The sequence below is a fragment of the Tsukamurella spumae genome, from assembly GCF_012396015.1.
GTDB lineage: Bacteria > Actinomycetota > Actinomycetes > Mycobacteriales > Mycobacteriaceae > Tsukamurella > Tsukamurella spumae.
On record NZ_JAAXOQ010000029.1, the window covers coordinates 1 to 57,671 of the forward strand.

Here is a 57,671-nt window from a genome sequence, read left to right on the forward strand (position 1 = left end):
CCGCGCGGCGCCGCCCGGCATCCCCGGCCCGCGCCGCCCGCCCCGACGCCCTTCCACCCGGCGCCCTTCCGTCCGGCACCGGCGGCGCCGCAGCGCCCCGATCGCAAGCCCGTGCTCACGGTGGCCCGCGTGCTCGCCGGCGCGGGTGTGCTGGTCACCCTCATCGGCGTCGCGCTGCTCCTCGTGCTCGCCGCTCAGGCGGGTCTGCTCGGTCCCGCGGTCCGCGTCGGTCTCGGGGCCGCGCTCGCCGCGGGGCTGATCGGTTCGGCGCTCCGGCTGCACACCCGGCCCGGCGGACGGGTCGGTGCCGCCGCGCTCGCGGCGACCGGCGTCGCCGCGGCCTACCTCGACGTCGTCGCCGTCACCGGGATCTACCGCTGGGTGCACCCCGTGATCGGCCTCGCCCTCTCCGGCCTGATCGCGCTCGCCGGCCTCGCCCTGGCCTCCCGGTGGCGCAGTCAGTGGCTCGGGATCGCGCTGTTCGCCCCGATCTACGTGCTCGCGCCGCCGCTCGCCCACAACGCCTACCTGCTCGGCGGGTTCGTCCTCATCCTCGCCATCGCCTCGATCGGCGTCGCCCGCCCCGCGGCCTGGCCGTGGCTGCACGTCGTGCGCTCGGTCGGGACGTCCGGCACGTTCGCGGTGCTGGCCCTCGCCGCCGGCCCCGCCGACGCCCTGCCCGTCCTCGGCGGCGCACTGCTCGGTGCCGTCGTCGGGCTGATCGCCGCCGCCGATCCCGCCGCCCGGGCGGGCCGGTCCTGGCCGCTGGTCGCCGCGGCCGTCGTCGCGGCGCTGCCCGTGCTCCTCGCCGTGATCGGCGCGCCCCACTGGGCCGCCGCCATGGCCGCCCTCGCGCTCGCCGCGGCGACGACGGCCCTGGGCCTCATGCCCGGCACGGCACCGTCGGTGCGCGCCGTGTGGTTCGCCGTCGCGGCCTGCTCCGCGCTGATCGGGGCGCTCGTCGCGGTCCCCGGCACGTGGCTCGCCACCGTCGTCCTGGCGCTGGGCGCGGGCGCCCTCGTGGCGGCCCGCCGCGAACCGTCGGCCTGCTGGGCCGGCGCGGCCCTCGGCGGCGTGGGCCTGCTCGTGGCCGCCGGCCGGTTCGGACCGACGGTGACCCTCCTCGATACCGCCGGGCGGTACGGCGCCGGTTCGGCGGCGGCGGTCACCGCCGCGGCTCTCGCGCTGGCCCTCGCCGTCGTCGCGGTGTGGCGGCTGGTGCCGGTACTGCCCGCCGACCTCCGGGCCGCAGCCGGGGTGGGCGGCGGGCTCGCGGCGCTCGGCGCGACGACCGCGCTGCTCGCGAACCTCGGGTGGGCCCTCGCGGGCGCCGACGGCGCGCGGTTCGGGCACGGCCTGGCGACCGTCGCGTGGATCGCGGTCGGCGCCTTCCTGCTCCTCCAGCGCCGCCGGGTGTGGGGGACCGCCTCGACCGTGGCCGGGCTCGCCCTCATCGGCGGGGCGGTCGCCAAGCTCTTCCTCTTCGACCTCGCGGCCCTCGACGGTGCCGTCCGCGTCGCCGCGTTCCTGGTGGTCGGGGTGAGCCTGCTCGCGGTCGGGGCGGTCTACGCCGCGCGGACCGATCGCGCGTCGCGGACCTGACGAAGCGCTCTGACGTGGGCGAATCGGGCCCCGGCGGGCGCGGGCGTGCGTAGTGTGACGCCATGCAGTCCTGGGCGGACATCACGGCGGACTTCCAGCGGAACTGGCCGATCTACCTGTCGATGCCGATCATCGCGGCCCTGATCGGCTACGGCACCAAGGTCGTCGCCATCCGGATGATGTTCCGGCCGCACCGGTTCAAGGGCATCGGCAAGCTCGGCTGGCAGGGCATCATCCCCAAGCGGGCGCCGCAGATGGTCGAGGTGCTCTGCGACACGCTCACCGATCGCCTGGTCTCCGCATCGGACCTCCTGGAGAAGATCGACGCGGAGGAGCTCGGCGACCGGATGGAGCGGCAGCTGCGCCGGGAGGTCGCCCGGATCGTGCCGGAGGTGGCCGCCGAGTACCAGCCCGCGCTGTGGAACGTGCTCCCGTCCACCGGCCGTGACCTGGTGATCCAGCGTGCGCAGGTGATCGCTCGGGATCTGGTGCCCAAGCTGGTGGCCGCGATCCGGGAGAACATCGACGAGGTCTTCGACCTCAAGGAGATGGTCACCCGGGAGGTCCTGGCCGACCCGGACATCCTGGAGAAGATGTTCCTCGACGTCGGGCGGCGGGAGTTCGCGTTCATCCGCAACAGCGGCCTCGTGTTCGGCTTCTTCATCGGCGTGCTGCAGGCGCTGTGCTGGGCGGTGTTCCGCAATCCCTGGATCATGCCGCTGTTCGGCCTCTTCACCGGCTGGTTCACCGACTGGGCGGCGCTGCGCCTGATCTTCAACCCCAAGGAGCCGAAGAAGTACCTGGGATTCATCCCGTGGCAGGGCCTGTTCCAGAAGCACCGGATCCCGGTGTCCGAGGAGTACGGCGCGCTGATCGCCACCCGCGTGCTGACCGCCGAGCGTCTGGTGCGTTCGTTGTTCACCGGCCCGCAGCGGGACCAGCTCGTCACCGTCGTCGCCGGGGTGCTGCGCGAGGCGGTGGAGGACGAGCTGCCCAGCGTCGAGAAGGCGCTGCGCAGCAACTCCGCCAACCTCGGCCTCGACAAGGTCGGCGTCGGCCCGCTCACCGCCGGGAACCTGGTGGGCGTGGTCGCCGATGCCGTGGGGCTGGTCGGCGGGGCGGTCGGCGGCACCGTCGGGAAGGTGGCGGGCGGGCTCGACATGACCCGGATCGGGGCGATGTCCCGGGCCGGCGCGGACGACTTCGTGGCGTCGATGCCGGTGATGCTCGCGGACGCCAACGGCTACCTGGACACGATGCTCGACATCCGCTCGACGATGGCGGAGAAGATGGCGGCGATGACCCCCGACGAGTTCGAGGGCGTGCTGCGACCGGCCTTCCAGGCCGACGAGAAGACGCTGATCATGGTGGGTGCGATCCTCGGCTTCCTGGTGGGTGAGCTGCAGGTCCTCATGGTCGAGCACCTGACCCACTGAGCCCGGCCGCCGCACCGCGCCGACGCCCCGTCAGTCCCACCCTTGAAGTGCTAGCACTCCCATGGGTAGAGTGCTAAGTGGTTCGTGTGCGCGGGACAACCCGCACACACAAGGTGACGCCGGCACCCGCGACGACGGCTGTGACTTTCGGGCCAGACAACATGACACCGAACATCCATACATGGAGGCGAACTGTGGCAAGCGTGAACATCAAGCCGCTTGACGACAAGATCCTGGTCAAGGCGACCGAGGCCGAGACCACCACCGCGTCGGGCCTGGTCATTCCGGACACCGCCAAGGAGAAGCCGCAGACCGGCACCGTCGTCGCCGTGGGCGAGGGCCGCGTGACCGAGCAGGGCAACCGGGTCCCGACCGGCATCAACGAGGGCGACACCGTGCTGTTCAGCAAGTACGGCGGCACCGAGTTCAACTACAACGGCGAGGAGTACCTCGTGCTCAGCTCGCGCGACGTCCTCGCCGTCATCGGCAAGTAGTCGGCCGCACACGTGCGAAGTCCGGACCGCCCCGCCCGAAGCTGAGGCGGGGCGGTCCGGCTTTTTCACTAGAGCCTTAGGAGCTTTGAAACATGGCTAAGCAGATCGCATTCGACGAGGACGCACGCCGCAGCCTGGAAGCCGGCGTCGATGAGCTCGCCGACGCGGTGAAGGTGACCCTCGGACCCCGCGGCCGGCACGTCGTGCTGGCGAAGGCGTTCGGCGGGCCCGTCGTCACCAACGACGGCGTGACCATCGCCAAGGAGATCGAGCTGGAGGACCCGGTCGAGAACCTGGGCGCCCAGCTGGTCAAGTCCGTCGCGACCAAGACGAACGACATCGCCGGCGACGGCACCACGACCGCCACCGTGCTCGCGCAGGCGGTCGTCAAGGAGGGCCTGCGCAATGTCGCGGCCGGTGCCAACCCGATCGAGTTCGGCAAGGGCATCGGCGCGGCCGCGGACAAGGCCGCCGACATCCTCGTCTCGCAGGCCACCCCGGTGGACGGCGAGAAGGCGATCGCGCAGGTCGCGACCGTCAGCTCGCGCGACGAGGAGCTGGGCACGATGATCGGCTCGGCGATGGGCAAGGTCGGCGCCGACGGTGTCGTCACCGTCGAGGAGAGCTCGGGCGTGGAGACCGACGTGGTCGTCACCGAGGGCGTGCAGTTCGACAAGGGCTACATCTCCCCGAACTTCGTCACGGACCTCGAGGAGCGCAAGGTCGTCTTCGACGACGCCCTGGTGCTGCTCTACCGCGACAAGATCACCTCGCTGCCCGACTTCCTGCCGCTGCTCGAGAAGATCCTCGAGACCGGCAAGCCGGTGCTGATCGTCGCCGAGGACGTCGAGGGCGAGCCGCTCTCGACGCTGGTCCTCAACACCCTGCGCAAGACCATCCGCGCCGTCGCCGTGAAGGCGCCCTTCTTCGGTGATCGCCGCAAGGCCTTCCTCGAGGACCTCGCCATCGTCACCGGCGGCACCGTCATCAACACCGACCTGGGCCTGAGTCTGTCCACGGCCGGGATCGACCTGCTGGGCAGCGCCCGGCGCGTCGAGGTGACCAAGGACGCCACCACCATCGTCGACGGTGCCGGGTCCAAGGAGGACGTGCAGCAGCGGGCCGCGCAGATCAAGGCCGAGATCGACAACAGCGACTCCGACTGGGACCGCGAGAAGCTCTCCGAGCGCCTCGCGAAGCTGGCCGGTGGCGTCGCGGTGATCCGCGTCGGCGCGCACACCGAGACCGAGCTCAAGGAGCGCAAGCACCGCGTCGAGGACGCCGTGTCCGCTGCTCGTGCCGCGGTCGAGGAGGGCATCGTGTCCGGCGGCGGTACCGCGCTGGTCAAGGTCAGCGCGCAGCTGGCCGACCTCGAGGACGGCAGCGAGGGCGACTTCCAGCTGGGCGTGCGCGCGTTCCGTCGCGCGCTGACGGCCCCGCTGTTCTGGATCGCCACCAACGCGGGCGCGGATGGCGCCGTCATCGTCAACCGGGTCACCGAGACGGGTGAGGGCTTCAACGCCGCCACCCTGCAGTTCGGCGATCTCATCGCGGACGGCGTCATCGACCCGGTGAAGGTCACCCGCAGCGCCGTGGTGAACGCCGCATCGGTCGCCCGGATGATCCTCACCACCGAGGCCACCGTCGTCGACAAGCCGGCGGAGGAGCCCGAGGACGCGCACGCGGGGCACTCCCACTAGGAGATCCTCGAGCGCGACGAGCGCCCCCGGCCTTCGGGCCGGGGGCGCTCGTCGTCGTGGGGTCAGCCCGCGATGCGGCTGGTCCTGACCCGGGCCTTGGACGCCAGCGCGGCGCGCTCGGACTCGGACAGGCCGCCCCAGATGCCGTAGGGCTCCGCGACGGCGATCGCGTGCGTGCGGCACTGCGTCAGTACGGGGCACGTGCGGCACAGTTCCTTGGCACGCCGTTCGCGCTGCGCGCGCGCCCGGCCCCGCTCGCCGTCGGGGTGGAAGAACACCGAGCTGTCGACGCCGCGGCACACGCCGTGCATCTGCCAGTCCCAGAAATCCGCGTTGGGACCGGGGAGTTCGTTGGGTTGAGGCATGCGCATTCTCCAAACACTCGGCGATCTCGCTGGCGTGGAAACGTCGTTGTTCCTCTCGCCCGTTCACCGTATGCAGTTCGTCAGACGAAGGTCAACCCGCTGTGGGCGTTTGTGGGGACCCTTCGGTCGCGGTGAGAATTAACGTTGTGTTCATTCCTTCTGCGGTATACGGACCGGTGTTCCGTTCGTGAATTCCGGGACTCCGGCGACGATCGTCACAGGTGGGAGTGTGTGTTGCCGTCGAAGGTATCGGACCCTGCGATTGCAACGACATGGAAGGGACCCGGCAATCGCTTTACAATTCGGTAACATTGGCGCCGGTGTCCGACCGTTCGACGCCATTGTCATTGCTGCAAATTGTGGAAGGTTAAATCTTTGGAAACTGGACATTCGGATCGCGCGTCCGCCGGTGCGGCGGATCTGGTCACGGCCGCGTTCGGTGCGACCGCGGGCGCCCCGGGTCCCGCGGACTGCGCCGGTGGCCGGGTCTGGTTGCGCGCCGTCGCGCTCGCCGGGACGGGACGGTTCGCGGCCGCCCGGGCGCTCACCGCGGGCGTGACCGGTGGGCCGTTCGCCGCGGCGGCGCGCTGCCTGGAGGGTTCGATGCTGCGACAGTCCGGCGCCCACCGCGCCGCGGCGCTGCCCGACGGTGCCGCACTAGGCATTGCGAGCTCAATAGATGAACAACCAGGTTATGGTTTATCGGTGGCGCTGACGGTCGATGCGACGGTAGGACTCGCTGCGGACGCTCTGGGCACCGGCCGGCACGCCTTGAGCGCCCGCCTGCTCGCGCGTGCGGACGAGCACCTCCGAGCCGGGGGGACTGCGGATTCGTCGCGGTCCGGTGCCGGCCCGGCGCGCGCTTTCCCGTGGTGGACGGTGCCGCGCGCCCGATTGCGACGCGACTGGGTCGCGGCCGAGTTGGCCGTCTACACCGGGCAGACCGAGGCGGCGGCCGCCGCGATAGATCCGCTGTTGTCGGCCGACCCGGGGCCGACTGCGCCGCGGCATCATGCGAAGACGCTGCTCATCGCGGGTTCCGCGGCGATGGCGTCGGGCGATCCGGACCGGGCGCGGGAACTCGCGACCGAGGCGTACGGCGTCGCCACCTCGGAAGGGCTCGATCCTCTAAGGTGGGCCGGAGCGAAGATGTTGGTCGCGTTGTCGGAGGTGGGGCATGGGGAGGCGTTCGCGCGCGACGCTGCGGCCGTGGAGGCGGTCTGGATTCGCCATGGCGCGGGATTGGCACGGTTGTAACGGCAGGATGCAGGCTGGCGATGAATCTGACAGGTGAGGAGCTCGACCGGGCCGTGCGCGAGGCAGCGCGCGGCGATCGGTCCGCGCTCGCAGATGTTCTCGACACCATCCGGCCACTCGTCGTGCGGTACTGCCGCGCGCGGGTCGGTGGTGGCGAGCGTCACTCGCTGTCCGCTGAAGACATCGCGCAGGAGGTGTGCATGGCTGTGATGACGGCTCTGCCCCGGTACGAGGACCAGGGGCGCCCGTTCATGGCGTTCGTGTACGGCATCGCCGCGCACAAGGTCGCGGACGGCTTCCGTGGTGCGGCTCGTAACAAATCCGACCCCGTCAGCGAGATCCCAGAGAGAGCGTCGCTGGACGGCGGGCCCGAGGGACAAGCGCTCGCCACGGAGGCGAGCCGCGACATGGCCCGCCTGCTCAGCACGCTCCCCGAGAAGCAGCGCGAGATCCTGATCCTCCGCGTGGTCGTCGGCCTATCGGCCGAGGAGACCGCGGAGGCGGTGGGCGGTACAGCAGGTGCCGTCCGCGTGGCTCAGCACCGCGCGCTGTCCAAGCTGAAGAACCAGATCGCGAAAGAAGGTGAGAACTGACATGGCCGACGACACCCGCAAGCCCGGGAACAATCAGGGGCGCTTCGATCCCCAGGATCCTGAGCGCACGGCCACTCACCGTCTGGGTCCGCCGATGCGCCCGATGCGCCCCGGCGGTCCGCGCGACTTCCGCGACGGGGACACCGGCTTCGTCGATCGCGTCACGGACGACGGTGCGCCCGTCGACGTGGCCGCGGTCCGTCGGGACGACGACCTGATCGAGGCCCTCGCCGCCGGCGGCGCCGTCACCACCGCGGATCAGACCGAGTTCACGCTCGCCTCGCTGCTCGCCGACTGGCGCGACGAGATCGTCACCACGCCGGTGCCCTCGGGCCCGTCGATCGACGAGATCGTCGCCGCCACCGGCGGCGGCCGCCGGGGCCGGGGCCGAGGTCCCGGGCGGCCCACGCGCCCCGTCGCGCCGCCCCCGGCGCCACTCGTGGGCGGGTCACTGGAGGCACCGTCGGGCGACGGTGCCGTGACCGACATCGCGAACGCCCCCTCGCGGCGCAACCGGCGGTTCGGCTTGATCGCCGGTACGGCCGCGGCCGCGGTGGCGATCATCGGCGGCGGTGGCGTGCTCGTGAACTCCGCCGACCCGGGCGATGGTGCGCTGTGGAGCGTCAAGGAGGTCGTGTTCGCGGACGCCGCCTCGCAGACGGTCGCCACCTCGGAGGCGAAGGCGCAGATCGCGAAGGCCGACGAGGAGATCAGCGGCAGCAATCAGGCGGCGGCGCAGTCGGCGCTCGTCAACGCCCGACAGCAGGCCGCGAAGGTGAAGAACGCGAAGGATCGGGCCGAGCTCGAGGAGCGGATCCGGGCGGCGGAGGCGCGTGCCGGCCTGCCGGTCGGGTCGACCGACCTGCCCACGTCCGAGCCGTCGAGCCCGGCGACCCCGTCGGCGCCGCCGACGTCACCGACATCGCCCTCGACCGTCCCGACCACGCCCACGACGACGGTGCCGTATCCGACGATCCTCGACACGCCCGCGCCGACCACGCCGCGGCCGACCACGCCGCGGCCGACCACGCCGCGGCCGACGCCGACGACGACCGAGCCGACGACCACCGAGCCGACGACCACGGAACCGACGACGACCGCGACGACCACCACACCGCCGGCGACGACCACCACCACGCCTCCGCCCCGGACCACGACCTCGACGGCCGCGGCGACGGAGACGACCACGGTGCTGCCTCCGGTGCTGTTCCCGCGGTAACCCGTGACGACCACGAAGGCCCCCACCGCTCGGTGGGGGCCTTCGTCGGTTCGGGCGCCTATTCCTCGTTCGCGAGGTTCATCGCGGCATCGGCGTAGCCGCGGCAGTAGTCCCACGTGACGTACGCGTCGGGTGCGGGATCGTAGGCCGGTTCGTGGGGCCGGACGGTGCCGTCCACCAGCAGCTGCAGCAGGTTCGCGCGCAGCATGTCCCAGTCGTGGTAGTGATCCTCCTGACAGTCGTCGCAGCAGATCACGAGGCCACGGACACCGCGGTGGGCGAGGAGTGCCTCGTAGACGGACAGGTCCGCCAGGTCCTCCTCGACGGCGAGCCGCTCGGCGGGATCGAGGGGCTGGCCGGGATCGAGCGAGTCCAGAGCGGCCGTGGGGTCGCTCGGATCGTCGGCGAACGGGTCCGGCGGAAGGCCGGGGGGAAGATTGTTGCGCACGCCCCCACGGTACGCAGAAATGCCCTGTTCTGGCCAGTCACACGCGCTGTACGAGCGGAAGTATCCGCCGCGTACCATGGATACATGACGCGTTCCGCCTCTTCCGCGCCCGCTTCCGGCTCTGTTCGCATCGGTGGTGACGACCCGTCCAAGGTCGCCATGCTCGGCCTCACCTTCGACGATGTGCTCCTCGTTCCCGCGGCCTCCGATGTCATTCCGTCGGGGGTCGACATCTCCACGCGGCTCACCCGCGGGATCACGCTGCGGGTCCCGCTGATCAGTTCCGCGATGGACACCGTCACCGAGGCGCGGATGGCCATCGCGATGGCCCGCAACGGGGGCATGGGCGTGCTGCACCGCAACCTGTCGATCGAGGCGCAGGCCGGGCAGGTCGAGACGGTCAAGCGGTCCGAGGCCGGCATGGTCACCGATCCGGTCACCTGCAGCCCGTCGAACACGCTCCGCGAGGTCGACGAGTTGTGCGCCCGGTTCCGGATCTCCGGCCTGCCGGTGACGGACGAGAAGGGCACGCTGGTCGGGATCATCACCAACCGCGACATGCGCTTCGAGGTCGACTTCGAGCGCCCCGTCGCCGAGGTCATGACGAAGGCCCCGCTCATCACCGCGCAGGAGGGCGTCACCGCCGAGGCGGCGCTCGGGCTACTGCGCCGGCACAAGATCGAGAAGCTGCCCATCGTCGACGGCAGCGGGCGGCTCACCGGCCTGATCACGGTCAAGGACTTCGTCAAGACCGAGCAGCACCCCAACGCCACCAAGGACTCGGACGGTCGGCTGCTCGTCGGCGCGGCCGTCGGTGCGGGCGACGAGGCGTGGGAGCGGGCCATGGCGCTGCGCGACGCCGGTGTCGACGTGCTGGTGGTGGACTCGGCGCACGGCCATTCGAGCGGCGTGCTCAACATGATCGAGAAGCTCAAGCACGAGCTCGGTGACGACGTGCAGCTCATCGGCGGCAACGTGGCCACCCGCAGCGGTGCAGCCGCGCTGGTCGCCGCCGGTGTCGACGGTGTGAAGGTCGGCGTGGGCCCCGGCTCCATCTGCACCACGCGCGTGGTGGCGGGCGTCGGCGCCCCGCAGATCACCGCGATCCTCGAGGCGAACGCGGCGTGCGCGCCCGCGGGCGTCCCCGTGATCGCCGACGGCGGCCTGCAGTTCTCGGGCGACGTGGCGAAGGCGCTGGCGGCCGGCGCGTCGACGGCGATGCTCGGCTCGCTGCTCGCGGGCACGGGCGAGTCGCCGGGCGAGCTGATCCTCGTCGGCGGCAAGCAGTTCAAGAGCTACCGCGGCATGGGCAGCCTCGGCGCCATGCAGGGCCGCGGCCAGGCGAAGTCCTACTCCAAGGACCGCTACTTCCAGGACGATGTGCTCTCCGAGGACAAGCTGGTGCCCGAGGGCATCGAGGGGCGGGTGCCCTTCCGCGGCCCGCTGAGCTCGGTGATCCATCAGCTCACCGGCGGCCTCCGGGCGGCGATGGGCTACACCGGCAGCCAGACCATCGAGGATCTGCAGCGCGCCCAGTTCGTGCAGATCACCGCTGCGGGTCTGAAAGAATCGCACCCGCACGACATCACGATGACGGTCGAGGCGCCGAACTACACCACGCGGTAGTCCGGTAGTCCTCACACGTACCCCCGGGGCCGACGATGCCCCGCTCCCGTCCGGAAAGGACTGAGCGCGTTGCGCGACATGGTTGAGATCGGCATGGGCCGCACGGCCCGACGCACGTACGAGCTGCAGGACGTGAACATCGTCCCGTCGCGTCGCACGCGGTCCTCGAAGGAGGTGTCCACCGCGTGGCAGCTCGACGCGTACCGGTTCGACACCCCCATCCTCTCGCATCCCACGGACGCGATCGGCTCGCCGGAGTTCGCGATCGGGCTCGGTGAGCTGGGCGGCCTGGGCGTGCTCAACGCCGAGGGGCTCTACTCGCGGCACCGCGATGCGCAGGCCAGGGTCGAGGAGGTCGTCTCGCTCGCCGCGTCCGACATCACCGGCACCGCCGCGATCCGTCGCCTGCAGGAGCTGCACGCCGCGCCGCTCGACCCCGAGCTGCTCGCCGCGGCCGTCGGCCGGGTGCGCGACGCGGGGGTGACGGTGGCCGTGCGGGTCTCGCCGCAGCGCGCCCAGGAGCTGACGCCGGTCCTGGTCAAGGCCGGGATCGACCTGCTGGTCATCCACGGCACGATCATCTCGGCGGAGCACGTCTCGAACGAGGGCTCGGCACTGAATCTCAAGACCTTCATCGGCGATCTCGACGTCCCGGTGGTCGCGGGCGGCGTGAGCGATCACCGCACCGCACTGCACCTGATGCGTACCGGCGCGGCCGGCGTCATCGTCGGGTACGGCTCGGCGGAGGGCGCGACGACGACCCGGGAGGTGCTCGGCATCGGTGTCCCCATGGCCACCGCCATCGCCGATGCCGCCGCGGCCCGTCGGGACTACCTGGACGAGACCGGTGGCCGGTACGTGCACGTGATCGCCGACGGCGACATCTACAGCGCCGGCGATGTCGCGCGGGCGATCGCCTGTGGCGCCGATGCCACCATGCTGGGCGCTCCGCTCGCCCTCGCGGCCGAGGCGCCGGGCAAGGGCTGGTACTGGCCGTCGGTGGCCGCCCACCCGTCGATCCCGCGCGGCGCGGTCGCGCCCGCGCAGCTCGGCGGGCTGGACGCCTCCGAGGGCGCGGCGCCGTCCCTCGCGACGATCCTCAACGGCCCGTCGACGGAGCCGAACGGCCAGTTGAACCTGGTCGGCGGCCTGCGCCGGTCGATGGCCAAGTCCGGCTACAGCGAGCTCAAGGAGTTCCAGAAGGTCGGGCTCAACGTCGCGTACTGAGCCCGAACCACTGTTATTGAGTAAGGTTTAGTAGTACCGTTACCCGTCAGTAGGGCCGCTTCAGCCGCGGTCCGGTGACACAGGTCCTTCCGCGGACGGGTGAGGGGTGCCAAATGGCCAAGGCAGTCAAGCAGAACACGGGCGATCACTTCGACGTGCTCGTGATCGGCTCCGGGTTCGGCGGCAGCGTGACCGCGCTGCGTCTGACCGAGAAGGGCTACCGCGTCGGCGTGCTCGAGGCCGGGCAGCGGTTCGCGGACGAGGACTTCGCCGAGAGCACGTGGAACCTCAAGAAGTTCGTGTGGGCGCCGGCGATGGGCCTCTACGGCATCCAGCGCATTCACCTGCTCAGCGACGCCGTGGTCCTCGCGGGCGCCGGCGTGGGCGGCGGCTCGCTGAACTACGCGAACACGCTGTACAAGCCTCCGGCGCCGTTCTTCAACGACCCCCAGTGGAAGCACATCACCGACTGGGACGACGAGCTCTCCCCGTTCTACGACCAGGCCCGGCGGATGCTGGGCGTGGTGAAGAACCCGCACGAGACCCCGTCGGACCGGGTGATCAAGCAGATCGCCGAGGAGATGGGCGTCGCGGACACGTACACCGAGACGCCGGTGGGCGTGTACTTCAACCAGCCGGGCCGCACCGACGCGGACCCGTTCTTCGGCGGCGCCGGCCCCGCCCGAACCGGCTGCACCGAGTGCGGCCAGTGCATGTCGGGCTGCCGCGTGGGCGCGAAGAACACCCTGATGAAGAACTACATCCACCTGGCCGAGGCCGGTGGGGCGCGGTTCATCCCGATGACGACGGTGACGGGGGTCCGGGAGGGCCGTAAGGGCGTGTGGGAGGTGGACACCCGGCGCACGGGGGCGAAGGTGCGCAAGAACCGCACCGTCTACACCGCCGACAACGTGGTCTTCGCGGCCGGCACCTGGGGCACGCAGACGCTGCTGCACTCGCTCAAGGACACGGGCGCGCTGCCGAAGCTCTCCGAGCGCCTGGGCGTGCTCACCCGCACCAACTCCGAGTCGATCCTCGGCTCGGCGCGCACCGTCGTCGACCCCGTCGAGGATCTCTCCAAGGGCGTGGCGATCACCAGCTCCTTCTACCCGACGCCGGACACCCACATCGAGCCCGTCCGGTACGGACCCGGCCGCAACGCGATGGGGATGCTGCAGTCGCTCCTGGTCGACGGCGGCCCGGGCCGCACCCGGCTGGGGGGATTCGTGCGCGACCTGGCGAAGAAGCCGAGCGACCTGAAACTGCTGCTCACCCAGAAGGACTGGGGTCAGCGCGTGCTGATCCTGCTCGTCATGCAGAGCCTGGACAACTCCATCACCACCTACACCAAGAAGATTCCCGGCAGCAGCAAGCGCCGCATGGTCTCCAAGCAGGGGCACGGCGCGCCGAACCCCACGTGGATCCCGAAGGGCAACGAGGCGGCCCGGATCGGTGCGGAGAAGCTGGGCGGCGTGGCGGGCGGCACCTGGGGCGACATCTTCAACGTCCCGATGACGGCCCACTTCCTCGGCGGCGCAGCCATTTCCGATTCGCCCGAGACCGGCGTCATCGACCCGTACCACCGGATCCACGGCTACCCCTCGCTGTTCGTCGTCGACGGCGCCGCGATCTCGGCCAATCTCGGCGTCAATCCGTCGCTGTCGATCGCGGCGCAGGCCGAGCGCGCCGCGTCGCTCTGGCCGAACAAGGGCGAGCAGGACCCGCGTCCCGCGCAGGGCGCCGGCTACCAGCGCATCGCCCCGACCGCGCCGAAGTCGCCCGCCGTCCCCGCGGGCGCGCCCGGCCAGCTGCTCCTGCCCCTGCCCAAGGTGCGTCCGCCGCAGGAGGCCGATACGCAGGCCTGACGGTCCGCCGTCGCTACGCTCGGTGTCATGACGCGCGTGCAGGACGTACTGGCCGAGTTGGCGGCACTGGAGGATCCGCGGGCGCGGGCGGTCAACGAACGGCACGGCGACCCCCACGGCGTGAACCTGACGATGCTGCGGGCGGTGGCGAAGTCGCTCGGTACGGACCGGGAGCTCGCCGGCGAACTGTGGGACTCGGATGACGTCGCGGGGCAACTGGTGGCGCTGTTGATCAGCAGGCCGAAGCAGTACACCGCGGGCGAGTTGGACGCGATGCTCCGGTCCGCCCGCAGCGACAAGGCGCACGACTGGCTGCTGAACTACCTGGTGAAGAAGTCCCCGCATGCGGCGACGCTCCGGGCGCAGTGGTTCGACGACGCCGATCCGCGGGTGCGGGCCGCGGGCTGGACGCTGACGACGCATGCCGTCACCACGGCCGATCTCGATCGGGACGCGCTGCTCGACACCGTCGCCCGGGAGATGCGCGACGCCCCGTCGAAGCTGCAGTGGGCGATGAACGAGACCCTCGCGACCATCGGCATCGAGGACCCGTCCCGTCGGGCCCGCGCGATCGCGATCGGCGAGGACCTGCAGGTGCTCGCGGACTACCCGGTCTCGAAGGGTTGCGTTTCGCCCTTCGCGCCGATCTGGATCACCGAGATGGTCCGCCGCCGCCATGCCTGACGGCGCCGTTCATCCCACCTGCCTCGCGGCGGGCGCTCGGGATCGTGACGGCCCTGGTGTCCTGACCGGCGGCCAGCGGCAACTAGACTGACACGGGTGACGGACTCCTCACCCAACCCCGTTCTGGTCGTCGATTTCGGTGCGCAGTACGCGCAGCTGATCGCTCGCCGCGTCCGCGAGGCGCGGATCTACTCGGAGGTGGTGCCGCACACCATCACCGCCGACGAGGTGCGCGCCAAGAACCCCGCCGCCATCGTGCTGTCGGGTGGTCCGGCGTCGGTGTACGCGGAGGACGCCCCGAGCCTCGATCCCGCGGTCTTCGACCTCGGGGTCCCGGTGTTCGGTATCTGCTACGGCTTCCAGATGATGGCCCGGGCCCTCGGCGGCACCGTCGCCAACACGGGCGGGCGCGAGTTCGGCAGGACCACCCTGACACCCACGGGCGACGGTGTGCTGCACGCCGGGCTGCCCGCGGAGCAGCCCGTGTGGATGAGCCACAACGACGCCGTGCAGGTCGCCCCGGAGGGCTTCTCGACGGTGGCCTCCACGCCCGGCGCGCCCGTTGCCGCGTTCGAGAACGTCGGCCGCAGGATGGCCGGTGTCCAGTACCACCCGGAGGTACTGCACAGCCCGCACGGTCAGGAGGTGCTCACGCGGTTCCTGTACGAGGTCGCCGGGTTGAAGCCCACCTGGACCGCCGCGAACATCGCGGAGCAGCTCATCGCGGATGTCCGCGCGCAGGTGGGGGAGAGCGGCCTCGCGATCTGCGGGCTCTCGGGCGGCGTCGACTCGGCGGTCGCGGCCGCGCTGGTGCAGCGCGCCATCGGGGACCGGCTGACCTGTGTCTTCGTCGATCACGGCCTGCTGCGGCAGGGCGAGCGGGAGCAGGTGCAGACCGACTTCGTCGCGGCGACGGGCGCACGCCTGGTCACCGTCGACGCGGAGGAGACCTTCCTGTCCCGACTCGCGGGCGTGTCCGATCCGGAGACGAAGCGCAAGACGATCGGCGAGCTGTTCATCCGGTCCTTCGAGGGCGCGGTCTCCGAGGTCGTCGGATCGGCGGATGCCAAGGTCGAGTTCCTCGTCCAGGGCACGCTGTACCCGGACGTGGTCGAGTCCGGCGGGGGCGCCGGCACCGCCAACATCAAGAGCCATCACAACGTGGGCGGCCTGCCGGAGGACCTCGAGTTCTCGCTGGTCGAGCCGCTGCGCCTGCTGTTCAAGGACGAGGTGCGCGCGGTCGGTCGCGAGCTCGGCCTACCGGAGGAGATCGTCGGCCGCCAGCCCTTCCCGGGCCCGGGCCTGGCCATCCGGATCGTCGGCGAGGTCACCAAGGACCGCCTGGACCTACTGCGCAAGGCCGACGCGATCGCGCGCGAGGAGCTCACCGCGGCGGGCCTCGACGGCACGATCTGGCAGTGCCCCGTCGTGCTGCTCGCCGATGTCCGCAGCGTGGGCGTGCAGGGCGACGGCCGCACCTACGGCCACCCGATCGTGCTGCGTCCGGTCAGTTCCGAGGACGCCATGACGGCGGACTGGACGCGCGTGCCCTACGAGACGCTCGAGATCATCTCGACCCGCATCACCAACGAGGTGGAGGACGTCAACCGCGTGGTGCTCGACGTGACGAGCAAGCCGCCGGGGACGATCGAGTGGGAATAGCGGTCACGATCTGACCGGTGCCGCCGGTACCGTCGACGCCATGACGATTCTGGTGACGGGTGCGACGGGCAACATCGGGCGAAAGGTGGTCGACGAGCTGGTGACACGGGGTGTCACCGACATCCGGGCGCTCACCACGAACCCGGCTAAGGCCGCGCTGCCTGCCGGGGTGGAAGTCTTCCCGGGGTTCATCGGCAGGCCCGAGACGCTCGGCGGTGCCCACGGGAACGCCTTCGCCGGCGTGACCGGTATGTATCTCGCGCCCTACGAGTCGACCGCTGCCGAGGTGTTGCAGCGGGCGATGGCGGCGGGCGTGCAGTACGTGGTGGCATTGTCCGGTGGGGCGCACTGGCAGGCGTTGGCCGACGAGGTCTTCGCCGCCGGCATCGACGTCACTCAGCTGGGCCCGGGGGAGTTCCTGGAGAACTTCGCGGGCTGGGCCGGCCAGGTGGCCGCCGGCGTCGTCCGCGAGCCCTACCCGGACGCGGGCGGTGCGCCGATCGCGATGGCCGACATCGCCGCCGTGGCTGCGTCGCTGCTCACTGCGGAGGACCGGACCCCGCATGTCGGTCGGATGTACGACATCACCGGCCCCGAGTTCCTCACCCGCGTCGATGCCGTGGCGCGGATCGCCGAGGGCATCGGCCGCGAGGTGCGGTTCGAACGGATCAGCCGCGAGGACGCCGAAACGGCCCTTGCGGCGGAGATGGGCGATATGGCCGGTTGGTACCTGGATCTGCAGGACGCCTCCCGCCGGCATCGGCAGGAGGCGAACTCGCTGGTCGAGGACCTCACTGGTCGTCCGGCGATGAGCCTGACGCAGTGGGCTTCGGAGAATCGGAGCCTGTTCGGGGCCTGATCAACAGCACCCCCGCCACCGCGACGGCGGCGATGGCGAGGCCTCCGACGAGGGTGCCCGCGCTGATCAGGCTCGGGCCGCCGACGGCGCCCCAGACGGCGATCACGATCGCCGCGATGCCGGCGATGAGCAGGGCGGGGGAGAAACCGCGGCGCAGCGCGGCGCCGGTCTCGGTAGCGGTTCGGTCAGCGGACACGGTTCACCTCCACGCTGCCCAGGTTGCCGCGGGCGTCGATCGTCAGCGTCGGGGCGCCGGGCTTCGCGCCGGCACCGGGGATCAGGCCCTGGGGGCATCGGGTGTCGCCCACGTTCACCGAGCAGCTGACCCGGACGTTCATGGATTCCGGCACGGTGATGCGGGTCTCGCCCGCGGCGACCCGCGTCTGCACGGTCCGATCGTGGTCGAGGGACATGCCGCGCAGGTCCAGCGTCAGGGTGCCGGCCTGCACGCGGTACTCGCTCTGCAGGTCCGCGGCCGAGGTCACGGCGAACACCTTGTCGCCGCGCGGAGCGCCGGCGTAGCCCGACATGACGTTCTGCGCCATCGTGCCGATCACTACGAATCCTGCGAGGGGGATGGCGACGGCGATCAGCCCGTACCCGGAGCGCCGGAACGCGCCGATGACGAGGCCGCCGCCCACCACGGCGAGCACGACCGCTGCCCCCATCACGGGCGAGAGCGATACGCCGAGAACGAGGTTGACGGTGGCGATCGCCGCGGCAGTCAACAGCGCGATGCCGAGGGTCACCGGGGTCACGCGAGTGCGCCGCTTCGGGACCACCGGGACCGGGGTCGTGGCGGCCGCGGGCTCGGGCAGATCCCATGCGAAGGGCGCGGCGCCCAACGGATCCCAGCGCGGTGGGCGGATCTCCTCCGTCGCCGGTGTCGTGTCCTGGGCGCGCGGGCCCGCCTCGGATGCCGGGTGCGGGTTCCCGGGGTCCGACGGGGCCGGGTCCGGCGGTGCTGCCGCCGACGGGGTGGTCGTCGGCGCGGATTCCGTTGCGGCACTGGGCGGCGCGGGCTCCGAGGGATCGGGTCCCGTGGTCGGCGGCGTCCAGACGGGCTGCCACGGGAACTGCGCGGTGGGCGGCTGCCATGCGCCCACGGGGGCGGGGGCGAATCGGGTCGTGACGGCGGTTCCGGGCGGGGGGACGGGGAGGCGCTGGTGCAGCGCGTACCAGCCGGCGAGGAGCAGCGCCAGGCTGATCAGACCGGCACCGGGCCAGGAGGAGCTGAGGTTGCTGCCGAAGGTCACGGCGAGTACCGCGGCGATGATCAGGACGATGGTGGGCGGCCCCGAGCGCTGCGACGGCGTTCCGTACGCGTACTCGGATTCCTTGGGGAGGACGAAGATCCCGACGATGTAGGCGATGAAGCCGAGGCCGCCGAGCACCGTCGCACCGATGAAGGCCGCGCGTACCAGCGCGACATCCACCTGGTATCGGCGGGCGAAGCCCGTGCAGACGCCGGCGATCGGCGCTTGCCGGGCTCGCAGCGGCCGGGTCTCCCACATCTGCCGGAGCTGGCTGGAGAGGGTTGTCGTGTCCATGTCTTCGATCCTGCGGGCCGGGGCGCGGTGGCACCATCGGGGAAGCCCCTGAATTCGTGGGCGCCGCAGGTCGGGGTGGACGCGGAATTCAGGGGCTTCCCCGATAGTCGCCGGGCACGGTTCGTGCAACCATCGAGGGCACGATGAGCAGACGAGCACAGCGCCGGTGGGCGCGGCAGGAGGCAAGCAGGCAGGCCTGGCAGCAGGGCTGGGGCCAGTCCTGGCAGGCCTGGCAGCAGAGCGGACACCCCGCGCCGCCCGCCGCCGTGCACCCCGCGGCCCTCGCGGTCGTGCCGCCGCAGCGGCAGCCGGCACCGTCGTACCCCCGGATGCACCGCCGCAGCGGCGGTGCGGTGATCGGCGGGGTGTGCGGCGGCATCGCCGATCACCTGGGCGTCGACGTCACCAAGGTCCGCATCGCCTTCACCCTGCTGGCGCTTCTCGGTGCGGGCGTCGTGATGTACGCGCTGCTGTGGTTCATGTGCCGCCCCGGCACGGACACGGAGCGACCGGATCCGGCCGAGCGCCGGCAGGGCCTGGCCCTGGCGGTACTCGGCGTCGTCGGTGCGGCGACGCTCGCCTCGGTGGCCAGCAGTACCAGCGCGGGATTCGTGGTGCCGGTGATAGTCATCGGCGTCGGCGCCGCCCTGGTGTGGCGCGAGGCCGATTCCGCGCGTACCCCGTCCACCGCGCTCGGCGGCTCCCGGCTGATCACGTGGCTGCGCATGCTCGGCGGCGTCACCCTGGTGATCGTGGGTCTCGCGGTGGTCTTCCTCGGCCGGGTGGATGTCGCGGCGATCCCGACGGCGCTCGCCGCGGTCGTCCTGACGCTGGTGGGCGTGGCGCTGCTGACGGTGCCGATCTGGGTGCGCATGTGGCGCGACCTGGGTGCCGAGCGCGCCGCCCGGGTGCGCACCATCGAGCGGGAGGAGATCGCCTCGCACCTGCACGATTCGGTGCTGCAGACGCTCGCCCTCATCCAGAAGCAGTCCGCCGACGGTGCCGCCGTCAAGCGCCTCGCCCGCAGTCAGGAGCGCGAGCTGCGCGAGTGGCTGTTCGGCGGGGCGGAGGCACCCGCGCGGTCCCTCGCCGCGGCCCTCAGGGCGGCGGCCGCGGACGTCGAGGACGCGCACTCGGTGGCGGTGGACGTCATCACGGTCGGCGATGTCGAGGGTCCGGAGCTGGGCGTCGACGACCGGTTCACCGCGCTGCTCGGGGCGGCGAGGGAGGCGATGGTCAACGCCGCCAAGCACTCCGGCTGCGAGAGCATCGACACGTACGCGGAGGTCGACGACGATGCGGTGTCGGTGTTCGTGCGCGATCGCGGTGTCGGCTTCGACCCGGAGGCGGTACCGTCGGACCGGCAGGGCCTGGCGAAGTCGATCCGGTCCCGGGTGGAGCGGCGCGGCGGCACCGTCGCGGTGCGGTCCACCCCGGGCCGCGGCACCGAGGTGCGGCTGACGATCGCCCGGCCCGCCGAGGGCGACGAGATCGCACAGGAGAAGGCGGAGGAGAACGCGTGAGCTACCGGGTGTTCCTGGTCGACGATCACGGGGTGTTCCGGTCCGGCGTGCGCGCCGAGCTGGCCCGCGAGGACGCCATCGAGGTGGTGGGGGAGGCGGGAACGGTCGCGGAGTCCGTGGCCGGGATCCTCTCCGTCGCACCGGACGTGGTGCTCCTCGATGTCCACATGCCCGACGGTGGCGGCGTCGCCGTCCTGCGTGGCGTGTCCGACGGTGCCCCCCGCGCCAAGCTCGAGAAGGTGCCGGTCTTCCTGGCGCTCAGCGTTTCCGACGCCGCGGAGGACGTGATCGCCACGATCCGTGCGGGCGCGCGCGGCTATGTCACGAAGACGATCTCGGGGAAGGAGCTGGCCGATGCGGTGCGCCGCGTGGCCGAGGGCGATGCCGTGTTCTCGCCCCGGCTCGCGGGTTTCGTGCTCGACTCGTTCACCGGCCGCTCGCCGGTCCCGGAGCCCGCGCTGGATCCGGAGCTGGACTCGCTCACCCCGCGCGAGCTGGAGGTGCTGCGCCTGTTGGCCCGCGGCTACACCTACAAGGAGATCGCCGAGGACCTGTTCATCTCGGTCAAGACGGTCGAGACGCACGCCTCGAACGTGCTCCGCAAGACCCAGCAGAGCAACCGCAACGCGCTCACCCGGTGGGCGCACACCCGCCACCTCGCGGACTGAGTTCCCGGCCGTCGAGGTTTCGGCCGCGCGCTGCCGACATTCGTGGGCGCTGCCGATCACCGGCAGCGTTTCGAGCTACCGGCCGCGCGCTGCCGATATCGCGTCAGCCGATCGCGACGATGATCCCCGCGATGATCGCGGCGAGCACGATGAAGCCACCGATGATCCACGCGGCGAGAACCGCGTTCGACATCGTCGACGGCGGTGCCACGGGCGGCGGGACGTAGGCGTTCGGCCGCGGTGCCGGCGGGGCGGCCCGCTTGCGCTCGACGGGGCCGGACGCGCCCGGCCTGCCCGACGATGCCGGGCGCACCGTCGAACCACGTTCCCCGGGCGCTCCCGCGGAGCGTTCCCCGACGGTGCGGCGCAGCCAGACCGCGGGCGCGCCCTCGGAGGCCTGCAGCGGAGCGGACAGGATCGCGGTGGGGTTGCCGCCGGCGGCCGCGACCTCGGCGAGCCGGTCCCGCGCCTCGACCATGGACGGCCGCCGTTTGGGGCTCGGCTGCAACATGTCGAGGATCACGCGGGTCAGCGCGCCGTCGTGTTTGGGCGCATCGATCTGCCCCAGAGCGACCTTGTGCAGCAACCGGATCGAGTCCTCGTCCACGCCGAAGGGCGGCGTGCCCTCCAACGCGGTGTAGAGGGTGGCGCCCAGCGAGTACAGGTCGGAGGCCTCGGAGGGGTCGGTGCCGCGGGCCACCTCGGGTGCGAAGTAGGCGGGCGTGCCGGTGATGATGCCGGCCGGACTGTCCTGCCCGTCGTCCTTGGCCCGGGCGATACCGAAATCGGAGAGCTTGACGGTGCCCGATGCGCGGCCCCGGTTCGCGATCAGGATGTTGCCGGGCTTGATGTCGCGGTGGATGATCCCCGACTCGTGCGCCTCGATCAGCGCGTCGGCGACCTGTGCGCCGATCTGCGCGACCTGACGCTCGGGCATCGTTCCCGTCATGTGCAGGACCTGCGCGAGCGACCGCGACGGGAGGTACTCCATGACCAGCCAGGGCTCGCCGCGGTCCAGGGCCACGTCGTACATCGCGACCGCGTTGCGGTGCTGCAGCCGCGCCGCGAGCCGGCCCTCGTGCAGGGCCCGTTGGCGCAGCTCGTCGGCCTGTTCCTCGGTGAGGCCCTCGGTGGAGATCACCTGCTTGGCGGCCACCTCGCGCTCGAGCCGCTCGTCCCGCGCCAGCCACACGGCACCCATGCCGCCGCCGCCGATCTTGGAGGTCAGGCGGTACCGCCCGGCGACCAGGTGATCGGGCCCGGGAACGCCCCTGATCGCTCCGCCCGCACCCGTCGATTCCGCCACGTCGTTGATCCTAGAGGTCAGGCGCGGCGCGCGCGGTACGCGGCCACGTTGAGGCGGTTGTTGCAGCCGTCGTCGCAGAACCGGCGGGAGGAGTTGCGCGAGAAGTCCACGAACACCCCGGCGCAGTCGGGAGCGGCGCAGCGGCGCAGCCGGTCCAGCGCGTCGGCGCGCACCACGTCGACCATGCCCATCGCGGGCTCGGCCAGGAACCGTTCGGCGATCGGCGTCCCGTCGTTCCAGCCGTGCAGGTGGTAGGGCCAGTCGTCATGCCGTACGAGCTGGGGCAATACGGCTGCGTCGCGCAGCATGCGGTTCACCAGGTCGACGGTGCCCGCCTCGTCGCCGGAGAGGTCCCACAGGCCGCGCAGGACGCGGCGGACGGCGTGCACCCGGTCGAGCTCGTCCGGGCGCAGCGGGATGGGCCCCGTCCAGCCCCACCGTTCGACGAAGGACCGCAGCACGGCGACGTCGGGGAGTCGTTCGTCCCGGCCGGTGCGCGCGTCGGGGGCGGTGTTCACCAGATCGGCGGCGCTGGCCAGAGCGGAACGGGTGTCGTACGAGAACATGTCATCGCGAATGGTATCCGTTGCGGCGTCGTGGTCGCTACTCTCATCGGGTGTCCAGTCCTCTCGGAATCACCCCTGACGAGACCCTGCGCAAGGGCCTGCAGAGCCGCCACATCAGCATGCTCGCGCTCGGCGGCGCCATCGGTACGGGCCTGTTCGTGGCGTCCGGCGCCACGATCAGTCAGGCCGGCCCCGGTGGTGCCCTCACGGCCTACGCGCTCATGGGCGTCATGGTCTTCTTCCTCATGCAGAGCCTCGGCGAGATGTCGGCGTACCTGCCGTGCAGCAACCCGTTCGAGGAGTACGGGCGCCGGTTCGTCAGCAAGTCCTTCGGGTTCGCCGCCGGGTGGAACTACTGGTTCAACTGGTCGATCACCCTGGCCGCGGAGGTGGTCGCGGGCGGGCTGATCATGAAGTTCTGGCTGCCCCAGGTCCCCACCTGGATCTGGTCGGTGATCTTCCTCCTCGGACTGTTGGCCTTGAACCTGTTCGCGGTGAAGGCCTTCGGCGAGGCCGAGTTCTGGTTCGCGTCGATCAAGGTGATCGCCGTGGTGATCTTCCTGATCGTCGGCGTGCTCATAGTGGTGGGTGTGGTCGGTGACGGGCCCGCTCCGGGCTTCAAGAACTGGACCGTCGGCGATGCGCCCTTCGTGGACTTCCCGCTCGGCATGCTCTCGGTGTTCCTCATCGCCGGGTTCGCCTTCCAGGGCACGGAGATGATCGCCGTCGCGGCGGGTGAGGCGATCGAACCCAAGAGCGCGATCCCGCGCGCGGTGCGGACGGTGTTCTTCCGGATCCTGGTCTTCTACATCGGCACGCTCACGATCATCGCCTTCCTCATCCCGTACACGAACCCCGATCTGCTCGACGGTTCCGCGGAGAACGTCGCGGTGGCGCCGTTCACGCTGGTGTTCAAGCTCGCGGGTATCGATGCCGCGGCGTCGATCATGAACGCGGTCATCCTCATCGCCATCCTCTCGGCGGGCAATGCCAGCTTGTTCGCCGCCACGCGCGCGCTGTACGGCCTGGGAGTGGAAGGGAACGCGCCGAAGATCTTCGCGCGGGTGACCAAGGCCGGTGTTCCCATCGCAGCCACGGCGGCGACCACGCTGATCGGTTGCCTGTGCTTCCTCGCCGGTCCGAAGGGCGACGGTGCCGCGTACACGGTTCTGGTCGCCGCATCGTCGGTGGCCGGGTTCGTGACCTGGATCGGGATCGCGTGGGCGCACTACCGCTTCCGTAAGGCGTGGAACGCGCAGGGGCGCTCGCTCGACGTTCTGCCTTACAAGGCGTGGCTGTACCCGGCGGGGCCGATCGTGGCGCTCCTCATGTGTATCGCGGTCGTCGCCGGCCAGTACTACGTCGCGGTCAACGACTCGGACACGGGCGGCAGCATCAGCCTGCTCCTGACCACCTACGCCGCGTTGATCCTGTTCCTCGGTCTGTGGTGGGGACACAAGCTGGTCACGAAGTCGCCGACCGTCGATCCCGCGGCCGCCGATCTGACGCCCGTCGCGGCTGCGTCGGCACACCACGATCCCGACCGGGTGGGCTGACCGGACCCGTTCCTCCTCTCGTACGGCCGGCCGGGTGTCCATCACCCGGCCGGGCGTCGTCATCTGCACCCGTTTCGCACGACCTGTGCCGTTCTGCTCGATATCAAGCCCCTCGACCGCTAAAATCGCGTCAAGAGATGTAAGAGGCAAAAGATCGGAACGATTATGTCTGAAAACTCCGTGTTCCCGCGCGTGGTGGTCGAACAGGCCCGCAGCTGCGCCTGGGCCACCACCGAAGACCGCGCCCGCGAGCTGGTATCCGTGAACCCCGGTGATGTCAGCCTCGCGCAGGCGGTGCAGACCCTGCGCCGGCGCGGAATGTCCGTCTCGGACGGGCTGTTCCCGCAGGTCACCGTCGACGCGCTGCGGGAGACCGACGTGTACGTGATCCCGCACCTCGCCCGGCAGGGCGTCGAGCGGACCACCGGTGATCTGCCGCCCGTCTACGCCCCCGACGAGCTCGACGCGATCGAGCAGTACGTGCGCGCCGGCGGCGGGCTGGTCGTGCTCGCGGAGTGCGACACCGCCACCTCCGGCAACAATCTCGACGAGCTGCTGGGCCGGTTCGGCGTGCACGTCGAGTCCGTGGTCGTCCAGGAGGCCGCGGGCGACCGGCGGCACGGCGGCAACGCCACCTGGGTGCTCTCGGACATCGCCCCCGAGCTGAACGGCCAGGGCATCGTCGCCGCCGTCGAGGGGGCGGTCTTCTACCGGACCGGTGTGCTCGACGTTCCCGCCGATGCGGTCGTGCTCGCGCGCACCAGCCCCACCGCCGCCCCCGCGGATCGCCCCCTCGCGGCGGCACTGCAGGTGGACCGCGGCCGGGTGGTGGTGTTCTCGGACTCGGACCTGTTCGGCGACGACTGCATCGACGACCTCGATCAGCGCACGCTGTGGGCCAACGCGGTCACCTGGGCCGCGGGTACGCACGAGGACCCCGCGCCCCACGGTGCCTCCGCCGTCGCGCGCAGCGCCGATTGGGTGGCCCTCAAGTCCGCCGTCGAGGACCTGCGCGGGCTCCAGGGTGCCGACGGTGCCGTGGCCGAGCCCGGCGATCACGCGCGGGCCGGGGAGCTGGTCGACGAGGTCGTGGCCCGCATCGCCGCTCTCGCACCGCTGTTCCCGCACGACGCGGACTACCTCGCCGCGCTGCCGCGCGACTTCCGGAGCTGGGTCGAGGGCGGTTTCGCCCGCCCGGAGTTCGACGAGTCCCTCGCCGCCTTCCGGCCCGACCTGGACCGCGCGGACGGCGCGGAGCACCTCGTCGTCTTCCCGATGTACACGCAGAACGGCAACGCCGGCAAGGTCTTCGAGGCCGTGCTGCTGCGCGTGGTCTGGCCCGAGTGGCTGGCCGACGTGGAGCGCCGCTACGGGAACGAGAAGTTCCTGTCCGTCGCCTTCGAGGACTTCACCCCGGGCTACGACACCCACTCCGCGGTCCTCTTCCCGGAGACCGTGACGGTGGCGCAGACGCCCGAGTTCCACTGGGGCGCCATCTTCTGCGACCGCGAGGCCGCTCGGTTCCGCCGGGTCACGGGTGCCGCCAGCGAGATCCTCTCGCTGCAGCTGCCGCCCGACGGTGAGCGTCTGGTCGCCTCGCAGTCGCTGGCCCAGTCGACCTTCGCCATGTGGGACCTGATCCACGACCGCACCCACAGCCGAGGTGATCTGCCCTTCGATCCGTTCATGATCAAGCAGCGGATGCCGTACTGGCAGTACGCCCTCGAGGAGCTGCGCTGCGACCTGACCACCTTCCGGGAGGCGTACCGCCTGCAGCAGGAGGGGCACCCCTACGGACTGCCGGTGCAGTTGGCGATCCTGTGCGACAGGCTCTTCCGGTTCCCCATCACCGGCGATAGGGTGCGCAACTACGACGGCCTCGGCGGCCAGCTGCTGTTCGCCTATCTGCACCGTCACGGCGCGCTGCGCTGGCGTGACAACAGGCTCTCCTTCGACTGGAAGGAGCTGCCGCTCCAGGTGATCCGCCTCGGTGAGGAGATCGAGGAGCTCTACCGCACCGGCATCGACCGGTCCAAGGTGGGGCAGTGGCTGGCGAGCTACCGATTCGTCTCGTCGTATGTGGCGCCCGGCCCGGGGTCGGTCTGGGCGAAGGGGCCGGAGGCGCTGCCGCTCGACGGTGAGCCGCGCGGTCTGGTGGACCTGGTGCTGCCGGACGAATTCCCGCTCAACGTGTTCTACGAGGCGTTGCGTCGTAAGATGAGCGCCGTGATCGAGAGCGCGCGGGGCATCACGGCATCGGCACCGATCGAGGTGTCGGCATGAGCGGCGTGACGGGACGCACCGTCGTGGTGACGGGCGCGAACGGTGCGCTCGGCCAGGAGGTCGTGCGCAAGCTGGTAGCGGCGGGGGCGAAGGTCGCCGTCATCACCCGCGGCGCGCCGGCCGCGGAGATCGCTTCCCTGGAGGGTGTTTCCGCCTACCGAGCGGACCTCACCGATCGCACGGCGGTCCGTGCCGCGGTGGAGAAGATCAGGGCGGAGTCGGGCGGCGAGGGCGCCGTTGACGGGCTGCTGCACCTGGTGGGCGGGTGGCGCGGCGGCGTGCCGATCGACGAGGCCGATCCGGCGGACTGGGACTTCCTGGAGGCGGGGCTGATCCGGAGCCTGCAGAATGTCTCGCAGGCGCTGTACCGAGGGCTGGTTGCGAGTGCCGATGCGCGGGTGGCGATCATCTCGTCGACCTCGGTGGCGAAGCCGACCGCGAAGAACGCGGCGTACGCCGCCGCGAAGGCGGCGTCCGAGGCATGGACCCTGGCGCTCGCCGACTCCTTCACCGGCACCGGTGCGGCCGCCGCGATCGTGCGGGTCATGGCCCTGCTCACGCCGCAGATGAAGGCCGATGAGCCCGAACGGAAGTTCCCGCGCTACACGCCGATCGGCGATGTCGCGGACGCTCTGCTGGCGTTGTGGGAGGTTCCGGCCGCCGAGGCGAACGGCACCATCGAGACCCTGGTTCCGGAGGCGAAGGCATGACGCGACTGCACGACCCGTCGAAGCGGGGCTTCGCGAGCGACAACTACGCCGGCGTGCTGCCGGAGGTGCTCGAGGCCGTGGCCGAGGCCAACCTGGGGCATCAGGGCGCCTACGGCGCGGATGCGTACACCGCCGCCCTCGGTGAGCGGATCGTCGAGCTGTTCGGCGCAGGCGCCCAGGCGTTCCCGGTATTCAACGGCACCGGCGCGAATGTCGTTGCGCTGTCGGCGGTGTGCGACCGCTGGTCCGCCGTGGTGTGCGCCGATTCGGGGCACATCCACGTCGATGAGGGCGGTGCCCCGGAGAAGGTGGCGGGGCTCAAGCTGTTCGTCGTACCGGCCGTCGGTGGGAAGCTGACGCCCGAGGCGATCACCGCCGCCGTCCCCGACCGCGCGGGCGACGTGCACTGGGCGCAGCCTCGGGTGCTGTCGGTGGCGCAGTCCACCGAGCTCGGCACCGTCTACACCCCCGACGAGCTGCGGGCCCTGGCCGAGTACGCGCACGAGCGCGGCTGGCTCCTGCACATCGACGGCTCGCGGCTCGCCAATGCCGCTGCGAGCCTCGGTGTTCCGCTGCGCGCCATCACCACCGACATCGGCGCCGACATCGTGAGTGTCGGCGGTACCAAGAGCGGACTCCTGGGCGCCGAGCTGGTGCTGGTCCTCAATGCCGAGCGGGCCGGCGGTGTCGAGTACGTGCGCAAGCTCTCGATGCAGCTCGCCTCGAAGCAGCGCTTCCTGGCCGCGCAGTTCCTCGGGCTCTTCGAGGACGATCGGTACCTGCGGGTGGCCGGGCACGCCAACGCGATGGCACGGCTGCTGGCCGAGCTGGTGGGCGCGATCGACGGCGTGCAGTTGACCCAGCCGGTGCAGGCCAACGCCGTTTTCGCCGAACTCCCGCACGCCGCCGCCGAGGCGCTGATGGAGCAGGTCCCGTTCTACTTCTGGGACGAGATCCGCGGTGAGGTGCGCTGGATGTGTGCCTGGGACACCACCGAGGACGACGTCCGCGCCTTCGCCGAGCTGGTACGCGCGCAGCTGTCCTGAGCGCGATCTACCGGGTCGAGGTCGTCCACTATCGGTTCATTCAGCGCGATGAGCTCCGGTCGGCACCCTTTCGAGAGGAAGTGCGAGATCTCCTCGGCGACTCTCGCGGGCTGATCAAGCATCGACAGAACGCTCGCATCGTCGATCGCCATGAACCTTCCGCGGGGTAACAGGTGCGCGTTCGTGCTGTCCCGGGCGCTCCGGTCGACCGAGCCGCTGCGGAGTACCGGGCGGATGATGGCGGCCAGGTTCGCCGGTCACGCGATGGTGTCTGTGGCCGGGCGATAGATGTTCGCGCGGTGACGCGCGCACAACTCGCCTGAGACGGGTCAGTCCTTCGGCTGGCGTCTGATGAAGTCGGCCATGCCCGGGACGGAGAATGCGATCCGACCGTGCTCGGGCGCCCAGACCAGGCCTTTGGCGATGGTGGAGTCCCGAAGTCCGCTTGCCCCGCGCAGTGTTACTCCGAGGCCCGCTGCGACGGAGGCCGTTCGTGGCTGGTCCTCACCCGTCTCGGCGATGGCACGGAGGTAGGCGCGCTCGCGTTCCGTCGCTCGATCCCAGCGTGACGGAAAGAATCCGTCGTCGAGCGCGCGGCGGCCGACGTCGACGGCGTCGAATGCGTCGTCTGGGGTGAAGATTCGGGCGGGTGCGGTGTTCCATACCTCGGAGCCGTAGACCTGCAGGAAGTACGGGTACCCGTTCGAGGCTGAAACCAAGATGTCCAGTGCTTCGGCGGTGAACTCGGCCCCGGATTCCTGGACGGGGCGGCGCAGTGCGTCAGCGGAATCGTCCGGTGTGAGGGCGCCGATCGTGAAGTAGCTGAACTGTCGTTCTGCGTAGGAACGAGTGTCCGCCAGAATCGACGGCAGATTCGGTAGTCCGGCACCGATGAGGTAGAAGGGCCACTGGCGCTGAGTGGCTCGATGCTGTACTGCGAGTAGCATTTCCAGCAACGAGCGGTCCAGGTCTTGAGCCTCGTCGATGAAGATGCCGAGCGCGGCCCCCTTCTTCGCGAGTACCTGACACACGGTCTCGATGAGCTCCTCAAGATCGAACTCGATTCGGGAGGTGGTCGGCTTGTATTCGAGTTTGGCGCCGCCGAGGGAGACCGAGGCTGTGAATGCCGCGGCGAGTCTCTTGATCGGGTCGATGACGTCGGCTTTGAGCTGATACTTGCGGCTGTATCGGGCGAGGCCGCGCTCCAATTCGTGCGCGAAGCGCTGAACCATCGTCTCGTTGCCCGTGATCGAGGGGCGGGCTTCCATCTCGATGGAGAGCCAACCGTTCTGATCTGCGGTGCCGGCTAAGTGATTGAGGAGCACTGTCTTCCCGACACCGCGGAGTCCGGACAGCATGATGCCTCTGTCGTAGATACGTCGCGTGCTTCGTGCGATGAGCAGGTTGAAGGCCTCGATCTGCTGGCCGCGTCCTGTGAGTGCCGGCGGCAGGAGGCCCGAACCGGGCCGGAAGGGATTCAGTTCACGGTCCATGTATGCAAGATTATGTGGGAGTATCGGAAAAATCCAATACTCTCACATAATCTCTGAGACTTCGGTTCGAGGCGCTGCGAGAGGTGATGCGCCTGGCGCATCACCGCGCCGTCAGAACAAGCTCTCACCTGCATGTATGTAGTGCTGCGTCGCGCGCATCACCTCCCGGAACCTCTCTCACCTGGCCGCTTGACGGCGCTCCGATCGCGGATCTACGCTGAGACTCGTATCGAACAGAAGTTCTAGTCACACCTTCCCTGTGGCTCTGCTTCCGAACGTGGATCAGAACGTAGGGGAGGGGTGTGACAGGTGTCCGCACGTGTTCAAACGATGGCCGGTGGCCGCGAGGAGAAGCTCGCGGAGCTGCGCAAAAGGCTGGCGGCGCTCCCGGAGAAGCATCGTCCGGGGAAGTCGCAGGCGTCGCAGGGGCCGCCGCTGCAGGAGGAATCCGCGCAGCCCGGTGCCGTTCCCGAGGCAGGTGTGCTCCCGGTGCACGAGGAGCTCGCCGCGCTGCTGCCCGGCCGCGGCCTGCCCCGCGGCAGCGTCGCCACCCTCGAAGGTGCGGGCTCGCTCGCGGTCTCGCTGGTGGCCACGGTCTCGCGCGCGGGATCGCGGGTCGCGCTGTGCGGCGTGTCCGGCTTCGGCATGGCCGCAGCACTCGAACAGGGGGCCGATCCGGAGCGGATCGCGCTCATCGAGGGGCCGCTCGCGGATCCGGTGGCCGTCGCGTCGGTCCTGCTCGACGGTGCCGACGTGGTGCTGTGCGAGCTCGGCGGCATCGCGGTACCGCCCAGCCGGGGCCGGGCGATCGCCGCCCGCGCCCGGTCTCGGGGCTCGGTGCTGCTGGTCACCGGCGGCACGTGGGAGGGCGCCTCGCTGCACCTCGGGGCGCGCGTCCAGGGCTACACCGGGCTCGGCAGCAGGCCCGGCCGCGGACGGATCCGCGGGATCGACCTGGTCTTCTCCGCGCGCGGCCGCGGCTGCCGCAATCCCTACCGGGGCGCGGCGGGCACGGCACCGTCGGACACCGGGCTGGCGGTGGCCCGATGACCGCGCCCGCCCCGGCGTCCGGGGCACCGTTGAAGGCCCAGCGCATCCTGGCCCTGTGGTGCCCCGACTGGCCGGCGGCCGCGGCGATGGCCGATGCGGACCTCGCGCCCGATCGTCCCGTGGCGGTCCTGCACGGGAACCGGGTGGTGGCGTGCAATGCCTCGGCGCGTGCGGACGGGGTGCGGCGCGGCATGAAGCGCCGCGAATCGCAGGCCCGGTGCCCGGACCTGCACGTCGCCGCGGCGGACGAGAGCCGGGACGCGCGGGTCTTCGAGCCCGTCGCGGGCGCCGTGGCCGCGCTGATCCCGCTCATCGAGGTGCTGCGCCCGGGGCTCGTGGTGATCCCCGCGCGTGGCGCCGCCCGGTTCTTCGGCGGAGAGGAGCAGGCGGCGGAGCGCCTGGTGGACGCCGCCTCGTCCGTGGGCGCGGAGTCCCTGGCCGGGATCGCCGACGAGGTGTTCACCGCGGCCCTGGCCGCCCGTCGCGGCATCGTCGTGCCGCCGGGGGAGTCGGCCTCCTTCCTGGCCCCGCTGGCCATCGCCGAACTGGGGGCGGAGCCGGCGCTCGCCACGGAGGACCGCACCGGTCTCATCGACCTGCTGCGCAGGCTGGGGCTGCGCACCGTCGGCGCCTTCGCGGCGCTGTCCACGACGGACGTGGCCACCCGCTTCGGGGCCGACGCGATCGCCGCGCACCGTCAGGCCCGGGCGGTGGCGGACCGGCCCCCGTCCACGGCGGCACTCCCGCCCGGGCTGGAGGCGGAACTGCGGCCGGACCCGCCGATCGACCGGGTCGACGCGGCGGCCTTCGCCGGCCGCGCCCTGGCCTCGGAGCTGCACGGGAAGCTGTCCGCGGCGGGCGTGGCGTGTCTACGCCTGGAGGTGTCCGCGATCGCGGAGAACGGTGAGCGGCACACCCGCATCTGGCGCTGCGCCGAGCCGCTCACCCCCGACGGCACCGCGGACCGGGTGCGTTGGCAGATCGACGGCTGGCTCACCGGAGGTCGTGGCAAGCAGGGCGGCCCCGGGGCCCCGATCGTTCTGCTGCGACTCGAGCCGGTCGAGGTGGTGGACGCCGGGGCGCTGCAGGCCGGCATGTGGGGCGACGAGGGCGACGGTGCCGCCCGCTTCCGTCGCGCCCTGGTCCGGGTGCAGGGCCTCCTCGGCGGCGAATCGGTGCGGATGGGGGTGCGCAGCGGTGGCCGCGGTCCCGCGGAACAGGTCACCTGGGTGCCGTTGGGCGATGAGACGGTCCCGGCCCGTGACCCGGACGCGCCCTGGCCGGGCCGGATGCCGGAACCGGCGCCGGCGGTGCTGATCACGGGAACGAGTGTCACCATGACCGACGCCGCGGGCGACGCCGTGCGGGTCACCGAGCGCGGCGGCTTCACCGGCGAACCCACGCACCTCACCTGGGGATCGCGGGACTGGGCGCTCAGCTGGTGGGCGGGGCCGTGGCTGGTCGACGAGCGCTGGTGGGCACCCGACGCCGCCGCCGAACCCCGGGCCCGTGCGCAGGTGCTGCTCGAACCCGCGCCCGGCCGCGACGACGGCCGGGCCCTCCTGCTGCAGTACGCCGGAGGATGGGAGGTGGAGGGCGTGTACGAGTAGAGCCCTATGGTCAGGAACCGGGGCGGTCGACGGTGCCCATGATCAGCGGGAGGCCGGTCGCGGTGTCCACCACCGCGTACGCGAAGGCGCGGTCCACCGCGAACGGGGCGGGCCCGGGCCCGGTCTCGGCTGCGGGCGCGGTGGTGGTGTCCGACGCGGTGCCCTTCTCGCCCACGCTGAACACGGCGGCGGCGCGGGCGTCGGCCACCGTCGGCGATCCCGGCGCGATGCCGTCCAGGCCCGGCGCGGCGAACAGCCCCGTCAGGCCCGCATCGCGGAGCGGGTCGACGAGCGGGGTCCAGGACGTCGAACGCCACTTCGGCAGGCTCACCTCGTGCGGCACCGACGGTGCCGCTGCGAGCGCGATCCGGGCGGCCGTGAACCGGCCCTCGCTCGCCGCGTCGGTGACCGGTGCGCCGGTCGCGGGCAGCACGATCTGCAGCGCCAGCGTGGTGCCGTAGTCGAGCTGCAGCGCGGTGAAGCCCTCCCCGGCGGCCACCCGCGCGGGCACCGTGCCGCGCAGGGTCGGCGGGTCGACCACGGCACCGTCGGAGGCGGTGAACGGTGACGGTCGTGTCCGGGCGGCATCGAACGGGAAGCGCCAGGCCGCAGCGAGATACGCGGTGGTCGCCGCCGCCAGCCGAGTATCTGATCCGGTCTTGAGCGGGGCGGAGGTGAGCGTGCTGCCGGTGTTCACCGCGACCCACTCGCCGAGTGGCTCGCGCACGTCCTGGCGGAAGTCCACGGGGTAGACGCCCGTGCCGTAGGACGCGGACAGCGCGTCCAGGTACGCCGGCCGCACCCGGCGCTCCGCCGGCTCCTTCGCCGTCAGTAGCGCCACCTGCGACTGGAACAGCGGTGTCGCCGGTGGCGAGGCTGCGGGCACCGTGCCCGGGTCGCCCGCCCACTGCGCGGTCTGGCCGGTCAGGGCCGCCATCGCTCGCGGGAGGTCCTTCGCGGCGCCGAGCCCGGCACCGTCGAGCTGCGCGGCGGTCTCGCCCCCCGCGCCGGCCCGCAGCATGCCCAACAGGCTCAGCACGGACCAGGGGGAGACGGCGGTGCTCCCGGCGCGGGTGTCGCGGACCGCCAGCTGCGCGCCGAGGCGGGTCGCGGTCGCGACGAGCGCCGCCACGTCATCACGTGTCTCGTCGATCCCGACCTGTTCGAACTCCGTCTTCGAGCGGTCGAGCGAGAGCGCCTTCGGCGACGACGGTGCGCCGCCGCACGCCGCGAGGGTCCCCGCGACGACCAGCGCCAGCGCGGCCCGTCGGATCTGCATGAGGGCCATGGTATCCGCCGCGCTCAGGCGCCCGCGCGCTCCAGCAGGGCGCGGCCGTTGTGCCACAGCACCTTGCGCATCCAGTCGTCGCCGAGGCCCAGGCGGGCCAGCCCGAAGAGCTGATGCGCGTAGGGGTACGGGATGTTCGGGAAGTCACTGCCCAGCACGACCTTGTCGGCGAGCGTGCCGAGTCGCTCGACGTAGCCCGGAGGCATGGGGGCGGTCCGCTCGGTGAAATCGGTGGCGGCCATGGTGGTGTCGAGGTACACGTTGGGGAACTGCTCGGCGAGATCGGCGAACCGGTCGTACTCGGGCATGCCGAGGTGGGCGATCACCAGGGTGAGCTCGGGGTGGCGCCGCAGCACCTCCGCGACCCGGTCGGGGCCGGTGTAAGGGCCCTCCAGCGGACCCGAACCGGCGTGGATGACGACGGGGATCTTCGCTTCGGACAACGACTCCCACGCCGGATCGAGCAGCGGATCATCCGGCGCGAAGACGCCCACCTGGACGTGCATCTTGAACAACCGCGCACCGTCGGCGATCGCGGCGGCGACGTACTCCCCGACCCCGGGCTCGGGATAGAGGGTGGCGCAGTGGATCGCGTCGGGCACGCGCCGCGCGAACTCGGCGCACCAGTCGTTGAGCCAGACCGCCATGCCCGGCTTGTGCGGGTACGTGAGCGCGGGGATCGCGCGCACCCCCATGCCGCGGATGAGCTCCAGGCGGGTGGCCTCGTCGAAGCGGTAGGCGATGGGCCACTCGCGTCCGTACTCGGTGCTCGCGCGGTCGAAGAAGTCCCACACCTTGACCAGCATGGGCTCGGGGAGGAAGTGCACGTGGACGTCCGAGAGGCCCGGGATGCCGAGCGCCTCGAGGTAGGCGGGGATGTCCGCGTCCGAGGAGGGACCCGTCGTCGTGCTCGGTCGGCTCATAGTGGCCGACTCTACCGACTCGGTGATGGGCCGTTCACTGGAATCAGTAGCCGCTAAGCTGCGATGAGGATGTGATGTTTCGGGGGTGTGGCATGGCGGCGGATGCGGGGAGTACCCGGTGGTTGTCCGACGACGAGATGGGGGCGTGGCTGGCGCTGATCAACGTCGCCATGCGACTACCGGCGAAGTTGGACACTCAGCTCCGGATCGACGCGGGTATCACCCACTACGAGTTCATGGTGCTCGCTCAACTCTCCCAGGCGCCCGCGCGGACGCTGGGGCTCTCCGTGCTCGCGGAACGCGCCAATTCGTCCCCCTCGCGCCTGTCGCACGTGCTGCGCAAGCTGGGCGAACGCGGCTGGCTCGTGCGGCACGCGGAGGGGCGTTCCGCATACGCGGAGCTCACCGACGAGGGCTTCGCCGCGCTCGACGGTGCCGCCCGCGATCACGTCGAGGAGGTGCGCCGGCTGGTCTTCGACCACCTGACGGACCAGGACGTCGACTCGGTGCGGGTCATCCTCTCCAAGCTCACCCCCGGCCTCGGCGAAGGGGCCTGAGAAGCGTTACTACGAAAGTAGTGTCGGGTACAGTTCTCGCCCATGGGCAGGCGCGACGAGGTGTTGAACGGGGCGGTCGAGGTGCTCGGCACGCTAGGCCTGCGGGGGCTGACGCATCGCGCGGTCGACAGTGTCGCAGGCGTACCCGCCGGGACGGCGTCCAACTACTTCCGCTCGCGCGCTGCTCTGGTGCGTGGGGTCGTCGATCACATGGTCGAGGAGGATCTCACGTTCTGGGCGGCGTTCGAGGGCGTCGAGAAGTCCACGACCGACGAGGTCGCCGAGCGGCTGGCGGAGTTCATCCGCTGGTCGGTCGACGGCGGACGGACGCGGGGGGTCGCCCGGCTGAATCTGTTCGCCGCCGCGTCGGTCGAGCCGGACCTGCGGGAACCGCTGCGGCGCGGGCGTCGTGCGGTGGAGGAGGTCGGCGAGAAGGTCGGCGCCTCGATCGGTCTCGGCGTCGTCGAATCCGCGCTGGTGATGGATGCCACGGACGCCCTGGTCGCCCGTCAGCTCGCCATGCCGGCGGAGGAGTACGACCCGCTTCCGGCGCTGAAGGTGCTGCTCACGCGCCTGCAGTGACTCGGGCCGTGTTCGAACACCTTGAAGGAATCGAACACATGGGCGTATTGTTGGGGTGTGGGTTGGGGTAGCGGGCCGCGGAGCTGGTCGGAGATGGAGCGGGTGCTCTCCGGTCGGGCTCCGGTGCGTCGCGCGGAGGAAACCCCGGGTGACGGTGGCGATTCGCCGGCGTGGTCCCGCAAGCGCGGGCCCTACGTCCCGCCCGGCGGTGCTCCCGGGGTCTCCGGAGTGCCGTACGCCGAGCTCCACGCGCACACCGCGTTCAGCTTCCTCGACGGGGCGGCGCAGCCCGAGGAGATGGTGGAGCAGGCGCACGCGCTGGGTCTGAAGGCGCTCGCCGTCACCGATCACAACGGCTTCTACGGCGTTATCCGGTTCGCTGAGGCGGCACGGGAACTGGGTATTCCCACGGTGTTCGGAGCCGAGCTGTCGCTGGAGCACGACGCCGAGCGCACCGGTTCCGAGGATCCGTCGGGCGAGCACCTGCTCGTGCTCGCCCGCGGGCAGGAGGGCTACCGCAGGCTGTCGCGGGCGATGGCCGAGGCGCATATGGAGGCGGGGGAGAAGGGGCTCCTGCGCTTTGATCCGGATCGGCTCGCCGAGTGGTCCGGCGGCCACTGGCACATCCTCACGGGCTGCCGCAAGGGCGCGGTCCGCAAGGGCCTGCAGGCCTCGGGTCCCGACGGTGCTGCTGCCGCCCTCGCGCGGCTCGTCGACCGGTTCGGGCAGGACCGGGTGAGCATGGAGCTCACCGTGCACGGCGTCCCCGAGGACGGCGAGCGCAACCACCTCCTGGCCGGGATCGCCGCGCGGATGGGGGTGGGCACCGTCGCCACCACGGGTGCGCACTTCGCCCGGCCGGACCAGCGCCGCCTCGCGTCCGTGCTCGCGGCGATCCGGGCCCGCCGCAGCCTCGACGAGCTGGACGGATGGCTGCCGGCCGCGGGCGGCGCGCACCTGCGCTCGGGTGATGAGATGGCGCTGCTGCTGCCGGAGCACCCCGGCGCGATCGCCGGTGCTGCGGAGTTGGGGGCGGAGTGCGCGTTCGAGATCGCGTTGATCGCACCGAACCTGCCGCCCTTCGACGTCCCGCCCGGGCATACCGAGGCCACCTGGCTGCGCGAGCTGACCCGGCGCGGTGCGCTGGAGCGGTACGGTCCTCCGGAGCGGAATCCGAAGGCGTACCGGCAGATCGAGCACGAGCTGAACGTGATCGAGACGCTCACTTTCCCGGGATACTTCCTCATCGTGCACAGCATCGTGCGGTTCTGCCGCGAGAGCGACATCCTGTGTCAGGGGCGGGGGAGCGCCGCCAACTCGGCGGTGTGCTTCGCGCTCGGCATCACCGCGGTCGACCCGATCGCGAACGAGTTGCTGTTCGAGCGGTTCCTGGCGCCGGAACGCGACGGTCCGCCCGACATCGACGTCGACATCGAGTCCGATCGCCGCGAGGAGGCGATCCAGTTCGTCTACCGGAGATACGGCCGGGAGTACGCCGCGCAGGTGGCGAACGTGATCACCTACCGCGGCCGGTCCGCAGTACGCGACACGGCGCGTGCGCTCGGCTACTCGCAGGGGCAGCAGGACGCGTGGAGCAAGCAGATCTCCAGCTGGGGCTGGCGGAAGGATCCGGTGCCCGAGGGGATCCCGGACCGAGTGGTCGAGCTGGCCTCCCGCATCGCCGACCTGCCGCGGCACCTGGGCATCCACTCCGGCGGCATGGTGATCTGCGACCGCCCCATCGCCGACGTGTGTCCCACCGAGTGGGCGCGCATGGAGGGTCGCAGCGTGCTCCAGTGGGACAAGGAGGACTGCGCGAACATCAAGCTGGTGAAGTTCGATCTGCTGGGGCTCGGCATGCTCAGCGCATTGCACTACATGCAGGACCTCCTCAAGGAGCACAAGGGCATCGAGGTCGATTTCGCGAAGCTCGACCTGAAGGATCGGAACGTGTACGAGATGCTCTGCCGCGCGGACTCGGTCGGCGTCTTCCAGGTGGAATCACGGGCGCAGATGGCGACGCTGCCCCGGCTGAAGCCGCGGAACTTCTACGACCTGGTGGTCGAGGTCGCGCTGATCCGGCCCGGCCCCATCCAGGGCGGCTCGGTGCATCCGTACATCCGCCGCCGCAACGAGCAGGAGGAACCCACGGTCGAGCATCCGTCGATGTGGAAGGCGTTGAAGCGCACTCTGGGGGTGCCGCTCTTCCAGGAGCAGCTCATGCAGCTCGCGGTCGACGTGGCCGGGTTCAGTCCCGCGGAGGCGGATCAGCTGCGCCGCGCGATGGGATCGAAACGCTCCGTCGACCGGATGGAGCGACTGCGCGATCTGTTCCGCGCGGGCGCGAAGAAGCGGCACGGCATCGAGGAGGAGGTGGCCGACCGGATCTTCGAGAAGCTGGTGGCGTTCGCCAATTTCGGCTTCCCCGAGAGTCATTCGCAGTCATTCGCGTCGCTGGTGTTCTACTCGTCGTGGTTCAAGTGCTACCACCCCGCGGCGTTCTGCGCGGCACTGTTGAGGGCGCAGCCGATGGGCTTCTACTCGCCGCAGTCCCTCGTGGCCGATGCGCGCCGGCACGGCGTCCTGGTGCACGGGCCGTGCGTGAACCGCAGCCTGCCCTGGGCGAACCTCGAGAACGCCGGGACGGAGATTCGGCTGGGGCTGGCCGCGATCCGCACCATCGGCGACGAACTCGCCGAGCGCATCGCCCAAGAGCGCGCCGCCCGCGGCCCCTACCGCGGGCTCACCGATCTCACCGGCAGAGTGGAGCTCACCGTCGCGCAGGCGGAGGCCCTCGCCACCTCCGGCGCACTGGACTGCTTCGGCAGGCACCGTCGACAGGCCCTGTGGGAGGCGGGGGCCGCGGCCCGGGAGCGCCCGGATCGGCTCCCCGGCACCGCCACTGCCGGCGCCCCGCCCGCGCTGCCGGGGATGAGTGAGACGGAGCTCGCGGCGGCGGACGCGTGGGCCACGTCGGTCACCGTCGGGAAGTACCCCACGGAGTTCCTCCGGCCCGTCCTGGACCGGCTCGGGGTCGTCGTCGCTGACAAGCTCCTGTCGCTGCCCGACGGTGACCGCGTCCTGGTGGGCGGGGCCGTCACGCACCGGCAGCGGCCCGCTACCGCGGGCGGCGTCACCTTCCTCAACCTCGAGGACGAGACGGGCATGGTGAACGTGGTGTGCAGTCCCGGGCTGTGGGCGCGGTACCGGCGGCTCGCACAGTCGGCGCCCGCGCTGCTGGTGCGGGGGAAGCTGCAGAACGCGGAGGGGGCGGTCACCGTCGTCGCCGACCGGCTGCAGCGTATGGACCTGTCCGTGCCCTCCCGCTCCCGCGATTGGCAGTGAGGCTAGCCTCGGAGGAGTGATGGAGGAGCCCTACGAACCCGACCGCGGTACCGCCCCGCACCTGCGCGGAGTTCTCGAGGAACTGCGCCGTCGTGAGCCCGTCTTCCACGGCCCCTCGTGGCGCACGCTCGCCGACTTCGATGACGCGGTGGCCCCCGACTTCTGGGAGGTCGGCGCCTCGGGCCGGCGGTACAGTCGCGACCACGTCCGCGAGGTGATCGAACAACGGCTCGCCGCGCCGCAGGACGAATCGGATTGGGAGGCCACCGAGTTCCAGGTTCGCACCCTGGGCGCCTCCGTCTACCTGCTCACCTACACGTTGGCGCAGGGCGAACGGATCACCCGCAGACTCACCGTGTGGCGGCGCCGGGAGAACCGTTGGTCCGTCATGTTCCACCAGGGCACGCCCGTCGCCGTGGATTCGCAGCGCCCTAGGCGGTGAGCGCGCGCAGCGCGGCGCGGCGGCCGATCTCGACGGCCCGGGAGATCAGCGGACCGTCGTTCGAGAGGCGGCCGACGGCCGGGCTGCTCTCCGGAACCCAGATCTGCAGTACCTCGGCGGTGCCCGGATCTACGGGGCCGGGCGGAGGCGCGGCGCGCCGCGCGGTGAAATAGGCGTCGAGGATCCACTTCTCGGCGCGGGAGGACCGCGGCGCGGCACCGGCCTCGACGGTGCGCAGCACCAGCACGTGGGTGGCGCCCTGCTCGATCGGGGTGGCCAGCGGGACCTTCTCCGCGAGCCCGCCGTCGAGGAACTCCCTCCCTGCCAGGCGGACCGGAGGACCGGCGAGCAGCGGCAGCGCCGTTGTCGCACGCAGCGCCGTGCGCACGGACGCCGCGTCGGTGAGATAGGGGGCTAGGTCGGCGACACGCCGGGTGTGCGCGTCGACGGCCAAGGGGTGCAGGCTGATCGGGTTGGCGAGGATCGCGGTGAAGTTCATGGGAGTCACGTCGGAGTAGACCCGGTCCACCAGATGGCGGGTATCGACGACGACGCCGCCGCGCAGCGCGCGCCGCGGGTGCACCACCCGCTCCGCGAGCACCGCGTCCCAGCCCCAGGAGGGCAGCCAGCGCAGGCCTTCGCCGGACAGTAGCCACGCCGCATTGAGCCCGCCTCCCGATGTCCCGTAGACCGCGTCGAAGGCCGTCAGCAGGCCGAGTTCGTCGACGGCCATCGCCATCCCCGCCGAGTACGCCGACCGTGACCCTCCGCCCTCGATCGACAGTGCGATCCGCAGCCCGTCCGAGCGAGCGCCCGGCGCGCTCCCGGTGGCGATCCGCGTGCGCAGCGCGTCGAGCACCGTCATCGGACGGGCACCCCGTACCCGACGATGCCGACGGTATCGGCCAGTCGATAGGTCAGCGCGCTGATCCCGCCCTCCTGGTTGCCGCCCACCGTGGTGACCGTGTCACCGTCGACGGACACGACGATGTTCGTGTGCTGCCGCAGCTTCGGGTGCTCCGGTGCGTACAGCACCACGTCGCCGGGCTGCGGACGGTACGGCGTCGCGGGCTCCAGTCTTCCGGCCTTCTGGAAGTACTCGGTGAGCGTGTACACACCCGGGATCCGCCAGGTACCGGAGTTCGGGTTGCGCAGGGGCAGGCCGGAATCGCGGAACACCGTGGAGACGAAATCCGCGCACCACGGCTCCTCGACGCCCTCCGAGTAGTACGTGCCGGGCCGATTCGCGTCGAACTCCCGGCGCAGACTCTCGATGATGCGAACCCTTGACGGATCGAGCCCCGCCGTGCTGACGGTGGGGAAGGTGCGTGATCTCAGCTCGGTGGGCAGATGCCGCGAGAGCGGTGTCTCATGGGCCGTGGACCACCACACGACGCCGCCCGCGAGCACCACCAGCACGGCGAGTACCGCCACGACACCCAGTCCGACCCTCCGCATCCCCATGAATCCACTGTACTCAGTGGCGAACCTGACATCATGGACCGATGAGCGCGCGGACCGTGACCTGCACGATCAAGCCGGGGAGTCGCAAGGGGCCCGCCGTCGAGGTCGGCGACGACGGTGCGCTGACCCTGTTCGTTCGTGAGCCCGCGACCGAGGGAAAGGCGAACAAGGCGGCAGTCGTCCTGCTCGCCGCCCACCTCGGTGTGCCCAAGTCGCGGGTCCGGCTGATCGCCGGGCAGACGAGCCGGCTCAAGCGGTTCACCGTCGACGACTGAACCGGAGGGACAGACCGCCGGGCGATGCTCCGAGCGGTGCCGACGCGTGGCACGCATGCGCGAAGTGGCATGCTGGAGGCGCAGCTGGTCTGCCGCCCGAGGCCTCGGACGCGGCATCGAAGCGCGCGGTGCGCCGCGACGTGAAGAGGGAACCCGGTGGGAATCCGGGACTGTCCCGCAGCGGTGAGCAGGAACGAAAGTCGCGACGACGCACTGGACCCTCGGTCTGGGAAGCAGCGACCGGTAGGAACGAGTACGAGGCCTGTGAGTCCGAATACCTGCCCGCTGTACCGGACGCGCCGCGTCCGGTGGTGTGCCGCCTCGTGGAATGGGCGTGCGACCGCAGGAGGACGGGACGTCGACAGGCGGGCTCGTCGTCGTGCGTACGTGCGTCCGGACAGGCGGTCGCCGCCCGCTACGCACGAAAGGAACGGTCCACCCGTGACCGCACCGAACTTCACCCGCACCGTTCTCGGTGTTCCCCGCATCGGGCCCCGCCGCGAGCTCAAGCGCGCCATCGAGGGCTACTGGAAGGGCTCCGTGAGCCGCTCTGATCTCGATCAGACCGCCGCGGGCCTGCGGCGCGACGAGTGGGCGCGCCTGGCCGCCGCCGGCCTGGACTCCGTGCCCACGAACACCTTCAGCTACTACGACCAGATCCTCGACACCGCAGAGCTGCTCGGCGCGTTGCCGTCCCGCGTCGCGGGCATCGAGGACCGGCTGGACCGCTACTTCGCCGCCGCGCGTGGCACCGCGGAGGTCACACCGCTCGAGATGACCAAGTGGTTCGACACGAACTACCACTACCTGGTGCCCGAGATCGGCCCGGAGACCGCCTTCTCGCTGCACCCGGAGAAGATCCTCGCCGATCTCGATGAGGCACTCGCGCAGGGGGTTCCGGCCCGGCCCGTCGTGGTCGGTCCCATCACCTTCCTCGCGCTGTCCAAGGCCGTCGACGGCGCCGGCGACCCGCTGTCCCGCATCGACGAGTTGGTGCCGCTCTACCGCGATCTGCTCGCGCGCCTCGCCACCGCGGGCGCGCAGTGGGTCCAACTCGACGAGCCCGTGCTGGTCAGCGAGGCAGGCCTGGGCCTCGCCGACACCGCCGCGAAGGTGTACGGCGCGCTGGCATCGGCCGCCGAGCGCCCGTCGATCGCCGTCGCCACCTACTTCGGCTCGCCGGGGCCCTCGCTCGCAGCCCTGGCCGGCACCGGAGTCGAGGCGATCGCCGTCGATCTCGTCACCGATCCCGACGTCGTCGACCTGGTCGCGGGGACGCCGGCCCTGGCGGGGAAGCTACTGATCGCCGGGGTCGTGGACGGCCGCAATGTGTGGCGCACGGACCTCGAGGCGGCGCTCGCCACGCTGGGGACTCTGTCCGGCTCCGCCGCCGCGCTGGCCGTGAGCACGTCGTGCTCCCTGCTCCACGTCCCCTACACCGTCGCCGCCGAGACGGCTCCGGAGCCCGCGGGCGCCGCGGGCGTGCGTGCCTGGCTCGCCTTCGCCGAGGAGAAGATCGGCGAGGTCGCGGTCCTCTCCCGCGCACTCACCGAGGGGCGCCCCGTGGTGGCCGCCGAATTCGCGGAGAGTGCCTGCGTGCGCGCCGCGCGCGCGGCCGACGCCCGCCTGAACGACGGTGCCGTCCGCGACCGGCTCGCCGCCCTCCGTGCGGCGGGCACCGGCCGCGCCGCTGCCGCGGAACGCGCCGTCGCACAGCGGGACCGGCTCGGGCTGCCACTCCTCCCGACGACCACCATCGGCTCCTACCCGCAGACGGGCGCGATCCGGGTCGCGCGGGCGGACCTGCGCGCCGGGCGCGTCGACGAGGCCGAGTACGTGCGCCGCATGCAGGCTGAGATCGCCGACGTGATCCGGCTCCAGGAGGACCTCGGCATCGACGTCCTCGTGCACGGCGAGCCCGAGCGCAACGACATGGTGCAGTACTTCGCCGAGCGGCTCGAGGGCTTCCTCGCCACCGACAACGGTTGGGTGCAGTCCTACGGCACCCGGTGCGTGCGGCCGCCGATCCTGTACGGCGACGTGCGCCGCGCCGAACCGATGACCGTCTCCTGGATCACCTACGCACAGGCGCTGACCGAGCGACCCGTCAAGGGCATGCTCACCGGCCCGGTCACGATCCTCGCGTGGTCCTTCGTGCGCGATGATCAGCCGCTCGCCGACTCCGCAGATCAGGTGGCCCTGGCGATCCGCGACGAGACGGTGGATCTCGAGCAGGCCGGCGTGAAGATCATCCAGGTGGACGAGCCCGCCCTGCGCGAGCTGCTGCCGCTGCGCGCCGCGGACCGTCCGGCCTACCTGGACTGGGCCACGGGTTCGTTCCGGTTGTCCACCTCGGGCGTTGTGGACGACACGCAGATCCACACGCACCTGTGCTATTCGGAGTTCGGCGACGTGATCGGCGCCATCGCCGATCTCGACGCGGACGTCACCTCGATCGAGGCGGCCCGTTCGCGCATGGAGATCCTCGACGACCTCAACGAGGCGGGCTTCGCCAATCAGGTGGGCCCCGGCGTGTACGACATCCACTCGCCCCGCGTGCCCGCGCAGGACGAGGTCGAATCCTCGTTGCGCGCGGCTCTGGAAGCCGTTCCCGCGGAGCGTCTCTGGGTGAACCCGGACTGCGGCCTCAAGACCCGTGGCACGGAGGAGACCGTGGCCTCGTTGCGGAACCTCGTCGCCGCGGCCAAGGCGGTCCGCGCGACGCTGTAGTCGACCTCGGACGACGATGGGGCCCGGCCGCACGATTGCGGCCGGGCCCCTTGCTCGCTCGGGACGACGTGGACTGCCTTCCCCTGCAGCATCTCCGGTCGGTCGCGGCGAGTCGCGCGCATCGCGGCTCGGACGTCTGAGCACTACCTCGGTCTCGCTGCGTACGGTACGGGCGTGCTCAGTTCCGTCGGACGGTGTGCGGCACTTGAGAAGTCAGTCTCCTGCCGCCGTTGTGCTCGGAGCGACTTTCGGTGTTTCATCGTCCGCGAGGAGCAGGGTCTGAGCGTGCATGGGTGCTGTGTGGGGGCGGATGATCCGGACGCGGCCGGTCGGTTGGTGGGTGAGGTGGATTCCGGGTGCGAGGCTGCCTTCTTGGCGGTCGCCGGAGAAGAGGATCATGGTGGCGTTGTGTTCGCGGATTCCGCCTATGACGTTGTCGTAGAGTGCGCGGCTGATTCCTGCTGAGCGGCGGGCGATGATGAGGTGTAGTCGGATGTCGGCCGCGTAGGGGAGGTACGGGATCAGTGGGGCAAGGGGGTTGTTCGAGGTGCCGGATGCGAGTAGGTCGTAGTCGTCGACGATGAGGTAGATGTGCGGGCCGGTGAATGGGGCGGTCTGCTGGTGGAGGTCTTCCGGTGGGAGCCGGCGTTGCAGTTCCTCGGCGATGCCCGCTGCGAGGGCTCCGGCTGCGGGCGGTGAGCCTGCGTATCCGCCTAGGTAGTCGTCGGGGACGGAGTGTTGCAGGGTTCGTCTGGGATCGAAGAGGCCGATGACGAGTTGGTCGTCGGTGTGGGTGGAGATGAGTTCTTCGATGATCACGCGGAGCAGGTTCGTTTTGCCGGTGCGGGATTCGCCGATGATGAGCAGGTGCTGGTCGGTGGTGGGATCGAGTACGAGGGGGGCGAGGTCGGTCTCGTTGATGCCGATGAGCAGTGGGTCGTGTTCGGGGTGTGCGGGGCGGAACTGTCGGTAGGCGAGCGCGTTGGGGAGGGTGGGGACCGGCGGCATGGTCTGCCCGGCGGCGCGTTGCCGTGCCAGTTCGACGATCCCGTCGAAACCGGTGTCGGGGCGGAGGTGGGGTAGTGCGATCTGTGCCTGTGCGCCGAGGGGGTCAGTGGTGATGACGCGACCGGGTTGATCGGCGCGGATCAGTGTGTTCTGTGCGCGGCCGATCGTCGAGTCGAGTGGATCGTTGAGGCGGTGTTCGATCTTGGTGCCGATCACTGCCTGCATCGACATCCTCAGGTCTGCCCATCGTCCGCCGACGATGATGATGTAGATGCCGAGTGCGAGACCGCGGTTGCCGATGTCTTGGACCACGTCGACGAGGTCTTCGTGGTTGTCCTTGAAGGACGCCCAGCCGTCGACCGCGAGCACGATGTCGGTGGTCTCGATCTCGGGGAATCGCTCGCCGTTTGCGGTGCGCGCTCGGAGGTCGGCGATTGATTGGATGCGATGGGATGCGAAGAACTGCTCGCGGGAATCGAGATTGCTGTGCAGGTCCGCCACGATTCGGCGTGCGAGGTCGCCGTCGTAGCGTGTCGCGATGCTTCCGGTGTTGGGGAGGCGCTCGAGGTCGGTGAGTGCTGTTCCGTTGGCGTCGATGATGTGGAATCCGAGTGTTGCCGGCGGGTGGCTGATGGCGCTGGCTGCGACAATGGTCCGCAGTGTGGTTGTCTTGCCGGTCTGCGGGGCGCCTGAGATGTATATGTTGCCTGACGTTCCTCGGAAGTCGACGGTCAGTGGTGACTGGCGTTGCCGTTTGGGTTCGTCCGCGAGGCCGATCGCGACAGTAAGGCCCGTCGCCTGCGGGGGTGTGTCGGTGCCGATCTGGTTGAGGGACAGCGCCGTCGGAAGCGGGGGTAGCCAGATGCGGCGGGACTGTAGTTCCGGCACATCGAGCGCCTTGAGGATGACGTCGAGGGTCGTCGTGTCGGATGGGGTGATGGTGGGTGCTGCGGAGGTGTGCCGGCCGGGTTCTTCTGCCGCCGGGAGGAATTCGAAACGGGTCACCTCGGGGGCGGCCTCGCTCTGTACGCGTTCGACGCTGGGCCGGTAGGGGCCGGAGACGAATGCGGCTTTGAATCGGGTGAAGACGTCGGGGTCGACCTTGAGGATCGCTGAACCTGGTACAGCGGGCAGGGTGTGGGCGTCGGAGACGCCGAGTGCCGTCCGGGATTCCTGTGCGGTGAAGGTCCGCAGTCCGATCCGGTAGGACAGGTGTGACTCGAGTCCGCGGAGCCGGCCCTCTTCGAGTCGTTGAGTGGACAGGAGCAGGTGGACGCCGATGGAGCGGCCGATCCGACCGATCTGTACGAAGAGATCGATGAAGTCGGGCTTGGCTGAGAGGATCTCTCCGAACTCGTCGATGACGACGAACAGCGCGGGGAGGGGCGGTAGTTGCTCCGCGGTGGGATCGGTGAGGCGGATTCGGCGCAGGCGTTGGTATTCGGTGACGTTCGGTAGGTTGCCGGCGTCGGCGAGGACACGCTGACGTCGCTGGAGCTCGCCGAGTAGGGCGTCGTGCAGGCGATCGACGAGCCCGAGATCGTCGGCGAGGTTGTCGACCGCGGCGCTGGTATGGGGAAGTGTTTCGAAGCCGGCGAACGCGGCCCCGCCCTTGTAGTCGACGAGGACGAAGGAGAGGAGATCCGGTGGGTGTGCGATGGCCATGGAGGTCAGTAGTGTCCGCAGGAGTTCGGACTTGCCGGATCCCGTGGCTCCGACGCACAGTCCGTGTGGGCCCATCCCGTTCTGGCCGGATTCCTTGATGTCGAGGCGGACCGGCGCGCCGGCCGCGTCCGCACCGATTGGGACGTTGAGGTGCTCGGCGAGCGGTTTCGGCTTACTCCATAGCGTCGCCGGGTCAAGATCTGCGGGATCTGCGATGTCATGGAGGGACGGGAGGTCGAAGGTGGCTTCGAGTGCACTCGAGGGGATCGGGTCTGCGACCAGGCGCAGGGGAGCTAGTCGCCTGGCGCAGACGGTGGCCAGTTCGAGGGTCCAGGCGTCGACGATGCCGCGGTCTGTCCCTAGGATGAGACGCTTGACCCATCCCGGTCCAGTGTCGAGGTCGATCCCGTTGATCGATGCGGCGGCGATCCTGACGTCGTCGCCGTCGTGTGCGGACCGCGAGGTCCGCGCGGCGGTGGAGGCCTCGGTGGCGTCGGTCTGATCGTCGGCGTCGGAGTCGTCTCCGCCGAGCAGCCTGGACAGGACTCCGGTCAGGTCGGTCACGTCCACCTCGCCGGTCGGGGTGACGCGGACGCGGGTGTCGACGTGGCCCGGTTCGTCGACGCGGCGCAGGGTTTCGGTGACGAAGCAGATCCCGAGCTGCTCGGGGCCGATGCCTGGGGGGAGCAGGTCTGCTGGATCGATACCCGCCCCTATGCCGCTGCCGATGCGGGCGGCTTCGGTCATGATGACGATCAGTGTCGGTCCGTCCCATGCGGACTCCGAACGTGAGCGGTGGCCCCGGTCGCTGAGGGCGGTGATCCGCGCGGAGATGATTTCGACGAGCCGGGTCCGCATCTCGTCGGGGTCGGTGGTGATGCGGCGGGCAGGGAAGGGACCGTCGAAGCGGCCCGGGTCGGCCGTGTGGGGAAGCCACTTCATCCAGTCGAATCGGCCTGCCCCGGAGTCGGGGCCGGGTGGTGTGCCGATGTCGTCGGGTGTGGTGCACAGCATGATCTGAACGTCGGCCGGGGCGTGCAGAGCAGCGGCGCCGAGGACGAGGGCGGTGATCGTCCGCCCGGTCTCGTGTCCCTGGCCCAGTACCGAAACCGTGCCGCGGAGGCGGACGGCGACCGGGACACCGATGACCGATTCCGCGCGGTGCAGGAGCCGGTCCGCGTGGGCCGCGGCGACGGGATCGGGCGTGGCGGCGGAACCTGAGGGGCTGGGAAGGGTGATCGACCGCGCTATCGGCCCGATACCCTCACCGATGCGGACGACGAGGAAGTCGATATCGCCGCGGCGTCGTTCGAACAAGCGCAGACGGTTGACCGCGATCTGCGGCAGGGCCTCGGGCGCTGGGTGACGCCACGCCATTGCGGCGCGGTAGTCGACGATGTCCTGGTCGATCCCGAGGCGCAGTCGGCTGATGTAGTCCACGTACCCCAGGCGCGCTTCGCGAGCTTCTCGTCGGCTGCCTGTGCGGGCGAATATGACGCTGGCGATCGCGGCGAGCACCATGGATGCGATGATCGCGACACCGGCGAGCATTCGGATCGGGTTGTTTCCCGAGAACAGCATCGCTCCGGCGCCGATCGCCGCGCCGAGGGGTAGTACCGCGCGGACGACCGTGGAGATGCCGCCGGCGCCGCGGGCGGTGGCGGGAACGGCGGGGATATCGACAGGCGCGACGTTCAGTTCAGGACCGCGCCCGCGGGCGGGTCGACGGAAGATGGTGATCGACATGACTGTTCGCTTCTGCCGGGGGCGGCGTCTCTAGTCGGTGAACGACTTGGCTTGGGCGTTGACGGCCTCGACGAACTTGGGGTCCGGCCTGTACGAGGCGACGGCCTTCTGCCAGCCCTCGGGTGTCGACATGTCGGCGCCTGCGCCGCACAGCAGGCGCGCGAGGGTCAGGGCGGCGTCATCGAGACTGTCGGGGTTCGGTGGAGTGCTTGTCTGCGAGCTTGCGGTGATGGCCCACTGCTCCCACACGGTGGGGGCGAACAGGAGCGGGCCCATGAGCAGGTCCGCCGATGCGTCACCGTCGTAGAAGCCGCCGTCGGTGTCTTTCGCCGCCGGCTTCTGCGGCTGGCGCAGGGCGGGACGGACGACGGCGTCGTCGCCGAGGCGGTGACCGCGCGCCGTGCCGTGATCGGAGGTCAGTCGTCCGATCGCCGCCAGTGTGGCCCAGCCGAGTTGGCAGCGCGGTGCGTTCTTCCCCATTACCAGGGCGGCCCAGGAGTACGACTCGAGCGCGGTCGCCGGAGTCAGGTACGGCCCGCTGTGAATAGCAGCCCACTTCGCCATCGCCGCCGCCGCCCGCGGTGCGGACGGTGCGCTAGGCGCCGAGGATGCGGGGGCATCGGGTGTGCGTGTCAGGCGCGCTGAGCATCCGGACAGCAGGACGATCAGCGCAATCGCGATCGTGACACCACGGACGGCAGTGGGGAAGCGGTGCGCCGAATGCTGTTGTGACGCTCGATCTGTCGACTTCGTCACGCAGTTGCCTCTCGAGGTCGTGCACGCGATACCGTTGCCGAATGCAGGTCGAAGATCAGGAAACGGGTTCCGGGCGTCAGCGGCCGCAGCGGGTGCACTGGGAGCGGTCGGAGCGACAGCGGATCCTGCAGGCGCATTCGCTGCGCACCAAGTTGACCACTGCTGCGGTCCTGAACGGCAAGCTTCCCCCGCGGTCGACGGCGTCGGTCGTGATGATCGTGCTGTGGTCGGTTGTGCTCGCAACGCTCGCAGCTGCGGCGGTGCTGGCGGGAGTGTGGATCGCAGGCTGGATGGGCTCGAAGTCACAGTCACCGTCCCACGTCGGTACCAAGTATGTACTGGTAGATGCCCTGAGCCCAGAACAGCATGGGAATCAGGCCCAGTAGTACGAGCACGTCGAGGGCATTCCAGATCTGAGCCAGTCGCGCTCCGGCGACTCTCGGAAGCTCGAAGTAGCCCAGGAACAGGATCATCACTCCGAGGAGCAGAGCGATGATCATCGTCGCGGCGGCGGTGATGAACGGTGCCGAGTCGCCGATGCGCTGACCGACCAGAGCGACGGGCACAATGAAGGCACTGGTCACTGCAACCCCGATGATCGGTGCGACGTGGCGGACTTCCGAGAAGCTTCGACTGCGCAGCAGGAATGCCAGCCCGATGTATGCGCCGAACACGGCCTGCTCCCAGACGCCGGTGATCGCGAGGACGAGGACGGCTCCCACGGCGCTCGCGCAGCACGCCCACACGATTCCGTCGAGGAGATCGGTGGCGATGACCGCGCGCCGCACGATCTCGGGTCGATCGGGACGCTCACGCCCCGCGTGGTACGACGTGGCGGGAGACTCCTCCTCGGTGCGGGCCACGACGCCGCCCAATCCCGACCATGCCACCGACGCCCGCCCAGCGCAGGCAAGGCCGATGATGAGGGCCGGGGAGATCCATGCCGCGAGCGCGGTCGCGTTGACTCCCCATCGGATCGCGATCACGGCGGCGATCGCGGCGGACCCGGCGATCGACGACGAAGCGACGATCGCCCATCGCGCCGGTGAGAGGGCGAAGGTGGTCATGGCGATACCGCACAGGCCTCCGCCGACGGTGGCGAGGACGACCTGCGGCCACGGCGAGGTGTGGAACACTGCTGCCAATGCGGCTGCGAAGCAGATCGGAGTGATCCAGACCAGGTGCCGGGCCGGCTCGGGAGCTGCGTACGTGGCGAGGATGAACGCGCCCATCGCCGCGGCGCACGCGCCGGCGACGAGACCGCCCGTCACGGCGAATGCGACTGCCGCGACGACGACCAGCATTCCCGCATAGCCCACGACGACGCCATGCCGGGCGCTACCGGTCCACATCCGACGATCGTCCTCGACGTAGTCAGCGACCACGTCGATCGCGGAGAAGATCTCCGGTGCGGCGATCTCACTGGCGGCGGGAACGATGTAGAGCATGTCGCCGTCAACGACGTCGTAGTCACCGAGCTTGCCGTGCGCGGCGAGGGGACCGGCAGCCACTGACGCGAGCCGCCACCCCGACTCGTCGGAAGGGTCGAGACCGAGCACGGCGGCGACCTGATCGACGACCTCAGCGATGGGACGTGAAAGCGGCGCGGTCACGTCGGCAGCGTTGTCCTGCGGGCCGACGACCGTGACCCGGGCGAATTCAGCCATCGAGCGTTCCCGACTCCGCGGCAGCGGGGAGCGAAGCCACAGCCACAGCCTTCGGCATGAGCGGCGTCACGGCTGCACGCGGTCGAACAGGGCCTTACCGGCGATGTCGGAGGCGGAGGCCCGCGCGGCGATACCGTCGGCGGCAGCTCCGAACTCGGCGATGTTGCCGATCAACTGACCGGTGAACACGCCACTGACCTCGGCGTGAGCGGCCATGGCTGCGTTGACCGCAGCGCCGGCCTCGGTGCCCGAGCCGGAGACGACCGGGCGGGCCGGAGCGGACAACGATGCGGACACTACCCGCAGGCTATTGCTCGCCTCGAGCAGGTCGTCGAGCGGGAATTGAGAGAACGAGGAGGTCATCGGATTCGATCCTTCCGGGGCGAGGCGACGGGGTCGGAGCAGAAGCGATCAGGAGCCGGCGCGCTCGGTCGCGGCGGCCGACCCGGCAGAGGGTTTGGCGGTGGCGGGAGGCAACTGGCTAGTGGGCCCGTTCGGCGCACCCTGCGCCGGTCCGGGCGGCAGGAAAGGCGCGTTCGGCACAGGGCTCTGTCCCACATCGGGGGCGGGAATCGACGGCACCTGCGCGCCGCCGGGCAGGGTGATCGGAGCCAATTGCGCCGGCGGCTTCGGATTCTGCTTGGTGACATTGGTGTGCATCAGGTACGTGTTGTACGAGTTGAACTGGGACACCACGAAGTACAGGTCGTTTCCGGAGGACCCGGGTAGCACTCGAGGCGCGTAGAGGCTCGGGTAGTCGGTGCCCGAGGCGATGACCTCGGGATCCGACCAGGGCCCGAGCGCCGACGGCGATTGGCGCATGACGATCGCGTTGCGCACCATGTCCGTATTGACCATCACGAACCGCTGAACTCCGGGATGATAGGCGACGTTGAAGTCGCCGAGCGCACCCCACGCAAGCGGGGACGGGGCGGTCTTCTCCGCCGCGGAGAATTCACCACCGTTCCACACCTTGTACTTCGACGAGTCGAGCACGTCCTTGGTCTTGGCCTTCGAGACGAAGACACCGCCGATGCGGCCGGGAGGGCTGCCATAGAGGTAGACCTCGTCGCCGACGACCACCGCGGACGTCATCTGGAAGGCGGTGTTGCGCTCGGAGTTGCGCCACACCGCCTTCGGGTCCTTGAACCACGTGGAGCCGCCGTCGTCGGAGTAGGCGATGCCTGAGTAGTTCGATACCCACTGCCCCGACGAGGGACCCCAGTTCCGAATCGAGGTGTAGGTCAAGAAGATCCGCTCACCAATGGCGAAGCCGGATGTGGGGATGACCGTCTCCTCGGCTCCCTTCGCCTTCGCGCTCTGGAGAATCTCCTTGGCGTGGCCCGGTCGGTCCGTAACGAAGGAGGTGATCTTCATGCCCGCCGACGGATTGGAGACATCGGCCACCGCGAGCGAATTGGATCTCCAGTCGAATCCGGTCGGCCCTGTGGTCCCCGTCCACCCGACACCGGGGCTCTGCTGCCCGGAGCCACCACCGGAGCCATCCGAGGTGTTCCCGGAACCGCCGCCGCTACCGGATCCGGAACTCTGCTGGCCACCGGAGCGGATGTTGACCAACGGGATGTCGGGGACGGGAATCTTCACTGCTGACGGGATGATCGGCACATTCAGTCCGCTACCGTCAACCAGGGGCGGGGTCGTGGCCTGCTCCCCGGTCGCACGCGGCCCACCGAAAGTGTCACCGAACGCGACAAGGGTACGACCCCGCGAATCCGCGAAGGGCACAGCCCACGCCGCACCAGCGACACTCCAGTTCTTGTCGGTGTGGGAATACGACTGGGCGCCAGTGATCTTCGAGACGAAGGCATTCGTCACCGACCGGCCCTGCGGCAACGCGGGCTGCCCCGCACCCGGAGGCTCGGGTGCCGGGGACGTCGGCTTGGCCTGCCCGCCCGGTCCACCAGGTCCGTTGGGCGCGGCGGCGACAACGGGGAGCCCCGGAACCCCCGGCGCAGGTGGCACAGCGTAGGGAAATGAACCCTGGGCACTGACCTGGGAGGGCTGCGCACCCGCCTGCACTGTCTGAGAGGGAGCTGAGGATGTCGAGCATGCGGCGACCGTACAGACCGCCGCAACACCCACCGCAGCGACCCGCGCTCGCGAGAGCAGCAGCGATCCATCCCGAGATCGGTTGTGACGTACCGCATGTTTCGCCACGGCATGCTCCCCACTGATCGTGGTCCTACTGGAACATCGCTCCATCGAACCTGAATGTTTAATGTGAATCGCGCGAACGATATCGCAATGTTCGCGCTGCCGCTAGTGCCTGTGACGAAAGGTACGCTAGTTTCGGAAACTCTTGCAGACCCACTTAACCAGTTGTAAGGTTCTGCGAAAATTCGATGGCGTACATCGCACAGGGGGTGCTCTCACCCCCTGACCGCGACTACCTCCAGGAGAAGAGGGCACGACGGCTATGGGTACTCGTTTCTCAGTTGCCAATCATGCGGTGACCACGCACGCGACCAATATCGAGCAGGTGTCGGGGGCCTTGAACGCGCAGGGTAAGCGGTTCGTCTCCGCGGTGGAAGCGCTACCGGCGTCGTGGAAGGGGCAGTCGTTCATCGCGTGGGATCAGTTGACGACGCGGTGGGACGCCTCGTTCAAGGAGCTCAACGCGGCGCTGACGACGATCCGGGAGTCGGTCGGTCACGCAGGGCAGCTCTACACCTCCGGTGAGCAGCAGCAGGCCGCGCACATCGAGCAGGCAGCCCGCGGAATGGCCTGGGATCAAGCGAAATTCCGCTGACACCTGGGCCCTCAAGCCTGAGTTCTACTCCCAGCCCGGACTCCCGCGGCTGCACCCAAGCGTTCCCTATGAGGAGATGATCATGTCAGAAATGTATGCCTACGACGAGGGTGGCGCGGAGACGGCCGGCGATGACCTGGCGTCGATCGTCGCCGCCCTCGAGGCGAACCTGGAGCAACTACAGGGGTACGTCGCGTCGGTGGAATCCCAGTGGAACGCCGACGAGCAGGTGCTCTACCGTGGTGTGCAGACCAAGTGGAACAACGCCGCAGCGTCAGTGAGCGAGATCCTCGGGCAGATGAAGACCGCACTGGGCACCAACACCGAACAGGTGCGTGACATGCGCTCTCAGATCCGCTCCGCCCTCTCCCGCAACTGACCCACACCACCTCACCGGAATCCTCGTCTCGGAAAGGCACTGTTCCATGTCGGCGTCCTCGTTCGCGTCTGCGTCCACGCGCATCACCGCCGCCACCGTCGCGGCGGCCACCTTCCTCGTCGGTCTTGTGGCGGCCCCCGCGTCTGCGGCGCCGGTCACCGCCGGGTGCGCTGCGAAGTCCCAACCGACTTTGAGCCTCGGCAAAGCGGACCGGGTGCAGGTCGAGATTCCCGCCGCGGCGGGCTGGCACCCGGTCGCGCCGCCGGCTGGCAGATCGTTCACCGTCGGCGCGATCGACAGCGCCGACGGCGAAGACGGAATCACCGTCAGGATCGCCTACCCGAAGCAGCCCACCGACAAGCTGACCGCAAACGATCTGGTGACAGCCTTCGCGGCCCGCGACAGTGACACATTCACCACGGTGGGGCGGCGATCCCTGGCCGGCCCGTGCGGCCTGCCGACGGTGTCGATCTCTCAGCGATTCACCGACATTAAGACCAAGCGCACCGCCTACGGCACCGCCCGGTACACGCTGTTCCAGTACGGCACCACCACCGTCGGTGTCATCGTCGAAGTCGCCTCCTACGACCAGCAGCGCCTCGCTGACGTCGAACGCACCATCCTCGACCGCTACGGCATCCGCCTGCCCGCCTGACCTCCCGCCCTCCGCACTACACGTTCACTGCCTAGAGAGGCCTTCGCGATGAGTCTGGACATCACGCCCGGCGACGGCATCGTCGGGGAGCTGGAACTGCTTGGTGATCTGATCGTGGGCGGGTTCCCCGAGGCGGTGTTCACCCTGCCTGGGGTGAACGTCGATGAGGTGCTTGATCACGCGCGCCTGTATCTGGGGTTCGCGGACGCCGCGGAGACCGCGCGGGGGCGGGTCCGCAGCCTGGAGCTTCCGGCGTTCGTGGGTGTGGAGGGTGAGTTCTTCCGGGGGCGGGTGCCGGGCGAGCTCGGGATGCAGCTCGGCGCGGCGGCCGACTCGTATTCGCGGGTGGGTTCGGGGGTCAAGGAACTCGCCCGTGAACTCGACAGTTGCCAGACGGCTTTGAAGCCTCTGGAGGCGCGGGCGCGGGCGGTGTTCGAGCACATGCAGAAGGTGTGGGTGAAGGTCAACGTCCCGTTCACCGAGTACAGCGGGCTTCGCTCGGAGTGGGATGAACTTGTCCGGGCCGCGGGTGTGGTGCATGAGCGGGTGGCGGTGGCCGGGCAGCAGGCGGCCGCAGCGATCAACGCCGGTACGGAGGCGATGGTCCCGGTCAATGACTACTTCTCTACCTTGCCCGGCGGAGCGGTGGCCGGTGGTGCCCCGGCGCGGGGTGTGCGGTCCACCGCATCGCGCGCGGTGTCGGCCGCTGCGGGTGGCGTGAGCGGCGCACCGGGGCGCGTCGTGCGGGCGGCAGTCGATGGGCTGGGCGTGGCGGCCGGATCGGTCACCTCGGTGCCGCAGCAAATCACCGCGCGCGGGCAGCAACTCGCCACGCAGGTGACCGGAGACGGGATCAAGGTCGGGGACCAGCTGTTGACCGATCCCACCAGCCCGGAGGCGCAGAAGCTGGTTCGTGACGGGCTGGCGACGAACATTCTTGGTGTTGATCCGACGGGTGTTCCGACGGCGATGATGATGCTCGCCGCGCCGTCTACATTGCTCCGGGAGCAGCCACGCAAGAAGCCTGCCGGGCGCAGATGGACGGGTGCGGATTCGAAGACGCAATCAGTCGCCGAACGCGCTGTCGGCCAGGTCGTCTCGGTTCCGGGTCGGTTCGTCGGTGGCGCGGTGGACCGCTTCGGGAACACCATCGCCGGCAATGCCGCGTTGGTCGGTGTCGGCGGTGACCCCGTGCGGGCGTGGTCGGGACTGCTTTCGAACGCGGTCAGCCCTGTGGCGGGTGCGTCGCGGGCGGTGGCCTCGGCGACGCCCGCGCAGATCCTCACTGACCCCATCGCCGCCGCCGGCGCAGCAGCGACGCACGCGCCCGCCACGGTGCCCTTCGTCGGCTGGGTCTACGGGCTGGTGGAGTGGGCTTCGAAGCCTGGTGAACTCGCCCGCGAAGGCGCGAAGGAAACACTCGCCTCCGCTCTCGACACCCTGACGCTCAAGAACCTCGAAGCCGGGCAGGCGGCCGCCAATACCGGTGAGGTGCAGGTCACCACGTCCGATGTGGACGTGCACGCCGACCACGGTGGGTACGTCACCTTCACCCTCCCCGACCTCGAAGGCGGAGAACCCAAAGCCTGGTACATCCTCGCCACCCCCGACAGCCCCGGAAACTTCACCACGGATGTGGCGACCGGTCCTGGGGAAGAACTGGTCGAACGCAGCGATGGCTCCGTCATCCTGGTCAACAGCGGCAGCGGACAGATCGCCCGGACGATCAAAACACCGTGGGCCAAAGATGCCCTCGGCCGGGACCAACCCACCTGGTACTCCATCGAGAAGATCGACGACCAGACCTCGACGATCACCCAGCACATCGCCCCGAACAAGAACGCCCTGTACCCACTTGTCGCGGACGCACCGGTGTCAGGGGAACAAGCAGCGACTATCGCATTGAGCGGGCTGTACGGCGCAGCAGGCGTGTCGGTTGTCGCACAGCAAGCGGTGCAAGCTCCTGCTCCTGCCTCGCCTGAGGTGCAGCAGAACCCTGCTGCAGTGCTGCCGGGTGGGACTCAACGACTGCTGGATGCCGGTACGTACAGGCCTGAGTCCCAGGTGTCGGTGCAGTTGCCGCAGACCGGTGGTGCTGCTGGTGGTGTTCTTGGACCGTCTGTGGGGCGGGTGATCACGCAGGGGGGTGGTCAAGTCACGGCGAGCCCGAATGCCTCAGACGGTGCGGTGAAGATCGAAACCCCTCGCAACGACGGCAGCGGGACTTCGGGTGTCACTGCGGTGAGCACCGTGGTACGTCCTGGTTCGGAACCTGGGGTGATCGGTACGGGCAGCGGCAACGTGCGGGTCACCGACGCGACGGTCTCGGTGCGCGACGAGCGCACGGGTGTGGAGACTGTCACCGGCACGGGGCAGCAGGTCGAGGATGCTGGTGCGGTGCGCCCCACCACCGCTGGCGGGCTGACCCCGCAGACCGCACGAACGATCTCGCAGTCGATGCCCGCGTTGGCGAGCATGCTCACGATCAGCCCCGCCGATGGTGCGGTGTCGGTGCGCACCCCCACCGACACCGGGACGGCGATCCCCACTGCCTTGACCAGCCCCAACAATGGTGGAGCGTCATTGCTTCTTGCTGGGGTCGGTGCGGTGAACTCCGGTCACGGTACTGTTGCTCTGCCCGGCTCGGATGGGCGGATCACTGAGCGGTTGCCTGGCGGTAGCGGTACTCAAACGACGCTGCCTGACATGACGCAGATCACCGACCACACCGATCCCGTTTCGAAGGTACGGACGCTCTCCACCACGGACCTGATCACCGGGGCAGTGAACTCTGTCCGAACCGATCCTGCTACGAAGATCACCGAGAGATGGACCGTCGACGGCACCGGTGCGGGTCAGGTCACGCTCTCCCAGCCCGGCTCACCGACGCAAACGTACAGGGTGGCTGGCGACCGGATCGTTGTAGCCGCGCCGCGTCCGCTGTCGTTGCGGGAGCAGTTCATCGAGGACATCGACCAGATGCTCAACACCGATGAGGTGATCAGTAATCCGCAGCTGCGG

47 protein-coding genes and 1 riboswitch (1 of these 48 running past the window's edge) are annotated in these 57,671 nt (G+C 70.2%); of the genes, 31 read left to right on the forward strand and 16 right to left on the reverse strand.

Features of this window, described 5'->3' with window-relative positions; translation table 11 throughout:
• The 4 genes from HF999_RS18080 to groL all read left to right on the forward strand — a co-directional run.
• On the forward strand, window positions 1-1,602 hold a 1,602-nt coding region (locus HF999_RS18080), incomplete at its 5' end, for a DUF2339 domain-containing protein (protein WP_168547242.1).
• Window positions 1,603-1,664: 62 nt separating this feature from the next.
• A complete protein-coding gene (locus HF999_RS18085) occupies window positions 1,665-3,038 on the forward strand; it encodes a DUF445 domain-containing protein (protein ID WP_168547243.1) in 1,374 nt (457 codons plus the stop codon).
• Between the two features lie 194 nt (window positions 3,039-3,232).
• Window positions 3,233-3,532: a co-chaperone GroES gene (groES, locus tag HF999_RS18090; RefSeq protein WP_068573370.1), complete on the forward strand. Its 300-nt coding sequence runs from the start codon at window positions 3,233-3,235 to the stop codon at window positions 3,530-3,532.
• A gap of 92 nt (window positions 3,533-3,624) precedes the next feature.
• The gene (groL, locus tag HF999_RS18095; RefSeq protein ID WP_168547244.1) at window positions 3,625-5,232 is read left to right on the forward strand and encodes a chaperonin GroEL; all 1,608 of its coding nucleotides are present in this window, start codon (window positions 3,625-3,627) and stop codon (window positions 5,230-5,232) included.
• Between the two features lie 62 nt (window positions 5,233-5,294).
• Here groL and HF999_RS18100 read toward each other — a convergent pair whose 3' ends face one another.
• Window positions 5,295-5,597: a WhiB family transcriptional regulator gene (locus tag HF999_RS18100; protein ID WP_168547245.1), complete on the reverse strand. Its 303-nt coding sequence runs from the start codon at window positions 5,595-5,597 to the stop codon at window positions 5,295-5,297.
• A gap of 375 nt (window positions 5,598-5,972) precedes the next feature.
• Here HF999_RS18100 and HF999_RS18105 point away from each other — a divergent pair, with 375 nt between their 5' ends.
• From HF999_RS18105 to HF999_RS18115, 3 genes are read left to right on the forward strand one after another with little or no spacing between them, the layout of a single operon-like run.
• Window positions 5,973-6,854, forward strand: coding sequence for a hypothetical protein (locus HF999_RS18105; RefSeq protein ID WP_168547246.1), 882 nt, complete (start codon window positions 5,973-5,975; stop codon window positions 6,852-6,854).
• Window positions 6,855-6,874: 20 nt separating this feature from the next.
• Window positions 6,875-7,447 carry a sigma-70 family RNA polymerase sigma factor gene (locus HF999_RS18110; RefSeq protein ID WP_068573376.1) on the forward strand — a complete coding sequence of 191 codons (573 nt, stop codon included), beginning with the start codon at window positions 6,875-6,877 and terminating at the stop codon, window positions 7,445-7,447.
• Window position 7,448: 1 nt separating this feature from the next.
• Window positions 7,449-8,666: an anti-sigma-D factor RsdA gene (locus tag HF999_RS18115; protein WP_168547247.1), complete on the forward strand. Its 1,218-nt coding sequence runs from the start codon at window positions 7,449-7,451 to the stop codon at window positions 8,664-8,666.
• 58 nt (window positions 8,667-8,724) lie between these two features.
• On the opposite strand, the gene HF999_RS18120 is transcribed toward HF999_RS18115, so the two are convergent.
• Window positions 8,725-9,114: a DUF5319 domain-containing protein gene (locus tag HF999_RS18120; protein WP_068522523.1), complete on the reverse strand. Its 390-nt coding sequence runs from the start codon at window positions 9,112-9,114 to the stop codon at window positions 8,725-8,727.
• An 84-nt stretch (window positions 9,115-9,198) separates the two neighbouring features.
• Between HF999_RS18120 and guaB the strand changes: the two genes are divergently transcribed.
• From guaB to HF999_RS18150, 6 genes are all read left to right on the forward strand, one after another.
• Window positions 9,199-10,740 (forward strand): IMP dehydrogenase, encoded by a 1,542-nt coding sequence (guaB, locus tag HF999_RS18125; RefSeq protein WP_168547248.1) that lies wholly within the window; start codon window positions 9,199-9,201, stop codon window positions 10,738-10,740.
• A 69-nt stretch (window positions 10,741-10,809) separates the two neighbouring features.
• Window positions 10,810-11,967: a GuaB3 family IMP dehydrogenase-related protein gene (locus HF999_RS18130; protein ID WP_168547249.1), complete on the forward strand. Its 1,158-nt coding sequence runs from the start codon at window positions 10,810-10,812 to the stop codon at window positions 11,965-11,967.
• Window positions 11,968-12,080: 113 nt separating this feature from the next.
• On the forward strand, window positions 12,081-13,832 hold the full coding sequence (locus HF999_RS18135) for an FAD-dependent oxidoreductase (protein ID WP_168547250.1): 1,752 nt from the start codon (window positions 12,081-12,083) through the stop codon (window positions 13,830-13,832).
• Window positions 13,833-13,859: 27 nt separating this feature from the next.
• On the forward strand, window positions 13,860-14,516 hold the full coding sequence (locus HF999_RS18140; RefSeq protein ID WP_168547251.1) for a DNA alkylation repair protein: 657 nt from the start codon (window positions 13,860-13,862) through the stop codon (window positions 14,514-14,516).
• 96 nt (window positions 14,517-14,612) lie between these two features.
• Entirely contained in the window at window positions 14,613-16,178 is a 1,566-nt protein-coding gene (gene guaA, locus HF999_RS18145; protein WP_312854195.1) for a glutamine-hydrolyzing GMP synthase, read from the forward strand.
• A gap of 40 nt (window positions 16,179-16,218) precedes the next feature.
• Window positions 16,219-17,037 (forward strand): NAD(P)H-binding protein, encoded by an 819-nt coding sequence (locus tag HF999_RS18150; protein ID WP_168547252.1) that lies wholly within the window; start codon window positions 16,219-16,221, stop codon window positions 17,035-17,037.
• Here HF999_RS18150 and HF999_RS18155 read toward each other — a convergent pair.
• Both HF999_RS18155 and HF999_RS18160 read right to left on the reverse strand, forming a co-directional pair.
• On the reverse strand, window positions 16,970-17,233 hold the full coding sequence (locus tag HF999_RS18155; protein WP_168547253.1) for a hypothetical protein: 264 nt from the start codon (window positions 17,231-17,233) through the stop codon (window positions 16,970-16,972). The two genes, HF999_RS18150 and HF999_RS18155, sit on opposite strands and share 68 nt — an antisense overlap.
• On the reverse strand, window positions 17,223-18,587 hold the full coding sequence (locus HF999_RS18160) for a PspC domain-containing protein (protein WP_168547254.1): 1,365 nt from the start codon (window positions 18,585-18,587) through the stop codon (window positions 17,223-17,225). The genes HF999_RS18155 and HF999_RS18160 overlap by 11 nt, the downstream gene beginning before the upstream one ends.
• 143 nt (window positions 18,588-18,730) lie before the next feature.
• Here HF999_RS18160 and HF999_RS18165 point away from each other — a divergent pair, with 143 nt between their 5' ends.
• Together HF999_RS18165 and HF999_RS18170 are read left to right on the forward strand one after the other, a co-directional pair.
• Window positions 18,731-20,110, forward strand: coding sequence for a PspC domain-containing protein (locus HF999_RS18165; RefSeq protein ID WP_376766503.1), 1,380 nt, complete (start codon window positions 18,731-18,733; stop codon window positions 20,108-20,110).
• Complete coding sequence (locus tag HF999_RS18170) at window positions 20,107-20,778, forward strand: LuxR C-terminal-related transcriptional regulator (protein WP_168547255.1); 672 nt, start codon at window positions 20,107-20,109, stop codon at window positions 20,776-20,778. Before HF999_RS18165 ends, HF999_RS18170 begins: the two co-directional genes overlap by 4 nt.
• Before the next feature lie 103 nt (window positions 20,779-20,881).
• Here the strand turns inward: HF999_RS18170 and HF999_RS18175 are convergent, their stop codons facing one another.
• Both HF999_RS18175 and HF999_RS18180 read right to left on the reverse strand, forming a co-directional pair.
• Window positions 20,882-22,084, reverse strand: a complete 1,203-nt coding sequence (locus HF999_RS18175; RefSeq protein WP_168547256.1) for a serine/threonine-protein kinase — start codon at window positions 22,082-22,084, stop codon at window positions 20,882-20,884.
• Window positions 22,085-22,101: 17 nt separating this feature from the next.
• Window positions 22,102-22,650, reverse strand: a complete 549-nt coding sequence (locus HF999_RS18180; protein ID WP_168547257.1) for a CGNR zinc finger domain-containing protein — start codon at window positions 22,648-22,650, stop codon at window positions 22,102-22,104.
• Window positions 22,651-22,700: 50 nt separating this feature from the next.
• Between HF999_RS18180 and HF999_RS18185 the strand changes: the two genes are divergently transcribed.
• The 4 genes from HF999_RS18185 to HF999_RS18200 all read left to right on the forward strand — a co-directional run bounded on the left by HF999_RS18185 (window position 22,701) and on the right by HF999_RS18200 (window position 28,245).
• Entirely contained in the window at window positions 22,701-24,206 is a 1,506-nt protein-coding gene (locus HF999_RS18185; protein WP_168547258.1) for an amino acid permease, read from the forward strand.
• Window positions 24,207-24,371: 165 nt separating this feature from the next.
• Window positions 24,372-26,489 (forward strand): DUF6421 family protein, encoded by a 2,118-nt coding sequence (locus HF999_RS18190; protein WP_168547259.1) that lies wholly within the window; start codon window positions 24,372-24,374, stop codon window positions 26,487-26,489.
• Window positions 26,486-27,199: an SDR family NAD(P)-dependent oxidoreductase gene (locus HF999_RS18195; protein ID WP_168547260.1), complete on the forward strand. Its 714-nt coding sequence runs from the start codon at window positions 26,486-26,488 to the stop codon at window positions 27,197-27,199. Before HF999_RS18190 ends, HF999_RS18195 begins: the two co-directional genes overlap by 4 nt.
• Complete coding sequence (locus HF999_RS18200; RefSeq protein WP_168547261.1) at window positions 27,196-28,245, forward strand: threonine aldolase family protein; 1,050 nt, start codon at window positions 27,196-27,198, stop codon at window positions 28,243-28,245. The genes HF999_RS18195 and HF999_RS18200 overlap by 4 nt, the downstream gene beginning before the upstream one ends.
• 329 nt (window positions 28,246-28,574) lie before the next feature.
• Here HF999_RS18200 and HF999_RS18205 read toward each other — a convergent pair whose 3' ends face one another.
• Window positions 28,575-29,738, reverse strand: a complete 1,164-nt coding sequence (locus tag HF999_RS18205) for an ATP-binding protein (RefSeq protein WP_168547262.1) — start codon at window positions 29,736-29,738, stop codon at window positions 28,575-28,577.
• A 309-nt stretch (window positions 29,739-30,047) separates the two neighbouring features.
• Between HF999_RS18205 and imuA' the strand changes: the two genes are divergently transcribed.
• Window positions 30,048-30,788 (forward strand): DnaE2-dependent mutagenesis accessory factor ImuA', encoded by a 741-nt coding sequence (gene imuA', locus HF999_RS18210; RefSeq protein WP_168547263.1) that lies wholly within the window; start codon window positions 30,048-30,050, stop codon window positions 30,786-30,788.
• Window positions 30,785-32,398, forward strand: coding sequence for a DNA polymerase Y family protein (locus HF999_RS18215; protein ID WP_168547264.1), 1,614 nt, complete (start codon window positions 30,785-30,787; stop codon window positions 32,396-32,398). The genes imuA' and HF999_RS18215 overlap by 4 nt, the downstream gene beginning before the upstream one ends.
• Window positions 32,399-32,408: 10 nt before the next feature.
• Here the strand turns inward: HF999_RS18215 and HF999_RS18220 are convergent, their stop codons facing one another.
• Together HF999_RS18220 and HF999_RS18225 are read right to left on the reverse strand one after the other, a co-directional pair.
• The gene (locus HF999_RS18220; protein WP_168547265.1) at window positions 32,409-33,677 is read right to left on the reverse strand and encodes a serpin family protein; all 1,269 of its coding nucleotides are present in this window, start codon (window positions 33,675-33,677) and stop codon (window positions 32,409-32,411) included.
• A gap of 23 nt (window positions 33,678-33,700) precedes the next feature.
• Complete coding sequence (locus HF999_RS18225; RefSeq protein ID WP_168547266.1) at window positions 33,701-34,609, reverse strand: amidohydrolase family protein; 909 nt, start codon at window positions 34,607-34,609, stop codon at window positions 33,701-33,703.
• Window positions 34,610-34,701: 92 nt separating this feature from the next.
• On the opposite strand from HF999_RS18225, the gene HF999_RS18230 reads away from it, so the two are divergent.
• Genes HF999_RS18230 through HF999_RS18245 form a run of 4 tightly spaced genes read left to right on the forward strand, consistent with a single transcriptional unit; the run spans window position 34,702 to window position 39,535 of the window.
• Entirely contained in the window at window positions 34,702-35,166 is a 465-nt protein-coding gene (locus HF999_RS18230; RefSeq protein ID WP_168547267.1) for a MarR family winged helix-turn-helix transcriptional regulator, read from the forward strand.
• Between the two features lie 42 nt (window positions 35,167-35,208).
• A complete protein-coding gene (locus HF999_RS18235; protein ID WP_168547268.1) occupies window positions 35,209-35,748 on the forward strand; it encodes a TetR/AcrR family transcriptional regulator in 540 nt (179 codons plus the stop codon).
• 57 nt (window positions 35,749-35,805) lie between these two features.
• Entirely contained in the window at window positions 35,806-39,093 is a 3,288-nt protein-coding gene (locus tag HF999_RS18240; RefSeq protein ID WP_312854196.1) for an error-prone DNA polymerase, read from the forward strand.
• Window positions 39,094-39,112: 19 nt separating this feature from the next.
• The gene (locus HF999_RS18245) at window positions 39,113-39,535 is read left to right on the forward strand and encodes a nuclear transport factor 2 family protein (RefSeq protein ID WP_168547286.1); all 423 of its coding nucleotides are present in this window, start codon (window positions 39,113-39,115) and stop codon (window positions 39,533-39,535) included.
• Here the strand turns inward: HF999_RS18245 and HF999_RS18250 are convergent.
• Both HF999_RS18250 and HF999_RS18255 read right to left on the reverse strand, forming a co-directional pair.
• Window positions 39,525-40,400 carry a patatin-like phospholipase family protein gene (locus HF999_RS18250; protein ID WP_168547269.1) on the reverse strand — a complete coding sequence of 292 codons (876 nt, stop codon included), beginning with the start codon at window positions 40,398-40,400 and terminating at the stop codon, window positions 39,525-39,527. The genes HF999_RS18245 and HF999_RS18250 overlap by 11 nt on opposite strands.
• Entirely contained in the window at window positions 40,397-40,999 is a 603-nt protein-coding gene (locus HF999_RS18255; RefSeq protein WP_168547270.1) for a CHAP domain-containing protein, read from the reverse strand. The genes HF999_RS18250 and HF999_RS18255 overlap by 4 nt, the downstream gene beginning before the upstream one ends.
• A 41-nt stretch (window positions 41,000-41,040) precedes the next feature.
• Here HF999_RS18255 and HF999_RS18260 point away from each other — a divergent pair, with 41 nt between their 5' ends.
• Complete coding sequence (locus tag HF999_RS18260; RefSeq protein ID WP_168547271.1) at window positions 41,041-41,274, forward strand: DUF167 domain-containing protein; 234 nt, start codon at window positions 41,041-41,043, stop codon at window positions 41,272-41,274.
• Window positions 41,275-41,401: 127 nt separating this feature from the next.
• A riboswitch (cobalamin riboswitch) is annotated at window positions 41,402-41,557 on the forward strand.
• 158 nt (window positions 41,558-41,715) lie between these two features.
• Window positions 41,716-44,004 (forward strand): 5-methyltetrahydropteroyltriglutamate--homocysteine S-methyltransferase, encoded by a 2,289-nt coding sequence (metE, locus tag HF999_RS18265; protein WP_168547272.1) that lies wholly within the window; start codon window positions 41,716-41,718, stop codon window positions 44,002-44,004.
• A 213-nt stretch (window positions 44,005-44,217) separates the two neighbouring features.
• On the opposite strand, the gene eccCa is transcribed toward metE, so the two are convergent.
• From eccCa to HF999_RS18290, 5 genes are all read right to left on the reverse strand, one after another.
• Window positions 44,218-48,423, reverse strand: coding sequence for a type VII secretion protein EccCa (gene eccCa, locus HF999_RS18270; protein ID WP_168547273.1), 4,206 nt, complete (start codon window positions 48,421-48,423; stop codon window positions 44,218-44,220).
• 30 nt (window positions 48,424-48,453) lie between these two features.
• Window positions 48,454-48,987 carry a lysozyme family protein gene (locus HF999_RS18275; protein WP_168547274.1) on the reverse strand — a complete coding sequence of 178 codons (534 nt, stop codon included), beginning with the start codon at window positions 48,985-48,987 and terminating at the stop codon, window positions 48,454-48,456.
• A gap of 500 nt (window positions 48,988-49,487) precedes the next feature.
• On the reverse strand, window positions 49,488-50,846 hold the full coding sequence (locus HF999_RS18280) for an EsaB/YukD family protein (RefSeq protein WP_168547275.1): 1,359 nt from the start codon (window positions 50,844-50,846) through the stop codon (window positions 49,488-49,490).
• Window positions 50,847-50,912: 66 nt separating this feature from the next.
• A complete protein-coding gene (locus HF999_RS18285) occupies window positions 50,913-51,209 on the reverse strand; it encodes a hypothetical protein (protein ID WP_168547276.1) in 297 nt (98 codons plus the stop codon).
• 48 nt (window positions 51,210-51,257) lie between these two features.
• Complete coding sequence (locus tag HF999_RS18290) at window positions 51,258-52,451, reverse strand: glycoside hydrolase family 183 protein (RefSeq protein ID WP_168547277.1); 1,194 nt, start codon at window positions 52,449-52,451, stop codon at window positions 51,258-51,260.
• 832 nt (window positions 52,452-53,283) lie between these two features.
• On the opposite strand from HF999_RS18290, the gene HF999_RS18295 reads away from it, so the two are divergent.
• The 4 genes from HF999_RS18295 to HF999_RS22235 all read left to right on the forward strand — a co-directional run.
• Window positions 53,284-53,616 carry a WXG100 family type VII secretion target gene (locus HF999_RS18295; protein WP_246208057.1) on the forward strand — a complete coding sequence of 111 codons (333 nt, stop codon included), beginning with the start codon at window positions 53,284-53,286 and terminating at the stop codon, window positions 53,614-53,616.
• 82 nt (window positions 53,617-53,698) lie between these two features.
• A complete protein-coding gene (locus HF999_RS18300) occupies window positions 53,699-53,995 on the forward strand; it encodes a WXG100 family type VII secretion target (RefSeq protein WP_168547279.1) in 297 nt (98 codons plus the stop codon).
• 46 nt (window positions 53,996-54,041) lie between these two features.
• Window positions 54,042-54,650: a hypothetical protein gene (locus tag HF999_RS18305; protein WP_168547280.1), complete on the forward strand. Its 609-nt coding sequence runs from the start codon at window positions 54,042-54,044 to the stop codon at window positions 54,648-54,650.
• A gap of 48 nt (window positions 54,651-54,698) precedes the next feature.
• A protein-coding gene (locus tag HF999_RS22235; RefSeq protein ID WP_210733938.1) for an HNH endonuclease crosses the window boundary here: on the forward strand, window positions 54,699-57,671 show its 5' portion. 1,392 nt of this gene lie beyond the right edge of the window; the window shows 2,973 of its 4,365 coding nt (coding positions 1-2,973); it begins with the start codon at window positions 54,699-54,701; its stop codon lies beyond the right edge, outside the window.

Coding starts and splice junctions, on each gene's coding strand:
- HF999_RS18085 (WP_168547243.1), top strand. CDS start 1,665: ATGCAGTCCTGGGCGGACATCACGGCGGACTTCCAGCGGAACTGGCCG.
- groL (WP_168547244.1), top strand. CDS start 3,625: ATGGCTAAGCAGATCGCATTCGACGAGGACGCACGCCGCAGCCTGGAA.
- HF999_RS18100 (WP_168547245.1), bottom strand. CDS start 5,597: ATGCCTCAACCCAACGAACTCCCCGGTCCCAACGCGGATTTCTGGGAC.
- HF999_RS18110 (WP_068573376.1), top strand. CDS start 6,875: ATGAATCTGACAGGTGAGGAGCTCGACCGGGCCGTGCGCGAGGCAGCG.
- HF999_RS18115 (WP_168547247.1), top strand. CDS start 7,449: ATGGCCGACGACACCCGCAAGCCCGGGAACAATCAGGGGCGCTTCGAT.
- guaB (WP_168547248.1), top strand. CDS start 9,199: ATGACGCGTTCCGCCTCTTCCGCGCCCGCTTCCGGCTCTGTTCGCATC.
- HF999_RS18135 (WP_168547250.1), top strand. CDS start 12,081: ATGGCCAAGGCAGTCAAGCAGAACACGGGCGATCACTTCGACGTGCTC.
- HF999_RS18140 (WP_168547251.1), top strand. CDS start 13,860: ATGACGCGCGTGCAGGACGTACTGGCCGAGTTGGCGGCACTGGAGGAT.
- HF999_RS18150 (WP_168547252.1), top strand. CDS start 16,219: ATGACGATTCTGGTGACGGGTGCGACGGGCAACATCGGGCGAAAGGTG.
- HF999_RS18160 (WP_168547254.1), bottom strand. CDS start 18,587: ATGGACACGACAACCCTCTCCAGCCAGCTCCGGCAGATGTGGGAGACC.
- HF999_RS18165 (WP_376766503.1), top strand. CDS start 18,731: ATGAGCAGACGAGCACAGCGCCGGTGGGCGCGGCAGGAGGCAAGCAGG.
- HF999_RS18180 (WP_168547257.1), bottom strand. CDS start 22,650: ATGTTCTCGTACGACACCCGTTCCGCTCTGGCCAGCGCCGCCGATCTG.
- HF999_RS18190 (WP_168547259.1), top strand. CDS start 24,372: ATGTCTGAAAACTCCGTGTTCCCGCGCGTGGTGGTCGAACAGGCCCGC.
- HF999_RS18195 (WP_168547260.1), top strand. CDS start 26,486: ATGAGCGGCGTGACGGGACGCACCGTCGTGGTGACGGGCGCGAACGGT.
- HF999_RS18200 (WP_168547261.1), top strand. CDS start 27,196: ATGACGCGACTGCACGACCCGTCGAAGCGGGGCTTCGCGAGCGACAAC.
- HF999_RS18205 (WP_168547262.1), bottom strand. CDS start 29,738: ATGGACCGTGAACTGAATCCCTTCCGGCCCGGTTCGGGCCTCCTGCCG.
- HF999_RS18215 (WP_168547264.1), top strand. CDS start 30,785: ATGACCGCGCCCGCCCCGGCGTCCGGGGCACCGTTGAAGGCCCAGCGC.
- HF999_RS18220 (WP_168547265.1), bottom strand. CDS start 33,677: ATGCAGATCCGACGGGCCGCGCTGGCGCTGGTCGTCGCGGGGACCCTC.
- HF999_RS18225 (WP_168547266.1), bottom strand. CDS start 34,609: ATGAGCCGACCGAGCACGACGACGGGTCCCTCCTCGGACGCGGACATC.
- HF999_RS18230 (WP_168547267.1), top strand. CDS start 34,702: ATGGCGGCGGATGCGGGGAGTACCCGGTGGTTGTCCGACGACGAGATG.
- HF999_RS18235 (WP_168547268.1), top strand. CDS start 35,209: ATGGGCAGGCGCGACGAGGTGTTGAACGGGGCGGTCGAGGTGCTCGGC.
- HF999_RS18245 (WP_168547286.1), top strand. CDS start 39,113: ATGGAGGAGCCCTACGAACCCGACCGCGGTACCGCCCCGCACCTGCGC.
- HF999_RS18250 (WP_168547269.1), bottom strand. CDS start 40,400: ATGACGGTGCTCGACGCGCTGCGCACGCGGATCGCCACCGGGAGCGCG.
- HF999_RS18255 (WP_168547270.1), bottom strand. CDS start 40,999: ATGGGGATGCGGAGGGTCGGACTGGGTGTCGTGGCGGTACTCGCCGTG.
- HF999_RS18260 (WP_168547271.1), top strand. CDS start 41,041: ATGAGCGCGCGGACCGTGACCTGCACGATCAAGCCGGGGAGTCGCAAG.
- eccCa (WP_168547273.1), bottom strand. CDS start 48,423: ATGTCGATCACCATCTTCCGTCGACCCGCCCGCGGGCGCGGTCCTGAA.
- HF999_RS18275 (WP_168547274.1), bottom strand. CDS start 48,987: ATGGCGAAGTGGGCTGCTATTCACAGCGGGCCGTACCTGACTCCGGCG.
- HF999_RS18280 (WP_168547275.1), bottom strand. CDS start 50,846: ATGGCTGAATTCGCCCGGGTCACGGTCGTCGGCCCGCAGGACAACGCT.
- HF999_RS18285 (WP_168547276.1), bottom strand. CDS start 51,209: ATGACCTCCTCGTTCTCTCAATTCCCGCTCGACGACCTGCTCGAGGCG.
- HF999_RS18295 (WP_246208057.1), top strand. CDS start 53,284: ATGGGTACTCGTTTCTCAGTTGCCAATCATGCGGTGACCACGCACGCG.
- HF999_RS18300 (WP_168547279.1), top strand. CDS start 53,699: ATGTCAGAAATGTATGCCTACGACGAGGGTGGCGCGGAGACGGCCGGC.
- HF999_RS18305 (WP_168547280.1), top strand. CDS start 54,042: ATGTCGGCGTCCTCGTTCGCGTCTGCGTCCACGCGCATCACCGCCGCC.